Source organism: Rhizobium sp. 01T444, assembly GCF_056398305.1.
This window is the reverse complement of the sequence record NZ_JBFTPD010000039.1, coordinates 1-57671: the sequence shown is the minus strand read 5'-3', so window position 1 is coordinate 57671 and position 57671 is coordinate 1. Positions and strand designations below refer to the sequence as shown.

Annotated in this window: 51 protein-coding genes and 1 pseudogene (1 of these 52 running past the window's edge); 37 read left to right on the top strand and 15 right to left on the bottom strand. The window is 61.1% G+C overall.

The window, feature by feature from the left end:
• Both AC1DTN_RS33210 and AC1DTN_RS33205 read right to left on the bottom strand, forming a co-directional pair.
• The coding region annotated (locus tag AC1DTN_RS33210; protein ID WP_477924374.1) for a MobA/MobL family protein crosses the window boundary (this coding region is incomplete at its 3' end): on the bottom strand, positions 1–932 show 932 of its 1428 nt. The annotated region extends 496 nt beyond the left edge of the window.
• Positions 933–1842: 910 nt separating this feature from the next.
• On the bottom strand, positions 1843–2313 hold the full coding sequence (locus AC1DTN_RS33205; RefSeq protein WP_113324417.1) for a DUF992 domain-containing protein: 471 nt from the start codon (positions 2311–2313) through the stop codon (positions 1843–1845).
• Positions 2314–2836: 523 nt separating this feature from the next.
• On the opposite strand from AC1DTN_RS33205, the gene AC1DTN_RS33200 reads away from it, so the two are divergent.
• The 3 genes from AC1DTN_RS33200 to AC1DTN_RS33190 are packed head-to-tail and all read left to right on the top strand — an operon-like array spanning position 2837 to position 6439.
• Entirely contained in the window at positions 2837–3670 is an 834-nt protein-coding gene (locus AC1DTN_RS33200; RefSeq protein WP_477924372.1) for a formate/nitrite transporter family protein, read from the top strand.
• A gap of 7 nt (positions 3671–3677) precedes the next feature.
• Complete coding sequence (locus AC1DTN_RS33195) at positions 3678–4826, top strand: HlyD family secretion protein (protein WP_477924371.1); 1149 nt, start codon at positions 3678–3680, stop codon at positions 4824–4826.
• Positions 4823–6439: an MFS transporter gene (locus AC1DTN_RS33190; RefSeq protein WP_442207171.1), complete on the top strand. Its 1617-nt coding sequence runs from the start codon at positions 4823–4825 to the stop codon at positions 6437–6439. Before AC1DTN_RS33195 ends, AC1DTN_RS33190 begins: the two co-directional genes overlap by 4 nt.
• A gap of 156 nt (positions 6440–6595) precedes the next feature.
• Here AC1DTN_RS33190 and AC1DTN_RS33185 read toward each other — a convergent pair whose 3' ends face one another.
• Together AC1DTN_RS33185 and AC1DTN_RS33180 are read right to left on the bottom strand one after the other, a co-directional pair.
• Complete coding sequence (locus AC1DTN_RS33185; protein ID WP_477924370.1) at positions 6596–7243, bottom strand: HAD hydrolase-like protein; 648 nt, start codon at positions 7241–7243, stop codon at positions 6596–6598.
• 58 nt (positions 7244–7301) lie between these two features.
• A pseudogene (locus tag AC1DTN_RS33180) lies at positions 7302–7488 on the bottom strand (non-homologous end-joining DNA ligase); the annotation flags it as partial.
• Between the two features lie 324 nt (positions 7489–7812).
• Between AC1DTN_RS33180 and AC1DTN_RS33175 the strand changes: the two are divergent.
• The 6 genes from AC1DTN_RS33175 (at position 7813) to AC1DTN_RS33150 (ending at position 15634) form a co-directional block, all read left to right on the top strand.
• The gene (locus AC1DTN_RS33175) at positions 7813–9000 is read left to right on the top strand and encodes an efflux RND transporter periplasmic adaptor subunit (protein ID WP_477924368.1); all 1188 of its coding nucleotides are present in this window, start codon (positions 7813–7815) and stop codon (positions 8998–9000) included.
• Positions 9001–9003: 3 nt separating this feature from the next.
• Entirely contained in the window at positions 9004–12114 is a 3111-nt protein-coding gene (locus AC1DTN_RS33170) for an efflux RND transporter permease subunit (protein ID WP_477924366.1), read from the top strand.
• A 31-nt stretch (positions 12115–12145) separates the two neighbouring features.
• Positions 12146–13396 (top strand): oxalate decarboxylase family bicupin, encoded by a 1251-nt coding sequence (locus AC1DTN_RS33165; RefSeq protein WP_113324423.1) that lies wholly within the window; start codon positions 12146–12148, stop codon positions 13394–13396.
• 207 nt (positions 13397–13603) lie between these two features.
• Positions 13604–14143 (top strand): sigma-70 family RNA polymerase sigma factor, encoded by a 540-nt coding sequence (locus tag AC1DTN_RS33160; protein ID WP_477924364.1) that lies wholly within the window; start codon positions 13604–13606, stop codon positions 14141–14143.
• On the top strand, positions 14130–14897 hold the full coding sequence (locus AC1DTN_RS33155) for an anti-sigma factor family protein (RefSeq protein WP_442207177.1): 768 nt from the start codon (positions 14130–14132) through the stop codon (positions 14895–14897). Before AC1DTN_RS33160 ends, AC1DTN_RS33155 begins: the two co-directional genes overlap by 14 nt.
• A 20-nt stretch (positions 14898–14917) precedes the next feature.
• A complete protein-coding gene (locus AC1DTN_RS33150; protein ID WP_477924362.1) occupies positions 14918–15634 on the top strand; it encodes a Bax inhibitor-1/YccA family protein in 717 nt (238 codons plus the stop codon).
• A 141-nt stretch (positions 15635–15775) separates the two neighbouring features.
• On the opposite strand, the gene AC1DTN_RS33145 is transcribed toward AC1DTN_RS33150, so the two are convergent.
• The 3 genes from AC1DTN_RS33145 to repA (AC1DTN_RS33135) all read right to left on the bottom strand — a co-directional run bounded on the left by AC1DTN_RS33145 (position 15776) and on the right by repA (AC1DTN_RS33135) (position 19283).
• The gene (locus AC1DTN_RS33145; RefSeq protein WP_477924361.1) at positions 15776–16903 is read right to left on the bottom strand and encodes an RHE_PE00001 family protein; all 1128 of its coding nucleotides are present in this window, start codon (positions 16901–16903) and stop codon (positions 15776–15778) included.
• A gap of 197 nt (positions 16904–17100) precedes the next feature.
• Positions 17101–18090: a plasmid partitioning protein RepB gene (gene repB, locus AC1DTN_RS33140; protein WP_477924360.1), complete on the bottom strand. Its 990-nt coding sequence runs from the start codon at positions 18088–18090 to the stop codon at positions 17101–17103.
• Positions 18087–19283 carry a plasmid partitioning protein RepA gene (gene repA, locus AC1DTN_RS33135; RefSeq protein ID WP_477924359.1) on the bottom strand — a complete coding sequence of 399 codons (1197 nt, stop codon included), beginning with the start codon at positions 19281–19283 and terminating at the stop codon, positions 18087–18089. Before repA (AC1DTN_RS33135) ends, repB (AC1DTN_RS33140) begins: the two co-directional genes overlap by 4 nt.
• Positions 19284–19484: 201 nt before the next feature.
• Here repA (AC1DTN_RS33135) and cobF point away from each other — a divergent pair, with 201 nt between their 5' ends.
• The 5 genes from cobF (at position 19485) to AC1DTN_RS33110 (ending at position 23807) form a co-directional block, all read left to right on the top strand.
• A complete protein-coding gene (gene cobF / locus AC1DTN_RS33130) occupies positions 19485–20249 on the top strand; it encodes a precorrin-6A synthase (deacetylating) (protein ID WP_477924358.1) in 765 nt (254 codons plus the stop codon).
• 78 nt (positions 20250–20327) lie between these two features.
• Entirely contained in the window at positions 20328–21689 is a 1362-nt protein-coding gene (gene cobG, locus AC1DTN_RS33125) for a precorrin-3B synthase (protein WP_477924357.1), read from the top strand.
• Between the two features lie 2 nt (positions 21690–21691).
• Complete coding sequence (locus tag AC1DTN_RS33120; RefSeq protein WP_477924356.1) at positions 21692–22324, top strand: precorrin-8X methylmutase; 633 nt, start codon at positions 21692–21694, stop codon at positions 22322–22324.
• Positions 22321–23046 (top strand): precorrin-2 C(20)-methyltransferase, encoded by a 726-nt coding sequence (locus AC1DTN_RS33115; RefSeq protein WP_477924355.1) that lies wholly within the window; start codon positions 22321–22323, stop codon positions 23044–23046. The genes AC1DTN_RS33120 and AC1DTN_RS33115 overlap by 4 nt, the downstream gene beginning before the upstream one ends.
• Positions 23043–23807: a precorrin-3B C(17)-methyltransferase gene (locus AC1DTN_RS33110; protein WP_477924353.1), complete on the top strand. Its 765-nt coding sequence runs from the start codon at positions 23043–23045 to the stop codon at positions 23805–23807. The genes AC1DTN_RS33115 and AC1DTN_RS33110 overlap by 4 nt, the downstream gene beginning before the upstream one ends.
• On the opposite strand, the gene AC1DTN_RS33105 is transcribed toward AC1DTN_RS33110, so the two are convergent.
• Positions 23771–24541 carry a cobalt-precorrin-6A reductase gene (locus AC1DTN_RS33105; RefSeq protein WP_477924378.1) on the bottom strand — a complete coding sequence of 257 codons (771 nt, stop codon included), beginning with the start codon at positions 24539–24541 and terminating at the stop codon, positions 23771–23773. The two genes, AC1DTN_RS33110 and AC1DTN_RS33105, sit on opposite strands and share 37 nt — an antisense overlap.
• Here AC1DTN_RS33105 and cbiE point away from each other — a divergent pair.
• Together cbiE and cobM are read left to right on the top strand one after the other, a co-directional pair.
• Positions 24540–25769: a precorrin-6y C5,15-methyltransferase (decarboxylating) subunit CbiE gene (cbiE, locus tag AC1DTN_RS33100; protein ID WP_477924351.1), complete on the top strand. Its 1230-nt coding sequence runs from the start codon at positions 24540–24542 to the stop codon at positions 25767–25769. The two genes, AC1DTN_RS33105 and cbiE, sit on opposite strands and share 2 nt — an antisense overlap.
• Positions 25770–25773: 4 nt before the next feature.
• Entirely contained in the window at positions 25774–26532 is a 759-nt protein-coding gene (cobM, locus tag AC1DTN_RS33095; protein ID WP_477924350.1) for a precorrin-4 C(11)-methyltransferase, read from the top strand.
• A gap of 5 nt (positions 26533–26537) precedes the next feature.
• Here the strand turns inward: cobM and AC1DTN_RS33090 are convergent, their stop codons facing one another.
• On the bottom strand, positions 26538–27350 hold the full coding sequence (locus tag AC1DTN_RS33090; protein WP_477924348.1) for a TIM barrel protein: 813 nt from the start codon (positions 27348–27350) through the stop codon (positions 26538–26540).
• 211 nt (positions 27351–27561) lie between these two features.
• Positions 27562–28590: a LacI family DNA-binding transcriptional regulator gene (locus tag AC1DTN_RS33085; protein ID WP_113320293.1), complete on the bottom strand. Its 1029-nt coding sequence runs from the start codon at positions 28588–28590 to the stop codon at positions 27562–27564.
• Between the two features lie 134 nt (positions 28591–28724).
• On the opposite strand from AC1DTN_RS33085, the gene AC1DTN_RS33080 reads away from it, so the two are divergent.
• From AC1DTN_RS33080 to AC1DTN_RS33015, 14 genes are all read left to right on the top strand, one after another.
• Positions 28725–29813: a fatty acid desaturase family protein gene (locus tag AC1DTN_RS33080; RefSeq protein WP_477924347.1), complete on the top strand. Its 1089-nt coding sequence runs from the start codon at positions 28725–28727 to the stop codon at positions 29811–29813.
• Between the two features lie 36 nt (positions 29814–29849).
• On the top strand, positions 29850–30164 hold the full coding sequence (locus AC1DTN_RS33075) for a MocE family 2Fe-2S type ferredoxin (protein WP_113320291.1): 315 nt from the start codon (positions 29850–29852) through the stop codon (positions 30162–30164).
• Positions 30165–30172: 8 nt separating this feature from the next.
• Positions 30173–31399, top strand: coding sequence for an NAD(P)/FAD-dependent oxidoreductase (locus tag AC1DTN_RS33070; RefSeq protein ID WP_477924346.1), 1227 nt, complete (start codon positions 30173–30175; stop codon positions 31397–31399).
• A gap of 50 nt (positions 31400–31449) precedes the next feature.
• On the top strand, positions 31450–32253 hold the full coding sequence (locus AC1DTN_RS33065; RefSeq protein ID WP_113320319.1) for a 3-methyl-2-oxobutanoate hydroxymethyltransferase: 804 nt from the start codon (positions 31450–31452) through the stop codon (positions 32251–32253).
• A gap of 99 nt (positions 32254–32352) precedes the next feature.
• Entirely contained in the window at positions 32353–33249 is an 897-nt protein-coding gene (locus tag AC1DTN_RS33060; RefSeq protein ID WP_477924345.1) for an NUDIX hydrolase, read from the top strand.
• Positions 33250–33320: 71 nt separating this feature from the next.
• Complete coding sequence (gene nadA / locus AC1DTN_RS33055) at positions 33321–34292, top strand: quinolinate synthase NadA (protein WP_439018826.1); 972 nt, start codon at positions 33321–33323, stop codon at positions 34290–34292.
• The gene (locus AC1DTN_RS33050; RefSeq protein ID WP_477924344.1) at positions 34289–35833 is read left to right on the top strand and encodes an L-aspartate oxidase; all 1545 of its coding nucleotides are present in this window, start codon (positions 34289–34291) and stop codon (positions 35831–35833) included. Before nadA ends, AC1DTN_RS33050 begins: the two co-directional genes overlap by 4 nt.
• A gap of 1 nt (position 35834) precedes the next feature.
• Positions 35835–36734 (top strand): carboxylating nicotinate-nucleotide diphosphorylase, encoded by a 900-nt coding sequence (gene nadC / locus AC1DTN_RS33045; protein WP_477924343.1) that lies wholly within the window; start codon positions 35835–35837, stop codon positions 36732–36734.
• Positions 36735–36953: 219 nt separating this feature from the next.
• Positions 36954–37766, top strand: coding sequence for an aldo/keto reductase (locus tag AC1DTN_RS33040; RefSeq protein WP_477924342.1), 813 nt, complete (start codon positions 36954–36956; stop codon positions 37764–37766).
• Positions 37767–38451: 685 nt separating this feature from the next.
• On the top strand, positions 38452–40407 hold the full coding sequence (locus AC1DTN_RS33035) for a BTAD domain-containing putative transcriptional regulator (RefSeq protein ID WP_477924341.1): 1956 nt from the start codon (positions 38452–38454) through the stop codon (positions 40405–40407).
• A gap of 102 nt (positions 40408–40509) precedes the next feature.
• Positions 40510–40653 (top strand): hypothetical protein, encoded by a 144-nt coding sequence (locus AC1DTN_RS33030; RefSeq protein ID WP_439018821.1) that lies wholly within the window; start codon positions 40510–40512, stop codon positions 40651–40653.
• A gap of 13 nt (positions 40654–40666) precedes the next feature.
• Positions 40667–41929 (top strand): YcaO-like family protein, encoded by a 1263-nt coding sequence (locus AC1DTN_RS33025; RefSeq protein ID WP_477924340.1) that lies wholly within the window; start codon positions 40667–40669, stop codon positions 41927–41929.
• On the top strand, positions 41926–42672 hold the full coding sequence (locus AC1DTN_RS33020; protein WP_477924339.1) for a TfuA-like protein: 747 nt from the start codon (positions 41926–41928) through the stop codon (positions 42670–42672). The genes AC1DTN_RS33025 and AC1DTN_RS33020 overlap by 4 nt, the downstream gene beginning before the upstream one ends.
• Positions 42673–42730: 58 nt before the next feature.
• Entirely contained in the window at positions 42731–42997 is a 267-nt protein-coding gene (locus AC1DTN_RS33015) for a hypothetical protein (protein ID WP_113320282.1), read from the top strand.
• Between the two features lie 46 nt (positions 42998–43043).
• Here the strand turns inward: AC1DTN_RS33015 and AC1DTN_RS33010 are convergent, their stop codons facing one another.
• From AC1DTN_RS33010 to AC1DTN_RS33000, 3 genes are all read right to left on the bottom strand, one after another.
• Entirely contained in the window at positions 43044–43451 is a 408-nt protein-coding gene (locus AC1DTN_RS33010) for a helix-turn-helix domain-containing protein (protein ID WP_113320281.1), read from the bottom strand.
• Positions 43452–43670: 219 nt separating this feature from the next.
• Positions 43671–44495, bottom strand: a complete 825-nt coding sequence (locus AC1DTN_RS33005; RefSeq protein WP_477924338.1) for an amidohydrolase family protein — start codon at positions 44493–44495, stop codon at positions 43671–43673.
• Positions 44496–44572: 77 nt separating this feature from the next.
• Complete coding sequence (locus AC1DTN_RS33000) at positions 44573–45358, bottom strand: IclR family transcriptional regulator (RefSeq protein ID WP_113320279.1); 786 nt, start codon at positions 45356–45358, stop codon at positions 44573–44575.
• A 368-nt stretch (positions 45359–45726) separates the two neighbouring features.
• Here AC1DTN_RS33000 and AC1DTN_RS32995 point away from each other — a divergent pair, with 368 nt between their 5' ends.
• The 7 genes from AC1DTN_RS32995 (at position 45727) to AC1DTN_RS32965 (ending at position 55412) form a co-directional block, all read left to right on the top strand.
• Positions 45727–46461, top strand: a complete 735-nt coding sequence (locus AC1DTN_RS32995; protein WP_477924336.1) for an SDR family oxidoreductase — start codon at positions 45727–45729, stop codon at positions 46459–46461.
• A gap of 59 nt (positions 46462–46520) precedes the next feature.
• Positions 46521–47798: an L-fuconate dehydratase gene (locus AC1DTN_RS32990; RefSeq protein WP_113320277.1), complete on the top strand. Its 1278-nt coding sequence runs from the start codon at positions 46521–46523 to the stop codon at positions 47796–47798.
• 750 nt (positions 47799–48548) lie between these two features.
• Positions 48549–49769, top strand: coding sequence for a plasmid partitioning protein RepA (repA, locus tag AC1DTN_RS32985; protein ID WP_442207202.1), 1221 nt, complete (start codon positions 48549–48551; stop codon positions 49767–49769).
• A gap of 193 nt (positions 49770–49962) precedes the next feature.
• Positions 49963–50955, top strand: coding sequence for a plasmid partitioning protein RepB (gene repB / locus AC1DTN_RS32980; RefSeq protein WP_477924334.1), 993 nt, complete (start codon positions 49963–49965; stop codon positions 50953–50955).
• Between the two features lie 206 nt (positions 50956–51161).
• Positions 51162–52373, top strand: a complete 1212-nt coding sequence (repC, locus tag AC1DTN_RS32975; protein WP_477924333.1) for a plasmid replication protein RepC — start codon at positions 51162–51164, stop codon at positions 52371–52373.
• A gap of 372 nt (positions 52374–52745) precedes the next feature.
• Positions 52746–53306 carry a sugar transferase gene (locus tag AC1DTN_RS32970; protein WP_113320273.1) on the top strand — a complete coding sequence of 187 codons (561 nt, stop codon included), beginning with the start codon at positions 52746–52748 and terminating at the stop codon, positions 53304–53306.
• Positions 53307–53471: 165 nt separating this feature from the next.
• Entirely contained in the window at positions 53472–55412 is a 1941-nt protein-coding gene (locus AC1DTN_RS32965) for a polysaccharide biosynthesis protein (RefSeq protein ID WP_477924376.1), read from the top strand.
• A 281-nt stretch (positions 55413–55693) separates the two neighbouring features.
• Here AC1DTN_RS32965 and AC1DTN_RS32960 read toward each other — a convergent pair whose 3' ends face one another.
• Complete coding sequence (locus AC1DTN_RS32960; protein WP_477924332.1) at positions 55694–56671, bottom strand: L,D-transpeptidase family protein; 978 nt, start codon at positions 56669–56671, stop codon at positions 55694–55696.
• Between the two features lie 149 nt (positions 56672–56820).
• Positions 56821–57312 carry a nuclear transport factor 2 family protein gene (locus AC1DTN_RS32955; protein ID WP_477924331.1) on the bottom strand — a complete coding sequence of 164 codons (492 nt, stop codon included), beginning with the start codon at positions 57310–57312 and terminating at the stop codon, positions 56821–56823.
• Between the last annotated feature and the right edge of the window lie 359 nt (positions 57313–57671).

Below are 57671 nucleotides of genomic sequence, written 5' to 3'. Positions count from 1 at the left end.
ATCAGGCTTCGGAACACCCTGGCATCATCGATATAGCGATGCAGCACCTTGCCCACATCACGTTCGTCGAAAACGCTTTTCTCCCGCGTGATCAGGTCAAGCACGATATCGGGAGTGAGCTGGATACGGCGAGCATTCTCTGCACGCCGCTCCTCCTGCAATTCCAGTCGATCGAGCACAACGGCTTGACCGGAATTCGAGGCCTTTTGTAGGAGCGCCTTCGTGGCAACGCCAAGATGGGCGGTTGGCGCCAGCTCGATCCCCTGCTTTTCGAAGGAGCGCCCATCGACCCTGACGTCGAGACCGGCAAGCGCCAGATGCCGGTTCTGGCAGGCAAACCACCCGTCGCGGAATGCATTGAACTCGTCGATGTCGCCCACCCAGCGCTCGTAGACGATCTTACCGGCGCCATAGCGGATCGGTTGGCCGTCAGGACCGAGCACGGCGACGATCTTGGGTCCGAATCCATCCTCGGTCAGCGGCCGCAGCGTCATCATCAGATGCACATGCGGATTGCCCGGAGCGTCGTGATAGACCCAGTCGGCAACCATGCCCTTCGCGGTGACATGGGTCTCCACGAAGTCGCGCATCAGGGCGATATTCTGCTCGGACGAGAGCTCGATCGGCAGCCCGATTGTGACCTCCTTGGCAAGCTGTGCGTTGGCTCGCTTCGAGGAAGACTCCACCTTGTTCCAGAAGGACTCGGATGCGCTGGAAACGGAACGATCATCGATCATCGACTGTAGCCACTGCGGCGCGTCCCAAGGAATGGAGAACTCCTCGTGCAAAAGCCCCTTCTTGCGCGTGTAGTCGATAGTTCGCGCTTCCCGTTCGAATTCCATTCTGGCGCAATGGCAATAGGCCGCCAGCTGCACCGCGCTGCGTCCAGAGCCGCGGCCGACGATCCTGACGGAGAAATGTGATATGGCCACGTAAAAGCCTCTTGCGAACGAAACCTATGGTTCGTCGAAAGCGGAGACACTCTTACGAACAAGACGCGACGGAAATGCTCTTAGCTCCGCTCCTTCGGAACGGTCGCAAGGATGCGCAAACGTGTTGTCTGCGCCAACTCGCATTTGTGTTAGTTATCGCACCGAGGCGCAACCAACTGACGCTGTACCAATGCGGAGCAGTCGCCGCACTCAGTCCAATCTAAAGAATTTCTCAAGTGTGTTGACGCACTTATTCGGGTATTTCATGGATCGCGGCTACGGCAATCGTAGCCTCACCCGCCTGTGTCCTCCGTGTTGGCCTTACTCTCCACGAGACGTTGCGCCCGTCGGCTAGCATCGCAAATACGTTCGTATTCGCCAAAGATGAACACGGCTGCTTCAACGCTGGGGGCGTCAATTTGAATAGTCTCAAGACGGATTCGGACACGCCGTGCCGCAAGCCATGATTTGTAGCACGTTGATAGGGCGAACGCTGTGGCGGCAATAGCGCCGGGAACACCTGCCATGCGTGCAATCTCTTCTAGAAGGTCGCTCATAGGCCAACCATTACGGCCGAATGGTTGGTGCCAAAACTATCTCGGAAGGCGCGCGAGTTGAGATCAGTGGCTCGTCCGCTCGATTTGGCTGATCCGCTATGTTTGCGCGGCTGCCAGCATCAGTTCCACGCACTCATTGGACTTGCTCTCTCAACGAGGTGACCCTCTTCGTTCCTCAAAAGGAGTGAGCGCACCTTGCAGGACGTTCCGGAGGTGAGAACGATGATTGATAGCCTCGGGGGGGGGTGTGGCCATGTTGCGAGCCATCGGCGATCGCAATAGAAGCTCGTTCGCATTTTGCCGGCCTCCCGAACGCTGCCCGCGAAGCCGGTCTTTTGGACTCGACTTCGGGATCAGTTTGCCGGCTGCAGCTTCAGAGCTGTGACGCCGACGGCCAGATTGACGCCGACATCGCCTTCGAGCGAAACCGGCTGCAGCGAGACGGTTCTGCTCGTTCCGCCGACCAGCACATTGGCGCCGCCGCCAATACCGACGCTGGCATCAGCCGTGACACCGGCATAATTGCCCTCCAGGCCGGCAACCGGTTCGCGCGTGGCATTGAAGACGAGCCAGACCATCCGACCCTTCTCCACGGTGCCGACATCGAGGCCGAAATCGGTGATGGTGCCGACATAGTGCTGGCCAGCATCGCCGGAAGCGCTCGGCGTAAAGATGCAGTCGACATCCTGCTTGGAGCCGACAATGACACCGATGCCCTTGGAAACGTCGCAATCCAGCTTGCCGACATCGGCCTGGGCGGCGTTTGCAACGACAGGCGCGGCCAGCATGCCGGCGACGAGAAGGGAAAGAAGGGCGGTTTTCATGATGGATCCTGTTCGAAGTTAAGGTTGCTGTCGGCAGCGCAGTTCATGGGAGCTGACCGCGGGTACTGCCTGACATCGTCGACGAGGACTCGCCGATCGACGAAAAGAATAGGGGTGCGGCCGGATCGGATGAAATCGCGCGCTGGTCTAGGCGGGCCAATACGTAAGTTTAGTTCCGCCCGGTACGAATTGGGCGTATCTTCCCACCTATCGCCTGGGGCCTCCTCCTGACAGGCGATAGAAATCTCGGTTAAGGCTTCCCGGTGTCCCTCCCCACCGCCCGAAGTCACGGATTGCCCGAGGATCCGCAAATGGCCGCCTTTCCGTATCGGAAGGCGGCCTCTTTTTTTCAGCATTGCGCGATGTCGCGACCGAAGTAGCATGCGAGCATGACAACAGATGTCCCGGCCTGTTCGGAGATAGCCTAGACGTAGGTATGATTCAGCAATGCGGCTTGCGCGACTAGCTTTTCGAGCGTCCGGGACGAAGCCCGGTTCGATCATCAAAGAGACGAGGTACTGTCATGTATCAGGATTCGATTGATCACTTTGCCCAGTCCGGCGAAGAGAAAGCCGAAGAGGTCCGTAGCCACTTTCCCGCCTTCCTGATCGGGGCGGCGATGGCCGGCGCCTATATCGGTTTCGGCGATATCATCATGTTTACCGCCGGCGCTCATGCCGATCCGGCCTGGGCGCATCTCGTTATGGGCGTGGTCTTCTCCTCTGCCCTGACAATCGTCGTCTTTGCCGGCAGCGAGCTTTTCACGGGAACGGCGATGTATATGCCGCTTGCCGTGCTGACGCGGCGCAGCCGCGTTGCCGATATGCTACTTGTCTGGATCGCGGCCTGGATCGGCAACCTGATCGGCGCCGTGGTACTCGCCGGACTCTTCCATCTGGCCGGCGGCGGTGTGCTTCTCGGCGACGGAAGCCAGGCGTTCTTTTCGATTGTCTCGGCCAAGATGTCGGCGGGATCGCTGGAGCTTCTTGCCCGCGGTATTCTCTGCAACTGGCTTGTTTGTCTCGCCATCTGGATGGCTGGACGCACGGAAAATGCCGCTGCCAAGATCATGTTGATCTTCTGGCCGATCACCATCTTCGTGGCCGCCGGCTACGAACACAGCGTCGCCAACATGTTCACCTTCTCGATGGCGCTGATGGGCGAGCATCCCGCAAACATCACGCTTGCTGCCGCCGTCCATAATCTCGTCTGGGTCACGCTCGGCAACCTCATCGGCGGCGCGGTTTTCATGGCGCTGGGCTACTGGCTACAGGTCCATGGCACCGGCCACGTCTCCTTCACGCCGGTCCCGGTTCGCGTCCGCGCAAAGGTTTCCGCTGACCACAGCAAGAAGTGAGGCGCGCATGGCCAAGCAGATCACCGTCACCAGCCTTAGCCCATCCGAGCCAGCGCGCTCGCCGCCGCCAGAAGGTCCCGCCGCGCCGGCTGCGCCCTCCCCGGGAGCCGTGGTGTCCTTGAGACGGCTTGCCATTCCCCTTCTCGCCATCACGCTCGTGGGCACCGGAGTGGCCATCGTGAGCGTCGACTGGAACCGTTGGGTGGCGGGCGCATCGCATCAATCGACGGACGATGCCGTGGTCAGCGCCGATGTCTCGACGCTGAGCGCCCAGATCAGCGGCATCGTCCAGAGCACCCCGGTCACCGATTATCAGGCGGTGACGAAGGGCCAGTTGCTCGCTGAAATCGATCCGCGGGAATATGACGCCGCGGTCGCCGCCTCGAAGGCCAATCTTGCAGCCGCAAACGCATCGCTTGCCAATCTCGCAAACCAGATCGAATTGCAAAAGGCCGTCGTGCAGGTGGCTGAAGCGCAGAACGCATCGGCCCTGGCACAGCAGACACAAACGGAGCAGGAGTTCCACCGCCAGACCAGCCTTGGCGGCGCGACCTCGCAACAGCTGCTGCAGCAGGCGCAGGCCGCCTATCTGCAGGCTCAGGCTTCGGTCAAATCGACGGCAGCCTCGATCGCGCAGCAAAAGGCCCAGTTGAACGTTCTGAACGGGCAATCTCCGCTGCTGCAGGCGCAGGTGAATGCGGCTGAGGCATCGCTCGATACCGCCCTGATCCACCAGGGCTATGCCCGCATCTACGCGCCTTTCGATGGCGTCATTGGCCGCAGGCTCGTCCATGAAGGCGATTTTGTCGCGGCCGGCACCAGCCTCGTGTCGGAAGTGCCGCTTCCGAGCGTCTATATCACCGCGAATTTCAAGGAGACACAGCTTTCCCGGATCACGCCGGGCCGCGCTGCGGAGGTTTCCATCGACACCTTCCCCGGCCAGTCGCTGCATGGCAAGGTCGTCGGCCTGTCTCCGGCAAGCGGCTCGATCTTCGCGCTGCTGCCGCCCGACAACGCGACCGGAAACTATACCAAGGTCGTCCAGCGCATCCCGGTCAAGATCGTCTTCGATCCCGGCCAGCCGCTAGTTGATCGGCTCAAGCCCGGAATGTCGGCCGTCGTCAGGGTGGATACCAAGCAGGGCCCGGACCAATGAGCGCGGCTCCGCGCGCCTTTGGTCCGCTGACCAGCGGCACGACGACGAGCCATCCGTATCTTATCGTCGCAGCCCTGTTGCTCGCTTCCTTCGTCGTCGGCTTCGATACGCGTGTCTTTGCCGTCGGCCTGCCCGATATCCGTGGCGCCTATTCGCTTGGCTTCGACGAAGCCTCATGGCTTAGCACCGTCGCCAACGCACCGCAGATCCTCATTTCATCGGCGGTCGCCTGGATCGCCACCGTTTTCGGTGTGCGCCGCGTAATGATCCCGACGACATTGGTCTATGCCTGCATTTCGCTCATTATTCCCATGGTCCATGACGGCGGCGCACTCTTTGCGCTGCATGCGGCGCGAGCGCTGCTGCTCGGCGTCTTCATCCCGGCCACCATCATGGTTATCTTCCGCAATCTCGACATGAAATACTGGCTGATCGGCCTTTCGATCTACGCGCTTCGCGTTCCGCTATCGCAGAATCTCGGCTTCGTGCTCGTCGGCATCTATGATGATTATCTCGGCTGGCAGTGGGCCTATTGGCAGGATGTGATCGTCACGCCGATCATCGCCCTTCTCCTCATCATCGGTGCTCCCAAGGAAGAGATCAATTCAAGCCTGCTAAAGGATGCCGACTGGGGCGGCATGATGCTGCTGGGATGCTCGATGACGATGATTTATGTCGGTCTCGATCAGGGCAACAGGCTGGACTGGTTCAATTCCGGCATCGTCACCTCGCTGCTGGCAGGCGGCACGATTCTCTTCATCGGCTTCCTCATCAACGAGAGTGTCGTCGCCAATCCCTGGGCGCATGCGAGCGTGATCCTGTCGCGCAATATCGGCATCGGCTATGCGATCATCATTGCCTTCACCTTTGCCAGTTCCGGCGCCTCGATTTCCATTCCGGGCTTCCTGCAGTCGGTCGTCGGATTGCGGCCGATCGCCATATCCGAACTCTACATTTTCGGCGCGGTCATCCCGGTCTTTCTGTTCATCGCGTTTGCGATCTTCCTGCTGCGCCGGATCGATGCGCGCCTTTGCATCATGATGGGGTTATCGGCGATGGCGCTCGGCTCTCTCTGGGGATCGAACCTCTCCATAACATGGGCGCCGTTTAATTTCCTGCCGGCCGTGCTCCTCCATACGGCGGGGCAATCCTTCGCCTTCTTCGCAACCGTCGTCTACCTGATCGCAAATTCCGACCCGAAACGCTCGACGGCCGTATCCGCCTATATCCAGGTCATCCGGCTCGGTAGCGTCGAACTGGCCCTGAGCCTCTTGAACACCTGGTTCCGACAACGCGAGCAGTACCATTCCAATATCCTGACGGGGCCGATCTCGGGATCGTCGAGCAATCTTCACGGCGTACTGGCTAAGCTGGAGACGCTGTTCGGGACAAGCCATCGCGGGAGTCTCGAAGCCCTCTCCGCAGTTGCGGCTGATATCCATGCGCAGGCAAGCGTGCTTGCCTATGCCGATATCTTCGTCCTGTCCTTCTGTTCTGCGATCGCCGGCCTTGCGCTTGTCGCCTGCATGGGCGCCATGCCCTTCGGACCGCTGCATCCCGATTTCCGCAAGAACCCGCCGGCCGCCGACGCACACCCGGCCTCAGCCAGCTGACCGGGCGACGCTCGATATTCCTTCGAATAAGCCTTGGTGCATCGATCGCGGCATGGACGGATTCCCCATAGCCCTCCCCTTGTCTTGCGGGCCGTCGGCCCGCGCGCTGAGTTGCGCAACAATTCGTAAGTGACGCGCCAGCCTCGATTTCCCCCGCTAAGATCGCGACTGACCCTTAGCCCGAGCGAGGCGGACAAGATCATCTGCCGTCTCGACCAGATGCGTCGGAGAAGCGGCTTCGAGCGCCTCGCGCCGGGCATATCCCCAGGTCACCGCCGCCGACGCCACACCCTGGCTGGCCGCTGCCTCGACGTCTCTCACCTCGTCGCCAACGACGATGGCCTCGGCTGGCGGTCGGCCGGTCGCTTGCAACACACGTCTGATCCGTTTGCCCTTGCCGAAGAGAGAGGCACCGCATTCGAAATGCGTGAACAGGCCGGCCGACGGACCGAGGGCGCGCTCAATGTTGACGCGGCTGTTCGAGCTAACGATCGCGAGCGAGACGCCCTGCGCGGCGAGTTCCGAAAGGAGTTTCCCCGTGCTCGGGAAGAGCTCGACGGTTGCCATGCCGGCGAGTTTGCGCATGTCCCGCGCGATGAAGGGTAGCCGCCAACCTGGGATCTCCAGCCATTTGAGGATTTCGCGATTGGAAAGACCGCGAAGATAATCGATCTCGGAATCGGTGGGCTTCCTGAACCCGTGACGATCGGCCATCTGCCGGAGCGCGCCGACCATCCAGGCGCCGCTGTCGGCCAGCGTGCCGTCAAAGTCAAAAAGAAAAAGCCGGTAGGTCGAGGCGATCATAAGTAGCTGAGTAACAGGTCCGAGCCTTCTGATCGAGGGGGCCGATCTCGACCTATCGTCACGGTAGCCCGTCGGACAGATCGAAGATAGTGGCGTTGTCCTCTACCTCGCCCAGTCCCTTGTAGGACGCATGACGCGGGCTCCTTCATGATCCAGCCGCGAAACTCGATCTCGGCAATCAACGTCGGCTCGCCGAAGTCCAGGGTCTTCCCCTGAGCGGGACCGCCCGGCGTCGTCGTCTTCAACGTGTTGTATAGGTGCAGTGAGCCGGTGCGACTGCTTTTCGCGCCGGTCCTTCCACATGCCGGCGGCTATCCGGATGCGGGAGCGTATACCTATGGGGAACGGCGACTAGACCTGCGTATAGATGCGCCAGTGCCCGCCCGGACGTAGCCTTCTCGCATTGAATTGATCCGGCAGGACACAGAAGCGCCGGTCGGCCTGCCGATAATCGGCAGCCTGACCCCTGGTTTTGGCACCAGCCCGTCAATTCAGGAGACAGATACGGAGGCCGCCCAATGCCGGCGGCCGTTGCAGCATAATTCAACCTTTAGCCTATGGAGCCGGCAGTGACATCCATCCGTACCGTGATTGAACCCCGTCGTCGCCGCAAACCGGCGATCCTCGCTGCTGCCGCCATTCTCGCCATTGCGGGCGGTTCGGCCGCAGCCTTCTGGTTTGCAGGAACCGAGCCGACCATTGCCGCACCGGAGCCCGGTACGCCGGCAGTGCCGGTCGAGGTCGCGACCCCAGCCGTTACCGACGTGCCTGTCTATCTCGACGGCCTTGGCACGGTGCAGGCGAACTATACGGTCAATATCACGACGCGTGTCGACGGAGAGCTCCAGAGCGTGATGTTTGTCGAGGGGCAGGCCGTCAAGAAGGGCGATGTGCTCGCCATCATCGACCCGCGCCCTTTCCAGGCAGCCGACGATCAGGCTGCCGCCAAGATCAAGCAGGACCAGGCCGATCTCGCCAACGCCCAATATCTGCTCGGCAAGGACCAGAAACTGGGCCAGCAGCAGATCGTCACGCAGGAAACCGTCGAGCAGCAGCAAAGCATGGTGGCAAGTGCACAGGCACAACTTGCGCAGGATCAGGCCGCCAAGGAGGCTGCTGACGTGTCGCTCTCTTATACCGAGATCCGCTCACCGATCGACGGCCGCACGGGTATCCGTCGGGTCGATCCCGGCAACGAAGTCCAGACGACCGATACGACACCGATCGTCACCGTCACCCAGACGCAGCCGATCACTGTCATCTCCACGCTGCGTGAGGACGATCTCGACGCAGTGCGTAACGCGCTGAAGGCCGGCCCGGTCGAGGTGACGGCGATGTCGATGGACCAGTCGCAGCAGCTTGCGTCAGGCACGCTCTCGCTCATCGACAACGAAATCGATCAGGCAAGCGGCACGATCCGCATCAAATCGATTTTTGAGAACAAGGATGATGCGCTCTGGCCCGGTCAATTCGTGACGCTGAGGGTCAAGCAGCAGACGCTCCAGAAGGCCGTGACCATTCCTTCCGCAGCGCTTGAGCGGGGAGAGGACGGCTTCTTCGTCTACGTTATCGATGCCACCGGCACGGCTGCCGTGCGCAAGGTCACCCCCGGGCCGATCGAGAGCGGCCACGCCGTCATCGAAAAGGGCCTTTCCGGCAACGAACAGGTCGTCACGTCGGGCCAGTATCGGCTGGATGTCGGCACTCATGTCAGCATTCAACAGGCGGCCGCTACGCAAGCCGCCAGCAAGGAGTAGGCCATGTCGATCTCCTCCTGGTTCATCGAGCGGCCGATCGCCGCCTCACTAATGATGGCAGGCCTCTTCGGCATCGGTATAGTCGCCTACCCTCTGCTGCCGGTTGCACCCCTGCCGCAAGTCGATTTTCCGACAATCCAGGTTTCGACACAGCTCCCCGGCGCCGATCCGAAGACGATGGCATCGGCGGTAACGCAGCCGCTAGAACGGCAGTTCGGGCAGATCCCCGGCGTCACCCAGATGACCTCGACGAGTACGCTCGGCTCGAGCGCGATCACTCTGCAATTCGATCTGTCGCGCGACGTCGATAGTGCCGCCCAGGACGTGCAGACCGCAATCAACGCAGCCGGCGGGCAATTGCCGACGGACCTGCCTTCGCCGCCAACCTATCGCAAGGTCAATCCCGCCGATCCGCCGGTCATGGTTCTTGCGCTCACTTCAGATACCCTGCCGCTGACGCAAGTCGACGATTTTGCCGAGAGCGTGCTCGCGCAGCATGTCAGCCAGATCGACGGCGTTTCGCAGGTTCTGATCTTCGGCCAGCAGAAGCCGGCCGTACGGCTGCAGATCGATCCCGGCAAGATCGCCGAGATGGGACTTTCGCTTGAGGATATCCGCAGCGCCGTTACCGGCATCACCAGCAACTCACCGAAAGGCAGTGTGCAGGGTGGAGAGCACACCTACACGATCTATGACAATGACCAGCTCCTGAAGGCCGCCCCCTGGAACGATTCGATCGTCGCTTATCGCGACGGCGCTCCGGTCCGCATCAGCGATATCGGCCAGGCGATCGACGGACCGGAGAACGATCAGCTGGCGGCCTGGGCTGATGGCAAGAGGGCGATCCTTCTGCCGATCTTCAAGCTCCCGGGTGCCAACATCATCGATACGGTCGGTGCGATCCGCGCTGCCCTGCCGCAGCTGCAAGCGATCGCACCGGCCGCCATCCACCTCTCCATCCTCAGCGACCGGACGACCACGATCCGCGCCTCGGTGGCGGATGTCGAAACGACGCTTGTCATCACCATCGCCCTTGTGGTCATGGTGATCTTCATCTTCCTGCGCAATGTCTGGGTGACGGTGATCCCGAGCGTCACAGTGCCGCTGGCGCTACTGGCCACATTGGCGCTGATGTATGCCGCTGGCTTCAGCCTCGACAATCTCTCGCTGATGGGCTTGAGTATCGCCGTCGGTTTCGTCGTCGACGATGCGATCGTGATGGTCGAGAACATCCATCGCCATATGGAGATGGACAAAACGCCGAAACAAGCGGCAATCGACGGCGCGCGCGAAATCGGCTTCACCATCATTTCGATCAGTATCTCGCTCGTCGCCGTCTTCATTCCGCTGCTCCTGATGGGCGGCATTGTCGGCCGGCTATTCCGGGAGTTCGCAATCACCGTGACGATGACGATCGTCGTCTCGGCAATCGTCTCACTGACCATCACACCGATGATGAGCTCACGCTTCCTGAAGCCGGAAAAAGACGCCCGCCACGGCAGGCTGTACAATATGAGCGAGAAGGCGTTCGACGGGCTTCTTGCCGCCTATCGCTACACGCTCGATATCGCGCTGCGCCATCACCGGCTGACCATGACGGTCTTCATCGCTTCGCTTGCGGCAACAGGCTTCCTGTTCGTCAATATTCCCAAGGGCTTCTTCCCAATCCAGGACACCGGCCTGATCACCGGTACACTCGAAGCCGCGCAGGATATTTCCTTCGCGGAAATGTCGCGCCACCAGCTCGAAGCAGGCAATATCGTTGCCAGCGATCCCGGAGTTGCGACCGTCGGCATGGCCGTCGGCAGCGGAGCGGGCCAGACCGTCAATAACGGCCGCATGTTCATCACGCTAAAGCCTGAAGACCAGCGCGATGCCTCGGCAAGCGAAATCATCAACCGGCTTCGTCCGAAACTCGCGCAGATGCAGGGTGCAGAACTCTTCTTGCAGCCAGCGCAGGATATCAATGTCGGCGGACGGGCCTCGGCCACGCAGTTCCAGTATACGCTGCAGGACGGTGATGCCGGAGAACTCGACGACTGGGCAGCCAAGCTGCTCGCCACATTCAAGACGCTGCCGGAGCTGACCGATGTCGCCACCGACCAGCAGAATAGCGGCGCTACCGTGACGCTTACGATCGACCGTGACCAGGCATCGCGCTTCGGCATTGCGCCGCAAACGATCGACGATACACTTAACGATGCTTTCGGCCAGCGCCAGGTCACCCAGTATTTCACCGACCTGAACAGCTACCATGTGGTTCTCGAGCTTGCGCCGCAGTTCCAGAATTCACCGCTGGCGATCAACGGTCTCTATATCAAATCGCCGCTGACCGGCGAGCAGGTTCCCTTGAGCCAGCTCGTCAAACAGACGACGGAGCCGACGGCCGTGCTTGCCGTCAACCACCAGAGCCAGTTTCCGGCCGTTACACTCTCCTTCAACCTTGCAAAGGGGACCGCGCTCAGCCAGGCGGTTGCCGCGATCAGCAAGGCTGAGGCCGATCTCGGCAAGCCGGCAACCGTCATCGGCACGTTCCAGGGCAATGCTCAGGCCTATCAGAGCTCGCTCTCGAGCGAACCGCTGCTGGTGCTTGCAGCGATTGCCGTGATCTATCTGATCCTCGGCGTACTTTACGAGAGCTATTTCCACCCGCTGACGATCCTGTCGACGCTCCCCTCCGCCGGCCTCGGTGCTCTCGCCATGCTCTGGGCCTTCGGCTTCGACTTTACCGTGATCGCGCTGATCGGCGTGATCCTGCTGATCGGCATCGTCAAGAAGAACGGCATCATGATCGTCGACTTCGCCATCGCCGCCCAGCGCGAGCAGGGACTGTCGCCGGAAGACGCAATCCGTCAGGCCTGTCTCCTGCGCTTCCGCCCGATCATCATGACGACAGCGGCGGCACTTCTTGCCGGCCTGCCGCTGATGCTCGGCCACGGCACCGGCTCGGAACTGCGCCAGCCACTCGGCTACGCCATGGTCGGCGGTCTGCTCATCAGCCAGGTGATGACGCTCTACACCACGCCGGTCGTTTACCTCTACCTGGAAAAGCTGAGCGAATTCGTCAGCCGGAAACGGCCCGCCATCGCCCGCGCAGACGCCCCGGCGGAATAACCCTCCCAATCGACACGAAAGGATTAAAACCATGGAACCTCTTTCTAGACGTACGGTTCTAGCGCTCGGAGCGATGGGCGGAACGGCACTTGCGGCGGGTGCTGCGCGGGCGGCGAGTTTCGGCAATCCCGACCAGCCGGCCGAGGGCGCGATCAACGCCAATCCAGCCGGCCTGTCCGATCCCGGCCCGAAGAACCCTGCCATCAACGACCAGTTTCCCTCGTTCGGCAGTCCGCCGGCAACCGATGTCGGCGACATGCAGCTCTTCTGGGGCTCGTTCAACAATGCGCCCAAACGCATCCAGAACGGCGGCTGGGCACGGCAGGTGACGAAGGCCGATTTTGCAATTTCCGAAGCGGTCTCCGGCGTCAACATGCGCCTTGGCCCCGGCGGCATCCGCGAGATGCACTGGCACCGGGCCTCCGAATGGGCGATCATGACCAATGGCCGCTGCCGGGTGACCGTGCTTGATCCGCAGGGCCGCGCCTATGTGCAGGACGTCGAGGCTGGCGATCTCTGGTATTTTCCAGCCGGTTTCCCGCATTCACTGCAGGGTCTTGGGCCCGAGGGCTGCGAATTCGTCCTCGTCTTCGACGAGGGCGACCAGTCCGAATACGGCACGTTGCTCCTGACCGACTGGCTGGCGCATACGTCGCCCGAACTGCTTGCCAAAAACTTCGGCGTACCGCAGGACACGTTCAAGAACATCCCATTGCAAGATCTCTGGATCTTCCAGGGCCAGGAGCCGGGTCCGCTTTCGGCCGACCAGGAAGCCGTCGCTTCTGCTGGCCTGCCGCCCTACCCTTTCACCTACCGGCTGACGGCATCGGCACCGCTGAAGCAGAATGCGTCGGGCACGATCCAGCTTGCCGACAGCAGCATCTTCAAGGTCTCCAAGACGATCGCTGCGGCGATCGAGACGATCAAGCCGGGTGGCGTGCGTGAAATGCACTGGCATCCGAATGCCGACGAATGGCAGTACTGGATCAAGGGCGAAGGTCGCATGACGGTATTCGATGCCGGCCCGCGCAGCCAGACCGCCGATTTCCGACCCGGCGATATCGGTTATGTCAAACGCAGCCAGGGCCATATCATCGAGAATACCGGCAAGACCGATCTGCAATTCGTCGCCGTCTTCAAGGTCGCCGATTATCAGGAGGTCGGGCTTTCCTCGTGGCTCACGCATACGCCGGCCGCCCTCGTTGCCCAACATCTCAATGTCAGCGTCCAGGACATTGCGAAATTCCCTTCAGATCAGCCGGGGATCATGCCCGAGGGATGACCCCGGGGTATCATGCCCGAGGGCTGACCCCCGGGGTACCTGCCCAAGGGTTACTTCCTTGCATTAAGGCTGCGAGATACCACCTCCGCCGTGGCAAAGGGCGGAGGTTTTTGGCGTTGCCCGAAAACCGGCACTCCCTTTCCAGCCGATCCAAAAAAATCTGCATCGCTTCGGAATAAAATCTGCGATGCTTTCGTATACTCAATCATGGAACGGAAAGAACGCCCCTTCGATGTCATCGGTCAGCTCGCAGCGCTTCGTCGCTACGCGCGCTCGCTGGTGCGCAATTCGGATGAGGCGGAGGATCTTGTGCATGATGCCCTGGTTCGGGCCTTCGAGAAGCGCAAGAGCTTCCGCAGCGGCGGAAACCTGCGCACCTGGCTGCTTTCCGTTCTGCACAATGCGCATATCGACCGCGTGCGGCAGACCCGCTCGCTGACGCGCCGCCATGACGAGGCGGCGGTCGAGGCGGAGCAGTCGCTGCCGGCCGGACAGGAGCATGCGGTGCGCCTGCAGCAGGTGCGCAACGCCTTTTTCAATTTGCCGGAAGAGCAGCGCGAAGCGCTGCATCTCGTGGCGATCGAGGACCTGTCCTATCAGGAAGCGGCCAATGCGCTCGGCATTCCCGTCGGCACGCTGATGTCGCGTATTTCCCGCGCCCGCGCCCAGTTGCGCGAGTTCGAGGAGAAGACACCGCGCATTTCGCATCTGAGATTAATTGGAGGGAACGGCAATGAAGGCGATTGATCCAATCATCGATGCCGATCTCGACGCCTACGTAGACGGCGAGCTCGATGTTGCGCGGCGTATCCAGGTGGAATCCTATCTGTCGGAGAATCCGGCGATCGCCGCCAAGGTCATGGCCGATCTCAGCATGAAGGGCGAGTTGCGCCTGGCGCTGGCAGGCGAAAGCGCCTTTGGCCGCCCCGAAACGCGCGATGCCGCCCGAAAGCTGGAACGCGGTCTTTCCTATGGTCGCATCCTGCATTCGGTGCAGCGCATCGCTGCTGTCGGTGTTCTGCTTGCCGCCGGCTGGGTGGCGCATAATTCCTTCGGCGCCTTTACGGCAACGGAGGTTTCGGCTTCTGTTCCGGCCCCGGCCTATGTCGAGGATGCGGTGCGCGCCTATCGTACGGCAGCGCTTCGTGAAACCATCCCGTCGCAGACGGCGCCGGCCTATAGCGCCGATGAAATCCGCGCTGCGACCGCAATCGTGATGCCCGAACTGCCAAAGGACTGGAAGGTTGCCGACGTGCAAATCTTCCCGTCGGATTTTGGCCCGAGCGTCGAAATGGCCATCGAGGAGACCGACGGCAAGCGCCTGTCGCTCTTTGCGGTGCGGCCGGGTGCCTTTGAGGTGAAGCCGGTCAGCCATGTTGCCCTTGAAAAGACAGAGGCCGCCTACTGGCAGATCGGCGACGTCGCTTATGCGCTGATCGCCGACAACAGCGGCACCAATCTCGATCAGGCAGCCGAACGGCTTGCCCGCTCGCTCTACTAGTTCAACCGAGGAGATCAGTCATGAACCCGATCAATCCCCGCTATGGTTACGGCTCCGGCGCCCAAACACAGACCCTTTTCGACGAAGGTCTGCGCCAGCACATGCTGCGCGTCTACAACTATATGGCGCTCGGCCTCGTGATCACCGGCATCGTTGCCTTCATCGTCGGCTCGACCCCGGCGCTCTACGTGCCGATTTTCCAGACGCCGCTCAAGTGGGTGGTGATGCTGGCACCGCTCGCCTTCGTGTTCTTCTTCTCGTTCCGCATCCAGTCGATGTCGGCAAGCACCGCACAGATGACCTTCTGGGCCTTCTGCGCTGTCATGGGCCTGTCGCTCGCCTCCGTCTTCCTGGTCTTCACCAAGACGAGCATCGCGCAGACCTTCTTCATCACAGCTGCCATGTTCGGCGCAATAAGCCTCTATGGCTACACAACGAAGCGTGACCTTTCGAAGATGGGTTCGTTCCTGATGATGGGCCTGTTCGGCATCATCATCGCCGGTATCGTCAACATCTTCCTAGGTTCGTCGGCCCTGCAATTCGCCATCTCGGTGATCGGCATCGTCGTCTTCGTCGGCCTGACCGCCTACGACACGCAGAGCATCAAGGAACAGTATTCGGAAAACTACGATCAGGAATCGAACCAGAAGCTGGCCGTCTTCGGCGCGCTCTCGCTCTACCTGAACTTCGTCAACATCTTCCAGCTTCTGCTCAACTTCACGGGCGAGCGGGAATAAGGACTGCGCTTCTGGGGGCAATGGAAGCGCAGAGCGCCCGGTTCGAAATCTGTGACAGGATGGCGGATCGGGTGCTCACCCTAAAGAAACGGCCGGGCTTGACGCCCGGCCGTTCTCGTTTGTGGCAACGGCCCGTGGGTTTCAGATGATACCCCAGGCCCGGTAGCGGCCGCGACCGGTGATCTCGCGAATACCGATCTCGTTAATCAGGTTCAGCGCGCCACGTTGCGTGACGCCAAGCTCGCGGGCGATCATGGCGGCCGACACCATCGGCCGCGACAGAATGAAATCGGCAAGCTGCGGCAGGCTGCTATTGGAGCGTCGGCCGCGAAAGCGCAGCTCCATCTGCGTGCGCGCCAGCGACAGGCGATCGATCTCCTTGAGGCCGGTGATCGCACTCTCCCGCATCGCATCGAGAAAGGCCTGCAGGCGTGTGACCCGGTCACGCGAGCGGCGGCGCTCATGACGGATCTGCTTCAGCCCTGTGTGAAAAGAAAAGAGATGCGAGGCGACCTTGCCTCTGAGACGCAGGCTGCTGGCAATCAGCAGGCCACCCAGCCAATGTTGGCGACGCACCGGCTCGATCCGTTCCCAGGCGTCGAAGAGGATGGCGGCGGCCAGGCTGGGCGGCAGCTCCTCGACGAGCGGGATCAGACCACGCCATTCCCGAAGCCGTTCCTCCTCGTTCCATTCGTCGTCACAAAACAGGCCGAGCGGATCGTCATCGCGCTGCGAGGGCGCGACCCCCTCCGGCTCTTCGGCAACGGGCTTTCCGGCATGGCGGTCGAGAAGTTGTTGCGAGCGGGCGAGCAGCGCATCGAGCTCGGCGAGTTCAGCGGCAAGCGGCGCCTCGTCATCCTCATCATCAGGGTCGCTCCCAGGCTCCGCACCTCCCGCGTCTGGCACCCTCTCCTGCCCTTCCAATGTGCTGGCAGTTAAAACACCAAGACCTGCCGGGCTTAGCGCCCAGCCGGGATCGGCCGTCTCGATGCGCCTGCGGATACGCAGCACGGAATGGGCAATCGTCAGCTCATGGCTTGGCGCGCGGCTATCCATATGCGCATCGTGCAGAACGAGATCCTCGACATGCACAAGCTCGCCTGCCACCCACAGGGCGCCTGCCGCATCGAGATAATGGCTGCGCTCGGCAAAGCCCTGCCCCACCGGCGAGCGCGCTACCCGCTCATCAAGCCGTGCCAAGCCATCTTCCGCCCGGGCAATGGCTGGAAGCAGCGTTTGGAGCATTGCGGCGTCGATATCGTATCGCATTGTTAGGCTTGCTGGATTCTCACAAAGGGAAGCGAAACCCGCGTTTTCTTCCGTCAGTTATCTCATGGCGCAAAGACACGGACAATGACGTGATCCCCCCGCCCTAGAAGTTTCCACCGGGTTTTCTGATGGGACCATTTACGAGCGTTGGTGTATTGCGCGCACGCGGGGCAACGGTTCGCCCCCTCCATTCAGCCTCAATCGGCTTTCCCGGCCTTATAGGCGTCATAGAGCTCATCGAGACGACCAGAGAGATAGGCACCGAAATCCGGCGCATCACCGGTCTTCAGGGCGATGGTGAAGGACGAGCCGGAACTCTTGATGCGGCCGGCGATCTTGCCGCCGCTGGCAGGCTTCCAGTCATATTCAGTGCCCTCGGGCTTCGTCTCTTCCTTCTTCGAAAGCTCGGCGATGACAAGCTCGAAGCGACGGTCGCTCTCGACGGCGTTAAAGGTGGAAGAGCCAATCAGCTTGGTCAGACGTGAGGCCGCGGCTTCAGTCCAATCCTGCGCAAGCGCCATCCAGCGTCTGCGGCCGATACCGGGGGCGGCTCCGACGGCCTGGATGATATCGGCGGGAATAGCCCTTGCCACGGAGATGAGCTTCGACAGTTCCGTCTTGTCGGTCGAGAGCGCCTTCATGATGACAGGGCGATCGAACTTCTTCAGTTCAAGATTGAGCGCGAACACGGCGCGCTCGATATAGGACAGATTGCGGCGCGCCGAGTTTTCGATGCCCTGGGCGATCACGAGATCGGTATCGTCGAGCTTGCGGATGACGGCCTGCACCTTTCGACCGAGCAGCTTGACGGCCTGGAGGCGGCGATGGCCATAGGCGACCTGGTAGCGCCCGTCGTGATGCGGATTGCGCCGCACCAGGATCGGCACTTCCTGGCCGTTCTCGGCGATCGACTGCACGAGTTCGTCTTCGAGATCGAGCGGCTCATCAGCGAGGCGATCGCGGATGAAGGACGAATCGATCAGCTCAGGGTCGAGTTCGACGATATGTTCGCCTGACAGCAGGGCCTCCTCCATCGCCCTGCTCTCTTCCTCCATGCGGCCGAGTGTCWGGGCCATGGTGCGCACCGGACCGGCGGCACCGCGCGCAGCGGTTTCCTCGAAGTTGGCCGCGGCCAACTCCTGCGCCGTGTCGGTGAACAATCCCTTCAGTCGATCTCGTCTGCTCATGCGCGGCCCCATGCTTTATGGATGCTGGTGATAATTTCGCCGTTGGCGGCGTTAACCGATTCCAGTGCCCGGTCATAGGTGGAGCGGCGAACCTGCCCCTTTTCAATTTCATAAAGGGTCTGCTTGGTCAGGCCAGCATCGGCAATTGCAGTCGATTTCAGGATGGTCGCCGTCAGCACATCATCCCCGAAGAGACTGCGCAAGAGTGCCACGATCTGCGACTGCGGCGCGTCAAAAGGCTCATGGCGGGTGACGACATATTTAATGAAATCATGCTGCAGGTCGCCGCCGGCCTTGCGCACCACCGACAAGAGGTCGGACGTCATCAACAGGAATTGCGACATGGAGGCGACATCAACCATTTGCGGATGGATGGTGATGAGAAGCGAGGTGGCGGCGCAGACGGCGCCGAGCGTCAGATAGCCGAGCTGTGGCGGGCAGTCGATGACGACGATATCGTAATCCGCCTCAACCTCGGCGATTGCAATGCCGACGCGCCGAAAGAATAGCTCCTCCGGCTTCTGACGATCACTCAAGGCACGCGGCGTTTCATGCTCGAACTCCATCAGTTCGAGGTTGCCCGGGACCATATCGAGACCGTCGAAATAGGTCTTACGGATAATATCCTTCAACGGACGTCGTTGCGCATCGTAGCGGATCGCACCATAGAGCGTGTCGCCATCGCCGAGATCGAATTCCGGCTGAACGCCGAGCAGGGAGGAGAGCGAGGCCTGCGGATCGAGATCGATCGCCAGAACACGATAGCCTTCCAGCGCCAGATGCTGCGCCAGATAAAGCGTCGTCGTCGTCTTGGCCGAACCGCCCTTGAAATTGGTGATCGCAATCGTCTGCAGCTTCTCGCTGTCGCGGCGCCGGGGCAGGTAGGAGAGCGCATCCTTCGGCTTGATCTTCGCCATATGTTGGCGCAACTCGTTGATCTGGCCGAGCGTGTAGGAGCGACGGCCATTCTGCGAGACATCCGGCTGCGGACCCTTACCATCCAAGGACAGCTGGCGAAGATAGCCATCGGAGACGCCGATCATCTGCGCCGCCTCACCCGAGGTGAATGTCCGGAGCGTCTTTTGCGAAAGCGGCGGGAAGAGCCTTTCTCGCAGCAGCTTCAGCTGGCGTGAAAGCTGCGTGGCGTGCCGTTCGATGCGAACGTCCGTCGCTGATACGCTAATGTTGTCCAAAACACTTGCCCCTTCTTAAAGCGCTTTTCTTTCAACATAGCGTCAAAAAGCGTATCGAAGATGACATGATTCGGGGATGGCGACAATAAACGGTTCGCAAACCACACAGTTAGAAAGTTGGCCGCGGCCAACTCCTGGGTGCGCCCTTGCCAAAGACCTGCTTTGGCGGCACAAACCGCTGGAAATCGCGAGGCAGAAAGCGTGCGGCATATCCACATCATCGGTATCGGAACGGGCAATCCCGAACATCTGACAATCCAGGCGATCAACGCCATGAACGCTGCAGACGTCGTGTTCATCCCGACCAAGGGTGCCGCAAAGGCGGATCTTGCCGAGGTTCGCCGGGAAATCTGCGAGCGATATTTGACCCGCGAAGCTGTGCGCATCGTTGAATTCGAGGTACCGAAGCGCGCAACCCAGGACCGGAGTTACGTCCAGAGCGTGGACGACTGGCATGCTGCGATCGCCCTTATCTATGAAGGACTGATCGGCGACCTGCCGGAAAACGGTGCTGGTGCCTTCCTCGTCTGGGGCGATCCAAGCCTCTATGATAGCACGATCCGCATTATCGAACGGGTGCGCAACACCTGTGCCTGCTCCTTCGACTATCATGTCGTTCCCGGGATCACCAGCATCCAGGCGCTGGCAGCAAGCCATCGCATCCCTGTCAATCTCGTCGGCAAGCCGGTCGAGATCACCACCGGCCGGCGGCTGAGCGAAACGGGGCTGACGCGTGAGAGCACCATCGTCATGCTCGATGGCGAACAGGCTTTCTCGAAGATCGACGATCCCGATGCGGAGATCTTCTGGGGCGCCTATCTTGGCACGGAGAACGAAGTGATCCGCTCGGGCCGGCTTGGCGATATCGCTGACGACATCCTCCGGCTCCGGGCCGAAGAGCGCGAGCGGCATGGCTGGATCATGGATATCTATCTCCTGCGCAAGGGACGGGACTTCGAAGAGTAGCCGTCCCCATATCCAACCCCGATCTCGCTTTGCTGCATCCGGCGCGATCATGTAAGACATGGGCCAAAGGATGGTTGAATGCGCAGCGTTGGCGGCAAGATCTTGGAAGCAGAACGCCCTGAGAGAACAGGCATGCACCGTGGCGCCTGCCCGGCGCTCGCAGCCCCCATGCAAACCGGCGATGGTCTGCTCGTTCGCCTGCGGCCAGCGGGCGGCGCACTCACGATCTCCCAGTTCCAGCAGTTGGCCTCGGGAGCGGCGCGACATGGAAACGGTATTCTTGAAATCACCGCCCGCGGCAATTTGCAGATCCGGGGTCTTCAAACCGGCTCCGTTGGGCCGCTGGCAACCGAGATCGATGCTAGCGGCATCATTATACCTGACGGCGTGGCGATTGAGATGTCGCCGCTGCACGGCATCGATTCCGACGAGATCGCCGATGCGGCGGACATGGAAGCGGAACTGCGCAGCAAGCTCGGCGACCTTCTGAGCTCTCCGCACCTTGCTCCGAAACTCTCCATCCTGATCGATGGGGGCGGTCCGTTTTCACTTTCCGCGCTCGTTGCCGATATCCGCATCGTCGCAGAGCCCGCCGGGCAATGGCTGGTCTCAATCGCCGGCGACGAAGATGGCGCGATGCCATTGGCCCTCTGTAGTGCAGATGCCGCCGTCAATGCGGTCGGCGATCTTCTCCAGATGCTGATTGGAGGGGGCCGCCGGACACGCGCCCGAGATATCGACGCAACAATACTGCGCGCCCATTATCCGCAGATCGATAGCATCCGATCTACCCGGCCAGCGCCAAGGAAACCGTCCTTCGTCGGTGTCACGAGACTAGGGAATGGCAGCACGGTACTCGGCGTGCGCCTGACGTTCGGTCAGGCAAGAGCCGCCGATCTGCTCTCCTTTCTCACGTCAGCTGAAAGCGCTGGCGCACGGGAAATCCGGCTGGCCCCGGATCGTGGTTTCTTCGTGATTGGTCTGGCCGAGACGGCAATGCCGACTATTCAAAAAGTAGCCGCCGATCATGGCTTCAGCGTCACGGCGAACGAGCCGACCGAGCAGGTCGCCGCCTGCGCCGGGGCAGGGGCCTGTGCCTCGGCCTTCTACGATACCAGGGCTCTCGCCAGCCGGTTGATCGACCAGGTTCCCGCGCTCTTCGACGGCTCGCTGAAGCTTCACCTTTCGGGCTGTGCGAAGGGTTGCGCGCATCGGTGCGCGGATCTCGCGATTGTCGGTACGGGCGAAGGTTACGGCTTCATCGTCAACGGTCTCGCGGCAGACAGACCCGCTGCAAGGATTGCTGGCGAACGGATCGATTTCGCTATAGAGAGGCTCGCCCGGCTGATCAAAGACAAAAGAAGCGCCGGCGAGTCGAGCGCCGATTGCCTGAAAAGGCTTGGCTCCAACGGCCTCGCCGAGGCGCTGCAACAGGAATAGCAATGCCAGACTACGATTATATCCGCAGCGGAGACGCAATCTACGAGCGCTCCTTCGCAATCATTCGCAGCGAAGCCGATCTTTCGCGTTTCTCGCCCGAGGAAGCCGATATTGCTGTCCGCATGATCCATGCCTGCGGGTTGGTCGAAGCCGCACAGAATTTCGTCTTTTCACCCGATTTCGTCCATGCCGCGCGCATCGCCCTGCAGGATGGCGCCCCGATCTTCTGCGATGCGGAGATGGTGTCGCATGGTGTGACGCGAGCCCGGCTGCCGGCTCAGAACGAGGTGATCTGCACTCTGCATGATCCGCGCACCCACGAGCTTGCCCATCGGACCGGCAATACCCGCTCGGCTGCCGCTATCCATCTCTGGCTCGACCGGCTCCCCGGCAGCGTGGTTGCGATCGGCAACGCACCCACGGCCCTCTTCCATCTTCTCGAATTGTTGCGCGACGGGGCACCGAAACCGGCGGCGATCATCGGCATGCCGGTCGGCTTTGTCGGGGCTGCCGAATCCAAGGATGCGCTTGCGGAAAACTCCTATGGCGTTCCCTATGCGATCGTGCGCGGCCGGCTCGGCGGAAGCGCCATGACGGCGGCCGCCATCAATGCGCTTTCGAGGCCCGGCCTATGAGCGGCCGTCTGATCGGCGTCGGCACCGGGCCTGGCGATCCGGAGCTTCTGACCATCAAAGCGGTGCGCGCAATCGAGGGTGCCGACGTGATTGCCTATTTCGCCAAGCAGGGCAGAAGCGGCAATGGCAAGGCAATCGTCGAGCATCTCTTGAAGCCCGACATAGAACTGTTGCCGCTTTATTATCCTGTCACGACCGAGCTCGACAAGGACGACCCGCTCTACCTGAGCCGCATCACCGATTTCTACAATAGATCCGCCGATGCCGTTGCCCGTCAGCTTGAGGCAGGCCGCACGGTCGCGGTGCTGAGCGAAGGCGACCCGCTCTTCTATGGCTCTTACATGCATCTGCATGTGCGGCTGTCGCAGCGCTACCCGACCGAAGTCATTCCCGGCGTCAGCGCCATGTCCGGCTGCTGGTCGCTGGCGGGCATGCCGATCGTCCAGGGCGACGACGTGCTCTCCGTCCTGCCGGGCACGATGGGCGAGCAGGAGCTGACCCGGCGTCTTGCCGATACAGAAGCCGCCGTCATCATGAAGGTCGGCCGCAACCTGCCGAAGATCCGCCGTGCTCTGGAGGCTGCAGGGCGTCTTGGCGACGCGCTCTATGTGGAACGCGGCACCATGGCAAATGCCGCAATGGTCAAGCTTGCCGAACGCGGCGAGGGCGATGCGCCCTATTTCTCGCTGGTGCTGGTGCCCGGCTGGGAGGCCCGCCGATGAGCGGCCGGCTATTTGTGATCGGCACCGGTCCCGGCAATCCGGAGCAGATGACCCCGGAAGCACTGGCCGCCGTTGAAGCCGCCAATGATTTCTTCGGCTACGGACCCTATCTCGACCGCCTGACGCTGCGCGCCGACCAGACCCGCCATGCTTCCGACAATCGCGAGGAACTGGACCGGGCAGGGGCTGCTTTGGCGCTCGCCACCGGGGGTGCTGATGTCTGCGTCGTCTCCGGCGGCGACCCCGGCGTCTTTGCCATGGCCGCTGCCGTCTGTGAAGCGATCGACAAGGGGCCGGCGGAATGGCGCGGCGTCGATCTCACCGTTCTGCCCGGCATCACCGCCATGCTGGCGGTTGCCGCGCGCGTCGGTGCACCGCTCGGGCATGATTTCTGCGCACTGTCGCTATCGGATAATCTGAAGCCCTGGACCGTCATCGAGAACCGTCTGGCGTTAGCGGCACAAGCCGGTTTTGTCATTGCCCTCTATAATCCGATCAGCAAGGCCCGCCCCTGGCAGCTCGGCAGCGCCTTTGAACTGCTGCGCCGGCATCTGCCGGCCACTACACCCGTCATCTTCGGCCGCGCGGCCGGACGACCCGACGAGCGGATTACCGTGCAGCCGCTTGAAGGAGCCGATGCCGCCATTGCCGATATGGCGACCTGCGTGATCATCGGTTCACCCGAGACCCGGGTGATTGCCCGTGAAGGACAGCCGGATCTGATCTATACACCGCGCTTCATGGCCGGGGAGACGAGATGATCGATCGCCTCGAGCGCCGCTTCCACCGTTTCGACCGACGTCATGATGGCAGCGGGCGCGCGGGCGATCACGACAACCTTGATACCGAGCAGGCGTGCGGCCTCGATCTTGGCATAGGCCGCCATGCCACCGCTGTTCTTGGTGATGACGGCGTCGATACTGTGCTGCCGCATAAGGTCGATTTCGCTCTCGAGCGTGAAGGGACCACGGTCGAGGACGTAGTCGACATCGGCAAGGGCAAGCGGCGGATCGACGGGATCGACGCTGCGCACCAGATAGAAATGCTGTGGGGCGACCTCGGCATGATGGGCGCCCTGTCGTCCGGTCGCCAGAAAGACGCGGCGCGGGGCGGGGCCAAGTGCCGCAATCGCCGCCGGAATATCCGCAACGATATGCCAGTGATCGCCCGGTTCGGGCATCCATTCAGCGCGAACGAGCGCGAGCGCGTGGATACCGGTGCGTTCAGCAGCAACGGCGGCATTGGCCGAAATGCGCTCGGCGAAGGGATGGGTGGCATCGACCAGCAGGTGATAGCCTCCTTCCGTCAGGAATTTCGCCAGCCCCTCCGCACCGCCGAAACCGCCGATACGGACGGGAACCGGTTGCTGGGCGGGAGCCTGCGTGCGGCCCGCCAGCGACAGGAGAATGTCGAACTCTTCCCGCGTGGCCAGTTCTGCGGCGAGCCTGCGCGCCTCGCTGGTGCCGCCGAGGATCAGAATACGGGTCTTCTCCATGTCTGACACTTCCCCTTCCTGCCCGCGCTGGCTCACTCTTATCGGCATCGGCGAAGATGGTCCAGACGGGCTTGGCGAGGAGGCAAAGCGCCGGATCGCTGCTGCACCCGCCGTCTTCGGCGGTGCGCGCCATCTTGAACTTGCCGATAGACTGATCACCGGCGAACGCTTTGCCTGGCAGAGCCCCTTCGAAAAATCGGTCGAGGCGATCGAGGCTCGGCGCGGCACGCCCGTCGTCGTGCTGGCATCAGGCGATCCCTTCCTCTACGGCGTCGGGGCGACGCTGTCGCGCCATATCGCGGCACACGAAATGCACACCATCCCGGCACCCTCCGCGTTCAGTCTTGCTGCGGCGCGTCTCGGCTGGCCGCTGCAAGAGACGGCCTGTGTGTCGCTGCACGGACGCCCGCTCGACCTCATCCGCCCGCACCTGCATGCCGGCAGGCATATTCTGGCGCTGACCTCTGACGAGAAAGGGCCGCAGGCGCTGGCCGACCTGCTTGTCGCCAACCGCTTCCCCGAAACACGCCTGACGGTCCTGGAAGCGCTTGGCGGCGGACGCGAGCGCATCCGTAGCACGACGGCATCGGGCTTCGACCTCGACACGATCGACCCGCTGAATGTCTGCGCGCTGGAAATCGTGGCAGCGCCAGGAGCACGCATCCTGCCTTATAGTTCGGGTCTCAACGACGATCTCTTCGAACATGACGGACAGATCACCAAGCGAGAGGTCCGCGCCGTCACGCTATCGGCGCTGTCGCCGCGCCATGGCGAGCTCCTGTGGGATATCGGCGCCGGTTCCGGATCCGTCGGTATCGAATGGATGCTGGCCGATCCGTCTCTGAAAACAATCGCCATCGAACAGGCGCCGGAACGGGCTGCCCGCATTGCCCGCAATGCCGTCTCATTCGGCGTGCCGCAGCTTGCCCTCATCGAGGGGACGGCACCTGTTGCGCTCGCCAGCTTGCCCGCACCGGATGCGATCTTCATCGGCGGCGGCGGCAGCGAGACCGGCGTCATGGATGCCGCGATCAAAGCATTGAAGCGGGGAGGTCGGCTCGTTGCCAACGCCGTCACGCTGGAAATGGAAGCGTTGCTGTTCGCCGAATATGCGGCGCGCGGCGGCGCACTGACGAAAATCGAAATCGCCCGCGCCGCACCCGTCGGCCGCATGAGCGGCTGGCGGCCGGCCATGCCCGTGACCCAATGGCGCTGGACCAAGGAATAGAAGAATGGTCGTTCATTTTATCGGCGCCGGACCGGGTGCAGCGGATCTCATCACGGTGCGCGGACGCGACCTGATCGGCAAATGCCCTGTTTGCCTCTATGCCGGCTCCATCGTCTCGCCCGAGCTCCTGCAATATTGCCCCTCGGAGGCGCGCATCGTCGATACCGCACCGCTGTCGCTGGACGAGATCGAGGCCGTATTTCTTGATGCCGCCAATGCCGGCCAGGACGTGGCGCGGCTGCATTCGGGCGATCTCTCCGTCTGGAGCGCGGTTGCCGAGCAGATCCGCCGGCTGGAGAAACACGGCATCTCCTATACGATGACGCCGGGCGTTCCAGCCTTTGCGGCAGCGGCCTCAGCACTCGGCCGCGAATTGACGATCCCCGCCGTGGCGCAGAGCCTCGTTCTGACGCGTGTCTCGGGTCGCGCCTCGCCGATGCCGAATGAGGAGACGCTCGAAAAATTCGGCGCGACGGGGGCGACGCTGGCAATCCATCTCGCCATCCATGCGCTGGCTCAGGTCGTGACTGGACTGACGCCGCTCTACGGTGCCGATTGCCCTGTCGCCATCGTGGTGAAAGCCAGCTGGCCGGACGAGCGTATCCTGCGCGGCACGCTTGCCGATATCGAGGAGAAGGTGGCGGCCGAGCCGATCGAGCGCACGGCCATCATCTTCGTCGGCCGGTCGCTTGCATCAGAGGATTTCCGCGAAAGCTCGCTCTACGACCCCGCCTATCAGCGCCGTTTCCGCGGACGCGAATAGGCGTCTCAAACCTTCGCGGCGATATAATCCATGCTCGCCTTCAACGCGGCGCCGGGGTCCTTCAGCATATGGACTTCGGATGCGAAGGGCTCGAAGGAGAAGGGGCCCTTGTAGCTTGCCTGCAGCAAAGCGCGGATCTGGCCGGCATTGCCAAGCCGGTCATCGGCATCGACGAGAACGCGGTGCGGATCACGCATGTCGGCGACGGAAACGGCGGCATCGCTGACGCCGGAAATATGCACGAGCCCCGTCAGATGCGGGAAGAAGGACGTTTCGCCGGCAAGGTGATGGTGGAACGTGTCATGCACCAGCCGGAAGGTCGGCTGCACGCCCAGCGTCTCGATCGCATCGGCCGCTTCCGCCTTGGAGCGCAGCGAGCAGATTTCGAAGCCGAGCGGTTCCACCAGACCGACGATGCCGGCGGCATCGAGCATGGGGCGAAGTGCGGTCAACGACTGGCGCAGATTGGCCTGGCGCTCGCCGTCGACGCGGCCCGTACCGTCATTCTTGGGAACCAGTACCAGCGCCTGCGACCCGACAGCCCTTGCATAATTGATCAACTCACGGGCTTCCCGCTCGCGCATCGCATTCCATTCGTTGAAGCGCTGCAGCGCGTTGATCGAGATGATCGCGACGCCGTGGCGGTCGGCGGCCGCCTTGATGGCTTCAGGCTTTGTACCATCGAGAATCGCATTGCCTGAGAGATCATTACGGATCTCCACCGCGTCGATGCCGAGCGAAGCGGCAAGCGCAAAGAAATACTCGATCGGAAGCGAAGGTGCCGCCATATGGTTCAGCGCGAAACGGATGGATGCCATGCGAAATCTCCTCCTCGCCCCTCATGCGTGAGAAGCATTATGAATGACTAATCCAATCTCTACTGGAATTTGCCGCCCAATCCATCCGCTGGACACTATCAAACTCTATCATCGCTGCTAGATTTTCTGCACGAATGATAGAATTCCATCATTCTCTCAGCATTCCGCAATTCCGGGCGCAAAACCGCTTCGAACTTGTGCTGGAATTGCTCTAGATATTCTCAGGCAGAAAGATCTCGAAGGGCAGGAAGGACTGGCCAGGGATGGTGATCTCGCCCTCTTCCAGCGCGCCGGTCATCAACGCCACCACTTCCTTGCAGAGCGCCGGCAGCGGCGTGCCGATCGCCATGGTGACGATGCCGTCGGCAAGGCCCGCCTTGCTATCGGCGGTGAGTTCGTTGACGATGAGCACGATGCGGCCGCCGATCTCCTCTTCCCGGAATGCCGAGATCGCCCCTTCCATGCCGCCGCCACAGACATAGAGGCCGACGAGATCGGGATGTTTCTGCAGGAGCGTCAGTGTCGCCTCATGGGTGATTTCGGGTGTCTCCAGATTGATCAGCGTTTCGACCACTTCGAAATCAGGCGCCTCCTCGCGAAAATAGGAGCGGAAGCCCATTTCGCGAAGCTCGTGGCCATGAAAACGGTGACTGCCGACGAAGCAGGCGACCTTGCCAGGCCGGCGGGCAGCTTTGGCAATCATCCAGGCGGCGGTACGGCCGACCTTGCGGTTGTTGACGCCGACATAGGCGTCCCGCACCCCTGTCGCGAGATCGGACAGCAGCGAGAAGACCGGAACGCCGCGCGCCTTCAACTCCTCGACGGCTGCCGTCACGGCCGGATAATCCGGCCCGACAAGCGCGACGGCCTGGCTTCGGGCACCCAGCAGCTTGATCTTTTCGATGATGGCGGCGGGCGTAGCCGCAGCGGGATATTCCACTTGCGTCTGGATCCGCGCAGTTGCGACGTTGCGGGCCGCCGTTTCGATCTCGCGGGCAAAGGCCTGGTAGAAGGGCTGCGTCGGCTTCTGCAGCAGGAAGGCTAGCCGATATTGCGGCAGATCCTCAAAGAGGCGCTGCCGGATCAGGCCGATGGCGTGGTAGCCGATCGATTGCGCGGCATCATAGACACGGCGCGCCGTTTCCTCGCGCACCCGATGGCGGCCGTTCAGCACGCGATCGACGGTCGCAACGCTGACGCCGGAGGCCTGCGCGAGATCGGAGATGGTTGGGCGGCGCATAGCTATTCCTGATGGTTTTCAATCATGAATGAAAGCCGTCTTTGATGGCTTTTGATAGAATATATCAAGCCTGCATTGAGCGCCTTTCGAAGTCAACCTATTCTCCTGATCCAAGAGCTGATGAGGAGGAAGCCATGGCTGGCGAGGCAACGAAGCGCGATTACAGCCTCTTGGGAGAGAGCGGCAGGACGGCGGTGGAAACCGGTCTTGCGGCGGCGCAATGGTATCATACCGATATTGCCCGCAAGGAGATGAAGGCGCTGATGCAGCGCTCCGACGACCAGGCGATCCGTGACACCGCGCTCTGGCTCGGCAGTATGGTGATCTTTGCCGCGCTCGGCATTTTCTTCTGGGGCTCCTGGATCGCCGTGCCTTTTTTCCTCGCCTATGGTGTGCTCTACGGTTCGGYCTCCGACAGCCGCTGGCACGAATGCGGCCACGGCACCGCCTTCAAGACGCGCTGGATGAACGATGTCGTCTACCAGATCGCCTGCTTCATGATCATGCGCAATCCGGTGACCTGGCGCTGGAGCCATGCACGCCACCATACCGACACCGTCATCGTCGGCCGCGATCCTGAGATCGCCGTCATGCGCCCGCCCGATCTCTTTCGGCTGATCCTGAATTTCTTCGGCATTCTCGATGCCTGGCATGCCGTCATCGACATGGTCCGAAATTCGGCCGGCATCATCAGTGCGGCGGAAAAGACCTTCATTCCTCAGATGGAGCAGCCGAAGGCGATCCACATTGCGCGTATCTGGCTTGCGATCTACGCCGTCACCATTGCGCTTGCGTTTTACCTGGGCTCGATCCTGCCCCTGATGCTGATCGGCCTGCCGCGCCTCTATGGCGCCTGGCATCACGTGCTGACCGGACTGCTGCAGCATGGCGGGCTTGCCGACAATGTCATCGACCACCGGCTGAACAGCCGCACGGTCTACATGAACCCGATCAGCCGCTTCATCTACTGGAACATGAACTACCACGTCGAACACCACATGTTCCCGATGGTGCCATACCACGCGCTGCCGAAGCTGCATGCGATGATCAAGCACGACCTGCCGGCGCCCAATCCGTCGATCTGGTCCGGCTATAGGGAAATGATCCCGGCTTTCCTGCGCCAGCTTCGCAACGAAGACTATTTCCTGAAGCGGGAACTGCCGGCAACGGCGCGGCCCTATCGCGAGGAATTTCACGCCGAGCTGGCGCCTGCAGCCCAGTAGGCTGCTCAATAGAACAAGATCGAGGGAGGAAAAGAGATGAACGGAAACTGGATCGAAGTTTGCGGCAAGGACGAGATCGACGAGGAAGATGTCATCCGCTTCGATCATGGCGGGCGCACCTTCGCGGTCTATCGCAGTCCGGACGACGAATTCTTTGCGACCGACGGGCTCTGCACCCACGAGCAGATCCATCTCGCCGACGGCCTCGTCATGGACGAGATCATCGAATGTCCCAAGCACAATGGCCGCTTCAACTACAAGACGGGCGAGGCCAAGGGCGCCCCCGTCTGCGTCAACCTGAAAACCTATCCCGTTAAGATCGAAGGCGGCGCCGTCTTCATCGCGATCTGAGGTGCGCCATGGCCCATTTTGTCATCCTGGGGGCAGGGGAATGCGGGGCACGCGCCGCCTTCGCACTGCGGGAAAAGGGATTTGACGGTGAGATCACGCTCGTCGGTTCCGAGTCACACGCTCCCTATGAGCGCCCGCCGCTCTCCAAGGCTGGCCTTGCCGGCAATGTCGATCCCAAATTCATCGCGGCACGGGAGACCTTTGAGGCCGGCAATATCCGCCTGCTGACCGGTATGACGGCAACCAGCCTCGATGCCGCGGTCCATACCGTTATCCTGTCAGACGGCAATCGCCTCAACTATGACCGGCTGCTGCTTGCAACGGGCGCCAGCGCTCGCGCCTTTCCCAATGCGCCTGCTGATAGCAACCATATCCGGTCGCTCCGTACGCACCATGATGCGGTGACGCTGCGCGCCGTGCTGAGGCCCGGCAAGCGGCTTGCCGTCATCGGTGGCGGCTTCATCGGCCTGGAGGTCGCAGCAGCCGCGCGTCAGCTCGGCGCCGATGTGGTTCTCGTCGAAGGGCTGGAGCGCGTGCTGAAACGCGGCGTTCCCGAGGATGTCGCCCATCTCGTGGCCGAGCGCCATCGCGCCGAGGGCGTCGATCTGCGCTGCGGTGTCTCCATCGAATCCCTGACCGAGCGGGAGGGCAAGGCCGTCATCCGGCTTTCCAACGAAGAGACGGTCGAGGCCGACATGGCGCTTGTCGGCATCGGCGCCCGGCCGAATACCGAGCTTGCCGAAGCGGCCGGACTTCATACCGACAACGGCATTGCCGTCGATGATCGGCTGCGCACGTCCGCCGCCGATATATTCGCTGCCGGCGACTGCTGCTCCTTTCCACTCACAATCTATGGCGGCCGGCGTGTGCGGTTGGAATCCTGGCGCAATGCGCAGGAACAGGGCACGCTTGCCGCCGCCAACATGCTGGGCGCCGATGAGCCGGTCTCCGCCGTGCCGTGGTTCTGGTCGGATCAGTATGAGATGACGTTGCAGATAACAGGGCTTGCCGATGGCGCGGTTGCCCATCTGCGCCGCGATCTCGGCGAGGGGGCCTTCATCCTTTTCCATCTCGATGCCGAGGGCCGGCTGATCGCAGCAAGCGGCATCGGACCCGGCAATGCGGTCGCCCGCGACATCCGTCTGGCGGAAATGCTGATTGCCGCACGCGCCCATCCCGATCCGGCCGCGCTGACGGCCAGCAACGTCAAGCTGAAGACGCTTCTCGCCGCCTGACCGCTTCCCCGAATACCGACCCAATGAATACTGGCCCAAAGGATATTGCGATGAAAAAACATAATCGCGCCACGGTCGCCGACCTCCTGGCGCTCAAGGGAAAACGGCAGCTCACGATGCTGCGCGTCACCTCGCTCGATGAGGCGGAAGCGGCGGAAAAGGCCGGCATTGACATGATCTCCGTGCCGCCAACCCTCTTGGGACCGGTCTTTCGCGAGGCGGCCCCCACACCCTTTGCCATTCCCGGCCTCGAATATGGTGACCATGTCTCGGCCGAGGACTATATAGGCGCGGCCTTCAAGGCGCTGAAGGCGGGAGGTGACGCCGTCTATTGCGCCGCAAGCCTGCAGACGATCCGCCGCATGCGCGACGAAGGCATTCCCGTCTGCGGCCATGTCGGACTGATCCCTTCGAAGGCGACCTGGACCGGGGGCTTTCGCGCCGTCGGCAAGTCGGCCGCTAGCGCCTTGGACGTCTGGCGCCAGACGAAGGCGCTGCAGGATGCCGGCGCATTCGCGGCCGAGATCGAGGTCGTTCCCGGCGATGTCGCGGCTGCGATTTCCAACCGCACCTCGTTGCTGATGATCTCCATGGGCGCCGGGCGCGGCTGCGATGCGCAGTATCTCTTCGCCGACGACGTGCTCGGCACGACCAGAGACCACACGCCGCGACACGCCAAGGTCTACCGCAACTTCGCAGCCGAATATGACCGGCTACAGCGCGAGCGCATTGCGGCCTTCAGCGAATTCGTCGAGGATATCCGCTCGGGAGCCTATCCGGAAAAGCGTCATCTTGTCGGTATCGACGAAGCCGAGTTGCGCAATTTCCTGCATCGGCTGGAAGCGGAGGGATAGAAGGCCCTCGGTCGCTGGGGAGAAGAGGAACCCGTCATTGGCATCTGATGCGCCCTGTGTCAGAGAATAGAGCGATCACGAACAGATTCTCAGGCTCTGGTGACGATAGGCTTTGCACATGCGGAATTGATCGCGGTTCTCGTCGCGGTGACGGGCGATGAACCGCGTGTCATGACGATCCAGAGTGGCGATGCGCTTCCATCAGGCCCTTTCGAGATGGGGCATCGCACCCTGCAGTCAGGCCTGCGCGAATGGATCCAGGAACAGACCGCCCATCCCGTCGGTTTCCTCGAGCAGCTTTATACTTTCGCCGACCGCGACCGGAACAACGACATCCAGGGCGGACGCACCATCTCGATCAGTTATCTCGGCCTCGTGAACGAACAGACGGGCGCCGGCCGGCCGGGCTGGCACGGCTGGTATGAATATTTCCCCTGGGAAGACCATCGCGACGGCCGGCCAGCCATCATGGACGAATTGATCGCTCGCCTGCGCCTGTGGGCCGACGCCGATCCTGCCAGGCGCGAATATCGTCATCGCCGCGCCGATTTTACCTTCGGGCTCGATGGCGGCGGTTGGAACGAAGACCTGACATTGCAGCGTTACGAGCTGCTCTATGAGGCGGGCCTCGTCACGGAAGCCGGCTCTAGCAAGAACGACAATCTCGGCCGGCCGATGTTTGCCGACCACCGACGGATTCTCGCGACCGGCATTGCAAGGCTTCGCGCCAAGATCAAATACCGCCCGGTCGTTTTCGAACTTATGCCCGAAAGCTTTACGCTTCTGCAATTGCAGCGGGCCGTCGAAGCGCTGGCCGGCCTGACGCTGCATAAGCAGAACTTCCGCCGCCTGATCGAACAGCAGGAACTGGTGGAGGAAACCGGCGAGGCGACGAGCGAAACCGGCGGCCGGCCGGCCAAGCTTTTCCGCTTCCGCCAGACCATTCTCGAAGAGCGCGCGCTCGCCGGAACGAAATTACCGCTCTCCCGCAATTGACATATGCTCACTGTGAGAATATCTCTGTGCGCAGGATATGCTCAAATCGAGCATAATTGATGGAGCCGGCCATGAACCACCTTGTATCCGCGTCGTCCCTCTATGATCGCGTCAGCCGCGTCATTCCCAAAGCCGAATGGATGATGTTCCAGGACGATGTCGATGCGATCCTCGAGTTGAAGCGCAAGCGCAACGCCGTCATCCTGGCGCATAACTATCAGACGCCGGAAATCTTCCATGGCGTGGCCGATATCGTCGGCGACAGCCTGGCTCTGGCGCGGAAAGCCATCGAGGTCGATGCCGACGTGATCGTGCTGGCCGGCGTGCATTTCATGGCCGAGACGGCAAAGCTCCTGAACCCGGAAAAGACAGTGCTGATCCCCGATATGGGGGCCGGCTGTTCGCTGGCGGACTCGATCACGCCCGAGGATATCGCGCTGCTGCGCCAGGCTCATCCAGGCGTGCCCATCATCACCTATGTCAACACGTCTGCAGCCGTCAAAGCGGCCTCGGACATCTGCTGCACCTCGGGCAATGCCAAACAGGTCGTCGAATCCCTTGGCGTTCCCCGGGTGCTGATGATCCCGGACGAGTATCTTGCCCAGAATGTCGCCAAGGAAACCAATGTCGAAATTATCGCCTGGCATGGCCATTGTGAGGTGCATGAGCTTTTCACTGCCGAAGATGTTCGCCAATTGCGGGAGAACCACCCCGGCGTGACGGTGCTTGCCCATCCCGAATGCCCGCCGGATGTCGTTGCTGAGGCTGACTTCGCCGGCTCCACCGCCGTCATGTCCGATTATGTCGGGCAGAAGAAGCCGGCCCGCGTCGTGCTGCTGACCGAATGCTCGATGAGCGATAATGTCGCCGTGCATCATCCCGATGTCGAATTCATCCGCCCCTGCAATCTCTGCCCGCACATGAAGCGGATCACGCTCTCCAATATCCGMGCGGCACTGGAAGAAAACCGCCACGAAGTGACCGTCGATCCCGCGGTCGCTGTCGCTGCCCGCCGGGCTGTCGAGAGGATGCTGGCAATATGAGCGAGATTGCTGACCAACTCACCGGCCGCACCGTCATCGTCGGCAGCGGCCTTGCGGGACTGATGACGGCGCTGACGCTTGCGCCGGAGCCAGTTGTCATCGTCACGCGCGCTGGCCTCGGCGCTGAAACGTCGAGCGCCTGGGCGCAGGGCGGCATTGCCGCCAGTCTCGGTGCCGATGACAGCGCCGACCTGCATCTGGCCGATACGCTCGCCGCCGGCGACGGGCTTTGCGATCCCGTCATCGCTGCCGGCATCGTCGCCGAGGCGCCGGCCGCGATCGCCGCGCTGGAGCGAGCAGGGGTCGGCTTCGACAAGACGCCGGATGGCAGCTTTTCCCTGGGGCTTGAGGCCGCCCATAGCCGCCGCCGCATCGTGCATGCGCAAGGCGACGGCTCGGGTGCGGCGATCGTGCGTGCACTGGTCGCAGCCGTTACCGCGACACCCTCCATCACCGTGCTCGAAGGGCTGGAGGCCCGCCGCATCCTGACGGAGGAGAGCGGTGTCAGCGGCCTCGTCTGCGCGAGCGAGAATGGCGCCGTCATCCTTCCGACACGGCGGATCGTGCTGGCGACCGGCGGCATTGGCGGCCTCTATGAGGCGACGACCAATCCGACCGGCAATTTCGGGCAGGGCATCATGCTTGCCGCGCGCGCCGGCGCCGAACTTGCCGACATGGAATTCGTGCAGTTCCACCCGACTGCACTTGATTCCCGCCGCCGGCCACTGGCGTTGGTGAGCGAAGCCGTGCGCGGGGAGGGTGCCGTGCTCGTCAATGAGAGCTGCGACCGCTTCATGGCCGGCGTGCCCGGCGCTGAATTGGCACCGCGCGATGTGGTGGCCCGCGCCATCAGCGCCGAACTCGCGCGTGGCGGCAGGGTGTTCCTCGACGCGCGCGCAGCACTTGGCGATCGTTTCGCCACGCGTTTTCCGGTCATTGACGCTCTGTGCCGGGAAGCCGGCCTCGATGCTTCGCGTCAGCTGATCCCGGTGCGCCCTGCCGTCCATTATCACATGGGCGGGGTAGCGACCGATGCTGCCGGCCGCAGCTCCATTGCAGGCCTGTGGCTTGCCGGCGAGGCGGCCTCAACCGGCTTGCACGGCGCAAATCGGCTCGCCAGCAACTCACTACTGGAAGCCGCCATCATGGGAATGCGTGCGGCACGTGACATTCTTGCGACCCCAACCGAAAAACCCTCGACAGCTAAATCCGTAGTAACGCTGCCCGCGGCGGCCGATCCTTCGCCCGTCCGACCGATCGTCTCGCGCCATCTCGGCGTATTGCGCAATGCAGGCGCCATCCATGGCGCCGTCGCAAGCCTGCTGCCGCTTGTCGAAGCCGAGGGGCCGGCTTCCGATCCGGCAATCGTTGCGTTGTTGATTGCCGTCTTCGCGAGCCTTCGGGCGGAATCGCGCGGAGCCCATGCGCGCACCGATTTTCCGCTGAGGCGGGCCGAAGCCGCACGGCGGAAAATGACGCTGAGTGACGTCCTGGAGATTGCCCGGGCGACCGCTTCCCATCCCCTTGCAAGGAGTGCCTGAGATGAACCTCGCTTCCCTTCCGCGCGTCATTGTCGAGCCGCTGGTGCGTGCCGCCCTTGCCGAGGATCTCGGCCTTGCCGGTGATATCACCTCGGCAGCTGTCATCCCGGAAGAGCATCGCTCGACGGTCGTCATGGCCGCCCGCCAGCCGGGTGTGGTTGCTGGTCTCGACGCCGCAGACCTTGCCTTCCAGCTCGTCGATCCCGCCATCACGATGAGGCGGCATCTGTTTGACGGTGCCGCCGTAGAGCCAGGCAGCCTGATCGCCACCATCGAAGGCCCGTCGCGCGGGCTGTTGACGGCCGAGCGCACGGCACTGAACTTCCTCGGCCATCTCTCGGGCATCGCCACAGTGACATCAGGCATCGTCGAGGCGGTCCGCAATACCAAAGCCTCCGTCGTCTGCACCCGCAAGACGACGCCCGGCCTTAGGGCGCTCGAAAAATATGCCGTGCGGGCGGGCGGCGGTATGAACCACCGCTTTGCGCTCAATGATGCGGTGCTGATCAAGGACAATCACGTCGCCATTGCCGGAGGCGTAGCAGAAGCGATCCGCCGCGCCAAGGCCGGCGTTGGCCACATGGTCAAGATCGAGGTGGAGGTCGACACGCTTGATCAGTTGCACGAGGCCATGGGCGAAGGGGTCGATGCCGTCCTCCTCGACAATATGACGTCCGATCAGTTGCGCGAGGCCGTCGGCATCGTCGCCGGTCGCGCCATCACCGAAGCCTCCGGCCGCGTGACGCCGGCAACCGCGCCTGCCATTGCCGCCTCCGGCGTCGACCTGATCTCGGTCGGCTGGCTGACGCACAGCGCCCCGGTTCTCGATATCGGTCTTGATTTCGTCGAAGCCGCTGCCGAAAGCGCGACGCCATTGCGCCGGCTTGTCCAGGATTTCTAAGATGGCTTTGTTTTTCGGGCTGCCCAAACCGCCAGGATGATACAGTAGCCGACCTCGGCCGGCTGCCGTATCAGGTCCAAATTTGCGCCCGTATTTTCTTTAAACCGCCATCAGGATTTGCCCGAAATTCTATCGGCGTTTTTCGCTGGACACAGCCTCAAGCTATTGCAAAGCTCCGCAAGCCCGCTGGAGGAGCGAGGCGAATTGGAGGCAATAGATTTGCAAAAACATGATGTTATTCCGTTGATGGGATTTGGCACCTTTGGGCGCAACGGCAAGGATGGTATCGATGCGATCCTGTGTGCGCTCGAAACCGGCTATAGGCACCTCGACACTGCGCAGACTTATGATACCGAATTCGAAGTCGGCGAAGCGCTGCATCGCTCGGGCCTGAACCGAAACGAGGTCTTCCTGACGACGAAGATCTCGACCGACAATTTCGGTCCCGGCGCACTCGTTCCCTCGCTGGAAAAGAGCCTCGAAGCGCTCAAGGTCGACCAGGTGGACCTGACGCTGATCCACTGGCCCTCGCCCAATGGCCGCATTCCGCTCGAAGTCTACATCACCCAGATTGCCGAAGCGCAGGCCCGCGGCCTGACGAAGCTGATCGGCGTGTCGAACTTCACGATCGCCCTTCTGGAAGAGACCGAAGCACTGCTCGGCAAGGGCAGGATTGCCAACAACCAGTTCGAGCTGAACCCGATCCTGCAGAACAAGAAGCTCGCAAACTACTGCCGGGAAAAGGGAATTCTCGTCACCTGCTACCTGCCGATCGCCCGCGGCATTCTGTCCGACGAGCCGGTGCTGCGCGCAATCGGTGAAAAACACGATGCGACGCCGGAACAGGTGGCGATCGCCTTCGAACTCGCCAAGGGCTATTGCACCATCCCGACATCGGGCCGGCCGGARCGCATCCGCTCGAACTTCAAGGCAAGCTCGATCAGGCTTTCASCTSAGGAARTCKCCCRYATCGARRCCATCGACCGCAATCAYCGMGTCGTSGATCCGGACTGGGGCCCGAAGTGGGACTAGGTTGTTCCGGCGGCCGACGGTTGCGTGCGACCGGGTCGAGCGCGGTCGCGATGATCGCCAAACCAAGCCGCGTGTCGGCGTGAAGGGCAGGCGTTGCTCATGCAGGCAGTCCTTCGTTTTCGCTAGCCGGACTCGACCGCGCGTTCGTCCGACAGGTCGCAGTTGCGGCGCTTGGCCGCTGATTTCAGCCTGTTACATCATTGTCTCAATCGCGTCGTAACGTGCACGATAGTCGGTCTGACAGAGTAATGAACCGCTGCTGCCGCAGTGGCGGAATTGCGGTTGCTTGAGGCTTCGGAGGCGATACAGAACGCCGGTGGCTTCCCGGCATCGAACGCGCAGTGCCCTGATTTGGGCGACGGTTTGGAGATTGGGTGTGAGCGATCGTATCAACGATATTTTTGTCATTGGCGGCGGGATCCAGGAAACCACGGCATTGGACGAATACATCGCGGCGGCGCCGGTTAGCATGGCGGGATGATGCTCCGAAATAGAGCGGCGTCTCACGTCCATATGCAGTATTCGTAAAGTGTGTTGGTAGCAAGCACCGGCGGGAGCGTAAATATTCGATGAAAATATTGCTCCAGCAAAGCAAAAGCGCTTCCCGTTGCCCGCTATTCACTCTAACATCATGTAATCGGTCGGTCCGTTCCAAGCGTTCCGGCTTTTGAAGGTGAGAACCCTGATGGACGGGTCAACCGGGGAAGTGAAAGCGAACAGATTATGTCTGCTCGGCAGGCCGCGATTGTCGGCCGCCGGGACTGAGCTTCCGTTGCCCGAAAAGTCCTATTTCCTGCTGGCAATGTTAGCGCTTTCGGCGGAACCGCTGGTCGACCGTGAAACCATCCGATGCCAGCTATGGCAATCCGAACTTCCCGAAAAACGGGCCGGCAGCCTTCGCCAGCTTCTGTCGCGCATCGACCAGAGCATTCCCGAAGGCCTGCCGCCCTTGCTCACTGCGACACGCACCCATCTCGGCCTAGCGCCCGGCTGGGAGATCGACCTCAATATCCTCAAGCAGAAGGATGTGCTGGGGCCGGACGAAAGCAGCATCCTGCTCGGAGAATTGCTCGAAAGCGTCAAATCACCAACGCAGGGTGCCGAGGACTGGCTGACGTTCGAGCGCCAGCGGATTAACGAAGCGCGCTCGGCGCATCTTGTCCGCCTGTTGGAAAGTCAAGACGAGCGCCCGGAAGAGGAACAGATCGCCTTCGCCAAGCGGCTGATCGAGCTCGACCCCGCCAATGAGATCGCCTGCCGGGCGCTGATGCGCGCCCATGCCCGCATGAATGACCTGCCGGCGGCGCGTCAGGCCTATCTGAAATGCCGCAGCCAGCTCAAGGACGATTTCGATATCGAGCCGGACGAGGCCACGACGGCCCTTGCCCGCGAACTCGGCATCCTGTCTGCGGTACAGCCGGCGGCGGCGGAACGTCCGCATCCGGTGTCGGAATTGCTGATCGATCCGGCCGGCCAGCCGCGCATCGTCATCCTGCCGCCCGAAAGCATCTTTACCGACCCGCTGATGGAGCGCGTCGGCCGCGCGCTGCTCGAAGATGTCACGATCGGGCTCAGCCAGCAGCGCGGCTTCAAGGTGATTGCCGCTCATACAAGCCTGGAAATGCTGAGCCGCGCGCTCGACCCGACGCGCCCGACCATCGGTCCGCTCGACCTGTCCTTCGACTATGCCGTCTATGTGACGATCCAGAGCCGCGACGAGGATGTCTATTCTACCTGCCGGCTGACGCGCACGGCGACTTCCGAAGTGCTCTGGGCGGTTGATATTCCTTTTGCGATGCAAAAAATCAGCGAAGCCTTCAGCCAGCTAACCCGGCGTATCGTGATGACGCTTGCCGATACGATCGAGCGCTACGAACTGGCGATGCCGCTTGGCGACGTGCCGGCTTCCGCCTATCGTCTCTATCTCGAAGGCAAGCGGCTGATTTCACAGACCGACCTGCAGCACCTGCGGCAGGCGCGCAAATGGTTCAAGTCGTCCCTCAGCCGCTACGAACATTTCTCGCCGGCCCATGCCGGCATGTCTCGCGCCCTCGGCATGGAATGGCTGATCCGCGGGATGCGCGATCGGGAACTGCTGGACGAAGCCTACAGCGCCGCAAGGATGGCGCGGCAGACCGACCCGAACAGCGGCCGGGCCTATCGCGAACTCGGCTTCGTGGCGCTCTATCGCCGCCGGTTCGAAGAAAGCCTCGATTCCTTCCAGCAAGCTCAGGATCTCAATCCCAACGATGCCGACATCCTGGCCGATTTCGCCGACGCACTTTCCCATGACGGCGATTTCGACCGGGCCCTCGAGCTCAGCCGCGCTGCCTTCAAGCTCAATCCGCTGCCGCCGGACTATTATTACTGGAACCTCGGCGGCATCCATTTCATGCGCGAAGAGTATGAAAAGGCGATCGATGCGCTGGAGCCGGTGAAGGCAAAACAGGCGACGGCGCGCCTGCTCGCAGCCGCCCATGCCATGGCGGGCGATACTGCGAAGGCTCGGAATTACGCCAAGGTGGTATTGGAAAACTTCCCCGATTTCCGCAGCGAAGGGATCCGTCATTTCGTCCCCGATCGCGATCCGGCCTTCACCGAACCGTTGATAAAGGGCCTGCAACTCGCCGGTCTTCCGTGATACACAGCCTTTTAACGAAGCCTGTAACGCTTAAATGACGCAGGCAATGTTCTTTTTGAATGGTTAACGGCGGTCAGCCGCCCAACCATTTGGAGAGAGATCATGAAAACCGTTGAAACCAACGCTGCAATCCAGGCCCCCACACTCCGTTTCTCTGCTGCTGCCAAGGCAGCCGTCAAGCAGGACCAGCTCAGCGTTTCGGCAAATGGCCTTGAAAGCCTGACGCATGCGCTGAGGTTCCGCTGAGGAATCGATCAGCATGTCTGCTTTGGCCGACCTTGAAACGCTTGCCGCTGACCTCAACAGATCATCGGCAGGCATCAACAGCTACCACGACCGGTCGATGACCCCGGCGCAGACCTTTGCGGCGATCAAGCCGTATCTGCGTGAGTTCGGCATCACCCGCGTCGGACTGCTGACCGGCCTTGACGTGCTGAACATTCCGGTTGCCTTCGCCACAAGGCCGAACAGCCACACGCTGTCGGTCTTCCAGGGCAAGGGCATCGACAAGGAAGCGGCGATGACCTCTGCCGCCATGGAGGCGATCGAGACCCGCATCGCCGAAATTGCACCTGCCGATCTAACGTTTTCCAACCTCGAGACCATGAGGGCCGAACGGGCCGCCATGATCGATCTCGACAGCGTGGCGCGCTGCGCGCCCGAGGAGATCGGCGATGGTCAAATCCCCTGGTGCTCCGGCTTCGATCTTCTTTCGGGCAGCACCACTTTCGTGCCGTGGTGGCTGGTCGGCCTCGACCATCGCGGCGAACGCCCGCCGGGCTTCGAACAATCGAGTGATGGCCTGGCCTCGGGCAATACGCCGGCCGAAGCCGTGTTGCACGGGCTCTGCGAACTCGTCGAGCGCGATGCCTGGGCGCTGACCCAGCTGAAATCTCCTGAACAGCTCAAGCAGAACCGCATCGATCCGCTCGCCTTCGGCGATGCCGTAATCGACGTCTTGGTCGATCGCATCCGCCAGGCCGGCATGCGCCTTCTGCTGATCGACATGACCACCGATATCGGTGTCCCGGCTTTTCTTGCCGTCATCATTCCCGGCAATCTCTCGGACCGCGTCGATGCTCGCTGGGCCCAGGTCTGCGGCGGTTGCGGCTGCCATCCTGATCCGGTGCGCGCAGCTCTTCGCGCCATTACCGAGGCAGCCCAGAGCCGGTTGACGGCGATTGCCGGCAGCCGCGACGATTTTTCACCGAAGATCTACCAACGGATCGACCGCAGCGCCGGCATGCGCCAGGTCGTCGATCTCTGCAACAATGATGCGGCGCTAAAACCCTTCCCGATGCGCCCGCAGCGCCCGATGACGATCCAGGATACGGTCCGCCACATTTCCGGCCGGCTGAGGGCTGCCGGCATCGGCCAGATCATCGCCGTGCCACTGTYACACCCCACCCTTCCGGTTTCGATCGTGCGCGTCATCGTGCCAGGCCTCGAGGTCGATATCAGCGGCCAGTACATCCAGCTTGGCCTGCGCGCGGTCAACGTCATCAGGGAGGCCGCGGCATGAAGATCCTCTTCGTCGGTCCGAGCCTTGCAAGCGAGATTGCTGATGCCCGCAGAAAGCATCCCGATATCGATTTCCGCCCGCCTGCCGCCTGCGGCGACATTCTAAAAGCCGCGCAGGAGGGGGCGACAGCAATCGGTCTCATCGACGGCCATTTCGGCGATCTGCCGTCCGTCTGGCACAAGGAAATCCTCTTTGCTTTGGAAAAGGGCATTGCCGTTGCCGGCGGTTCCAGCATGGGCGCGCTGCGCGCTGCCGAATGCGCCGCCTTCGGCATGGTCGGCATCGGCTCGATCTTCGACGATTACGAATCCGGCGAACTCATCGATGATGAGGCAGTGGCGCTCGTCCATGCACCGCAGGAGCTTGGCTGGCTGCCGCTTTCCGTTCCCTGGGTCGATTTCGAGCCGACGATCGAAGGTCTCTATGCGAAGGGTGAGATTACCGTCAGCGAACGCAAGAAGCTGCTGCTCGCTGGCCGCTTCCTGCATTTCTCGGAACGGACCTATGCCAAGGTGGTCGAAGAGTCTCACTTTGCCCGCAAACCGCGGCGCGAGCAGATCCTGGCGGCGATCCGCGCCAATCGCGTCGAGCGCAAGCGCACCGACGCAAGGCTCGTGCTGGAATGGCTGCAAAAGGGAGACTTTGCGTCAGCCAAGCGTGATTGGAGCTTTGCTGCGACCTCGCATTTCGAAGTGCTGCAGGCCGAAGTCACGCAGCAGACGCAGCCTGTAACGCTCGAATAACGGTTCCAAGCCCAAGGTAACCTGCGTGGGGATATGACTGTTGTCGAGGGCCAAAACAATGTTCGAAAAAAGGGACCATGGTGCAGGCAGGGAATACGCAAGACTCTTCCGGCTGCTATCGGCAGCCAAGGACGAGGCTGAAAAACTTCAGCTGCGCAATCTCATGCACCTAACTAACATGGCGTTGCTACAGGTGGTCATCGATTGGGACGGCATCGATCCGGATAGGGAACTCGATGCGAACCTCGAAAAACTCGTCGGCAGCAAAGCTAAGATCGCAATGAAGGACGCTGGCGAAAATCTGATCGTGATCGATCGCCATTAGCCCTGATGCAGGGTGCGACTGAGCGCTAGAAAATCAGGCCGACGCGTTATTCGGCAGCGTCGACTTCAGTCTGCTCGGTGCTGGCAATCGCCTGGACGAGCTTTAGGATTTTCTTGCGAAGCTGCTCGTTCTTGATAGAGAAAAAGGCAGCGTTGAGCTGGACGCCTTCACGCGAAATGATGAATTCTTCGCTTGGAGCGGGATTATCGTTTGCGTTGGCGGCGGGCGCCGTCAGGTCGTCGAAGAAGGTCCTGACATCGACGCTGAGCGCGCCGGCGATTTCGACGAGCATGCTGGCAGAGACGCGGTTGGAGCCCTTTTCGTATTTTTGTATTTGCTGGAAGGTCACGCCAACACGATCGCCCAACTCCGTCTGAGAAACCTTTCTCAGCAGGCGCTGTATACGGATCGTCTTGCCGACGTGAACGTCTACGGAATGCGGTTCTTCTTTCATCTGATATTCCCTCCTGCGAAAACCGGGCCGACAACTTACACGGCCGGTAACAACAACTTTTAGCCGAGTTAGTTCAACCTAGCAATTGCTTGGATGTAGTTTAGGCTGGGCCAAAACATCGCGCCAACCGAGAGCCCCTCCGGATTGCACGTGGCGACAGATCACTTCAAGCGGGAATCCGGCAGAATTGAACCCTAAAAGGGCGGAGCTGAGTGAAACTCAGAGCATCCACAGACGCTGTGCATTGCCGTGAAGGAGCCTCGAACGCTCCGTTTCCGCGGTGCCTGACAGCACTGCCTGGGTGGCCGCGACCCAGGTGGAAAGGCCGTTCGCCAGCGTGCAGACAGGCCAGTCGCTGCCCCAGACCACACGATCCCAGCCGAAGCTCGATATGACGTGCTCGATATAGGGCCGCAGGTTTTCCGCCGTCCAGGTTGCCGGATCGGCATTAGTGACGATACCGGAAATCTTGGCGACGACATTCGGCCGGCGGGCGATTTCGGCAATGCCGCGGCTCCAGGGCTCGAAGGCTTTCGACTTAATATCCGGATTGCCACAATGATCGAGGATGAACTGCACATCGGGGGCGGCATCGGCGAGCGCAACCACCCTGCCAACCTGATGCGGCAGCGTGCAGAGGTCGAAGGTCAGGCCGGTGCCTGAGAGCCTTCTGATGTTCTCGCGGAAGAGCACACCTTCCGAGACATCGTCAGGCACCACATGCAGCACGCGGCGAAAGCCCTTGACGAAGGGATCGGCTTTCTGGCGCTCCAGATAGTCGGCGAAACCGTCTTCTTCCGGCCGGCAGGAGACGACCGCGCCAGCGACCAGATCGCCGAGGCGGCTGATATAATCGGTCTCGGCCTGCATGATGACCGGATCGACATCCACCTCCATGTGCAACACCTTGGTAATGCCGCAGCGTTTGGCTTCGCTCGCATAGGTCTCGTAGAGAAAATCGCGGTCGAGGGCCGGCACATCGGCAAGCCAGGGATAATTCAGCGCCGACCGGTCGATGACGTGCAGATGGGTATCGATAAACACGCTCTTCTCCTCCAAAGAGTGGTTGGCAGAACCTATCGTTGGTGAATGAATTATTCAAATTGAAATTCTGCTGGATCTTAACCCGGCAGGGAAATCGTTGCGCCGGCGAGCGCCGAAAGCTCAGCCGCCGTCTTCTGCACCATGCCGATCGCCTGGCTGATATCGGGCGCTGCCGGCGCATTTACCAGCGCGATATAGGGGCAGGTCAGCGCGGCAATACCGCGCCCATCAGGCCCCAGGACCGGTGCCGAGAGATTATAGACGCCGGCCGTCTGGGCGCTTGCCATGATTTCATAGCCGCGCTCGCGGATTTGGTTCAGCCGCTCGTAAAATTCCGGGCCGAGATCGGCGTCTTTGCGGGTGCGCACATGTTCCGAGATCATCATCGCGCGCTCTTCGTCGCTGCGGAAGGCAAGCAGCACATGGCCGGAGCCGGTGTCGAAAAGGCTGATATGGGAACCGACGCGGATCGACAGGCCCCAATAGTCCGGCGCCTCCTGCTGGGCGATGACGACGGCAGCGCCCCGGTCGAATACGGCAAGATGATTCGCCTGGCGCGAGCGCTGGGCGAGATCGCGCATCAGCGGCGTCGCATAGGAGGCAAGGCGGCGCACCGGCGCATGCAGCTGCGCCAGGCCAAAAAGCTTCAAGGTCAGAGAATAACGGTCGCCATCGAGCCGCGTCACGTAACCGCGCCTCACGAGACGGTCGAGCATTCGATAGAATTCGTTCGGGCTGCGCTCCAGCCGCTTGGCGATTTCCGCCTGCGTCAGGCCGCTGTCGACGCTGGCCAGAAGTTCGAGAATATCAAGACCCTTGTCGAGCGCCGGAGCGCGATAGCGATCTGACTCGTCGGTCTCCATTCTTCCCCCCTGTGAATATCATTCTGCATATACGCAGACGGGCAGACGGAAAAGAAAAAGTTCGCGCTTGACCATGAGGCTATCGTCTGTTTGTCTATAAACAGACAAATTAAAAGTGAGGACATTTTTCGGCATATTCTCACGCCGAACGATCGCAATCCCCGGAAAGGCTCGCCAAGGCGAGACAAAAATAAGATAACGGGAGAGGGAGGAAGGCCATGCAATGCATGGACATCGTGATTGCCTGCACAAAGGTGGCATCGCCTTGCAAGGCACGTGGCCGAACGCGGCCGTCATCCCGACTGATCCTTTTGAGATAGATTTCAGTACCACGCCAGCGCGCGAAAAATCCCCAAAGAGGCCATGACATGACAAGCAATCTTTCCGGCAAGACCGTTCTCATCACCGCAGCCGGTCAAGGCATCGGCCGCGCCTCCGCGCTTGCCTTCGCCGCTGCCGGCGCCAGGGTGCATGCCACCGACATCAATACCGACGCGCTGGCGACCCTTGCGGCGGAGAGCAAGATTTCCACCCGCAAGCTCAATGTGCTCGAAGACGAGGCGGTCAAGGCGCTGGTGGCCGAAATTGGCGCCGTCGATGTGCTCTTCAATTGCGCCGGTACCGTCCATAACGGCTCCGTGCTCGACATGAAGGATACCGATCTGGAATTTGCCTTCGATCTCAACGTCAAGGCGATGATCCRCACCATCCGCGCGGTGCTGCCGGGCATGCTGGAGCGCAAGGATGGCGCGATCATCAACATGTCCTCGGTCGCCTCGAGCATCAAAGGCGTGCCGAACCGTTTTGCCTACGGTGTGACCAAGGCAGCCGTGATCGGGCTTACCAAGTCGGTCGCTGCCGACTACGTGACGCAGGGCGTGCGCTGCAACTGCATCTGCCCCGGCACCGTGGAAAGCCCTTCGCTGCAGGACCGCATGCGCGCACAGGGCGACTATGACACGGCGCGCGCCGCCTTCATCGCCCGCCAGCCGATGGGCCGCCTCGGCACGCCGGAGGAGATCGCCGATCTCGCCGTCTACCTCGCCGGTGCGACCTACACTTCCGGCCAGGCCTACGCCATCGACGGCGGCTGGACGATCTGAGCTTTTGCATGGCCGGCTTCTTCCAAGGAAGGATACCGGCCCCTCAACGGGAAGACATCATGACCCGCATCACCGACCTCCGTGTTTTCGACCTTCGCTTTCCGACTTCGCAAAGCCTCGATGGTTCCGATGCGATGAACCCGGATCCGGATTATTCCGCTGCCTATGTGATCCTGGAAACCGACAAGCACGGGCTGGCCGGCCACGGCCTGACCTTTACCATCGGCCGCGGCAACGACATCTGCTGCGCGGCGATCGAGGCTATGCGGCATCTCGTCGTCGGCACCGAACTTTCAGAGGTGCTGGCCCATCCCGGCAAATATTGGCGGCATTTGACCAGCGACAGCCAGCTGCGATGGATCGGTCCTGAAAAGGGCGCGATCCATCTGGCGACCGGCGCGATCGTCAATGCCGTCTGGGATCTGCTTGCCAAGGAGGCCGGCAAGCCGGTCTGGCGCCTCGTTGCAGACATGCCTGCCGAAGAGATCGCCGATATCGTCGATTACCGCTACCTCACCGACGTGCTGACGCGCGATGAGGCGATCGCCATCCTGAGACAGGCCGAAGCCGGCAAGGCCGAGCGCATCGCCACGCTCGAAAAGGAAGGCTATCCCTGCTACACGACCTCGGCCGGCTGGCTCGGCTACGAGGACGAGAAACTGCGCCGGCTCTGCCAGGAAGCGATCGATGCCGGCTTCAACCACATCAAGATGAAGGTCGGCCGCGACCTTGAGGACGATATCCGCCGCCTCAGGATCGCCCGCGAGGTGATCGGCCCGGACCGTTACCTGATGATCGACGCCAACCAGGTCTGGGAGGTCGGCCAGGCGATCGACTGGGTCAACCAACTCTCTTTCGCCAAACCCTTCTTCATCGAAGAGCCGACGAGCCCCGACGATGTTGCCGGCCACCGCAAGATCCGCCAGGGCATAACACCGGTAAAGGTCGCGACCGGCGAGATGTGCCAGAACCGCATCATGTTCAAACAGTTCATCGCCGAAGGCGCGATCGATATCGTCCAGATCGACTCCTGCCGCATGGGCGGGCTGAACGAGGTGCTGGCCGTCCTGCTGGTCGCCGCCAAATTCGGCCTGCCGGTCTGGCCGCATGCCGGCGGTGTCGGGCTCTGCGAATATGTCCAGCACCTGTCGATGATCGATTATGTGGCGGTGTCGGGCACCAAGGATGGCCGTGTCATCGAATATGTCGACCACCTGCATGAACATTTCCTCGATCCCTGTATCATCAAGGACGCTGCCTATATGCCGCCAACCCGGCCAGGCTTCTCGATTGAAATGAAACCGGCCTCGATTGCCGGCTACACATTCCGCGGCTAGTGCAGGCGGCCTCGATACGAGGATGGCTTCCCCGGCTCTCTGCTGGGGATAGAAGCATGCCAATCATTGCAGAAACGTCCCGGATGCTTTATAAGAAGAGTATATGGAGATGGGCTCGAAAGAGCCATCTTCGCGAGCTTCGGACAGCCCGTTCGGTGCGTTTACAACTCGCTGTTTTTTCTCACATTTTTCAGCGATACGGAATCTATTTCGCAGATCGATTCCGTCACACCCCTGTTCGATTTTGGGACATCCTGTCGTCGAAAACGGCGTCAGGCAGCCTTTCGCTTGTATTCACTTTCCAGGCGGACGTTGGCGCGCGATCTCGTCTTCCGGGTGTCGAACACACAAGCGCGCCTTCCGTCTTCGTCAACGCTCAGGGGATCGCGGGAACAGGGCCGCCTCGCCCTTCGTCATCAGATCCTTTGCCGGCAAAGATTAGGAATCGATAATAACTGATTCTTCTCAATGGGATGCGCCACGGGCCGACCGCGGGATCAAAACATCAGCTTAGCCGCATCGATGGAAAAAATGATGTAAGGATGGCACAGCATTACAAGCCGAATGAGATTTCTGTTAACTGGCGGAGATATCAAGGGAAATTGTAATCCTTCTGTCGTAAACTCATGAACGTGACCGCTGCCGCTAAAACCCTGTTCTGCTGGAGTAGCTTGCCAGAATCGCTGCGATCGGTAATCGTCACGGATAAACAGCCGTTTCTGGTGTTTTTCCGTGATGAAAGATTAGAGCGTGAGCAAGCCACAAAGGACTTCTCGGACCCTTCAGCGTAGCGTCGATGAGACGATCGGTGCCCATGCGTCGACGATCAGTTCGCAGTTGCAGGCGATCAGCGAAGCCCTGTTTCCCCCGACCGCCAGCAAGACGCTGCGCCGCTTCACATCCGGCGAGGCGGCCAAGCTGATCGGGGTCTCGGATTCGACCTTGCGAAAGATGACGCTTGCCGGCGAAGGCCCGCAGCCCGATGTCGGCACCAACGGCCGGCGCCTCTATTCCTTGCGCCAGCTCAATGAGTTGCGTGCCCTGCTTGCAGCCTCTGCGCGTGGACGCGAGGCGTATGACTTCCTGCCGCGCCGCAGGGAGAACGAACATCTCCAGGTCATCGCCGTCACCAATTTCAAGGGCGGATCGGGCAAGACCACGACATCGGTGCATCTTGCGCAATATCTTGCGCTGCAAGGCTACCGCGTGCTCGCCCTCGATCTCGACCCGCAGGCCAGCATGTCCGCCATGCTCGGCGTCATGCCCGAGACCGATGTCCGTTCCAACGAGACACTCTATGCGGCGATCCGTTACGATGAGGAGCGACGCCCCCTCTCCGAGGTCGTGCGCAATACCTATTTCGACGGCCTGGATCTCATTCCCGGCAATCTCGAACTCATGGAATTCGAGCATACGACGCCGCGCGCGCTGATGCGCGGCTCCCGGGATGGCGAAGGCGTGTTCTTCATGCGCGTCGCCAAGGCGCTCGACGATGTTGCCGAGAACTACGACGTCGTTGTCCTCGATTGCCCGCCGCAGCTCGGTTACCTGACCTTGAGCGGCCTTTGCGCAGCAACCTCGATGATCGTCACCGTGCATCCGCAGATGCTGGACGTGGCCTCCATGAGCCAGTTCCTGCTGATGACGCATGACCTTCTCTCCGTCGTGCGCGAAGCAGGCGGCGAGCTCAATTACGATTTCATTCGATATCTGCTCACCCGCTACGAGCCGCAGGATGCGCCGCAGACGAAGGTCGCGGCCCTCTTGCGCAATCTGTTCGACGATCACGTCATGATCAATGCGATGGTGAAATCGGCAGCGGTCTCCGATGCCGGCCTCACCAAGCAGACGCTTTACGAGATCGGCCGCGAGAACCTGACACGCTCGACCTATGACCGGGCCATGGAAGCCCTCGATGCTGTCAATGGCGAGGTCGAGACGCTGATCCGGCAAGCATGGGGGCGCACATGACGTTCTGCCCGACCGACGCCGATCTATCAGGTTTCAGCGGTACACCCGATCTGTTGGGAGCTCCCAACAGAGGCTGCCACCGTCTGAGCGCCTGGCAAAAGTCCCTCCATCTGTCGGTAGCCCACAAGCGTGTTGGGAGCTCCCAACTGCGCTCTTCCGGCTTACGAGCTCTTGACTGGAAAGGAGAGAATTGATGAGCCGACGCGATACCGTCAATTCGATCTTCATGCGCAAGGCTGATACGCCGGCGCCTTCCGCCGGCGTCGAGAAGAACCCGGACCGCGTGCGCACCGGCGCCGTCTCAGCCATGGGTGCATCGCTGCAGGAAATGACGGAAGCTGCGCGTACCGCCGGCCGGCTGCAGGCGCAGATTTCCTCCGGGTTCTCCGTTCTTGAAATCGACCCGGCGGATATTTCCAATTCCTCGATCAGCGACCGTATCCCGGTCGAGCGCGATGTCGATTTCGATGCACTGGTGACGAGCATTGCCGAACACGGCCAGAAGGTACCGATCCTGGTGCGTCCCGACCCTGAAATGGAAGGGCACTACCAGATTGCCTATGGCCGTCGCCGTCTGCGTGCCGCGGCAAAGCTTGGGCTCAAGGTCAAGGCGATCGTTCAGAGCTTGAGCGACAACGAACTGGTGATTGCCCAGGGCAAGGAAAATCTCGACCGGCAGGATCTCTCCTTCATTGAGAAGGCGCTGTTTGCCCACCGTCTGGAAGAAGCAGGCTACCCGCGTGATGTCATTATAGCAGCACTCTCGACCGACAAGGCCGATCTCAGCCGTTACCTCTCGGTCGCCCGTGGCGTACCGCAGACAGTGATCCTTGCGATCGGGCCGGCACCGAAGGCAKGCCGCGCCCGATGGTTGGCACTTGTCGATGCTGTCTCTTCCTCACCGATGAAGGTCGAGGCGATCATTGAGGACGATGCCTTTGCCGATCTAGACAGTGATCAGCGCTTGCAGCGTGTGCTGTCGAAAATGACGGCGCGCGATACGAAGAAAGCTGCCCGCGATATCTGGAAAACACGGCAAGGACAGAAGGCAGCGCAAATCGAGCGCTCCGGCAACAAGACGCGCATTACTTTCGATGAGCGCATGGTGCCTGAATTTGCCGATTATCTCACCACCCGGCTGGATGAGCTCTTCGACGAGTTCGGCGCCGTCAGGTCACAACGATAACTGTTGGCGGGTTAAGCCGCTGACGAGGATTTGACTGTTAGGAAAAGGAGCCAATAGGCAAAGAAAAAGGCCCCCGAACAAACATCCGGAAGCCCTCTTCTCTCGTTTAGCACCTAGAGAATCGCACTTCCCGGAATCGCTGTCAAGGTTTTTGAACGCCGTTTTGGCGGGCGCCGATGATTTGCCTTTGTATAAGGTGAACCACGATGAATACGGGATTTGTGACGACGCCTTTCGGGCGGCGGCCGATGTCGCTTGCCTTGATGAGAGGTCAGCTTCAGGCCGAATCAGTTAAACCAGATAAGTCCGTGGACAAGTGGAAGGTGTTTCGCGACGTCTGCGAAGCACGCCCGCTGCTCGACATTTCTGATCGCACACTCGCTGTGCTGAACGCCCTTCTCTCCTTCTATCCCGAGAACCATCTCTACGGGGAGGCGAGCATGGTTGTCTTTCCATCCAACCGGCAGCTGATAGTACGGGCGCACGGCATTGCAGTCACCACGCTGCGCCGGCATCTCGCGGCTCTTATCGACGCCGGGCTGATCATTCGCAAGGACAGTGCCAACGGAAAACGTTTTGCCCGCCGCAAAACCTCCGGTGAGCTGGAGGATGCCTATGGTTTCAGCCTGGCGCCGCTTCTTGCCCGCAGCGAGGAACTCGCTGCCATGGCTCAAAAGATCGAAGCCGAYCGGATAGCACTCCGGCGAGCGCGCGAGCGACTGACGATCTGCCGCCGCGACGTCCGCAAACTGATCGACGCCGCAATCGGGGACGCCGTTCCCGGCAATTGGGACGAGATCGAGGCTGCCTATGCCCGTCACCTCGCATGCCTGCCTCGCACTCCCAAAGCTTCCGATCTGGACAGCGTGCGGCTGAAGTTCGAAGAACTACGCACCGACATCGTCAATCTGTTGACGAATTTCGATAATTTCAAAAAAACGACCGCCAGTGTGGTCCAAAATGAACCGCACATACAGAATTCAGATATAGACTCTCTCGAATTAGAATCTTTACCGGTGGTGCAAGTGGAAACGCTGGAAGTCGCGACAGAGAGGGCTCAGTCAAACGGATCGCAGAAGATATTCCCTCTCGCCCTCATCCTGCAGGCATGCCCGCAAATCAGCGATTATGCTCGGGAAGGGCCGATCCGAGGCTGGCGCGATCTCGTGACCGCTGCCGTCATCGTACGGTCCATGTTGGGGATCACCGCGGAGACCTATCAGGCAGCTTGCGAAAGCCTAGGCCGGGAAAATGCCGCTGTCGTTATCGCCTGCATGCTGGAACGGGCAAGCCATATTAACTCACCAGGCGGCTATCTGCGTGACCTGACCCGTAAGGGAGCGCGAGGAGAGTTCTCGCTTGGTCCGATGCTGATGGCGCTGGTACGGCAGAACAGTCCGGTTGCGCGCAGGGCATGAACACTTTCGTGAAACCAGGCGATAGCTGCGCGCCGTGACCGTTCATTCATATGGACATGGCTGCTAAAAGACGGCAATCGTCGTTTTGGTAGCTGTCATTGGAGCCATTGGAAGACGCATCGTTTTTTGGATGAAGAACGGGTGCCAGAAATGAAGGCTAGATTAACTTCCACAATGGACGAAAAGACATTTCGTCTCAATGGCTTAGTTGAAGCGTAGTTTTGGAAACGGTGGCGGAATTGCCGCAAATGCCTGAAAACCAACGTATAAAGCGCCCGAGGCCGAAAAGCCACGTTGACGCGAATTGGCCGCAGACGATAGGGCAAGTCAGGCCATCGCAGGCCAGAAGAGTATGGGAAAGTGAGGACGGACTTGAAACGGGCAGTGGATCTTTTTCTGGCTCTGGTGGCATCCCTGATCCTGATCATTCCGATCGGGGTCGTAGCGCTTTGCGTGCGCCTGACCTCTCCGGGACCGGCACTTTACTGGTCGAGCCGGGTGGGGCGCCGCAACGAGATCTTCCGGATGCCGAAATTCCGCAGCATGCGGATCGACACGCCCACGGTCGCCACGCATCTTCTCGACGATCCCTCCCGCTATTTGACACCGATCGGCGGTTTCCTGCGCAAGTCGAGCCTCGATGAATTGCCGCAGCTCTGGTGCATCCTGAAGGGCGATATGAGCTTCGTCGGCCCACGCCCGGCGCTCTATAATCAGGATGACCTGATCGCCCTACGCACGGCCGAAGGCGTCGATGCGCTGCTGCCAGGGCTGACAGGTTGGGCGCAGGTAAACGGGCGCGACGAACTGCCGATCCCGGAAAAGGTGAAGTTCGACGTTGATTATCTGCAACGCCGCTCCTTCTTCCTGGATATGCGCATTCTGGCAATGACTGTCGGCAAGGTATTGGGCAGTAAGGGCATAACCCATTGAGGCTACTACCCAAGGTTATAAACAGATTGCGTACGCGACTACCGATTATTCGGTTGCACTTGAGATCGAAAAGGACAAGAAGAAGTCAGGCGGGAATGATGGGTGGGCAGTATAAACATGCATGATGATCCTTCAAATGACGGATCAAAGACCAGCCAGTCCTGGATGTCGATGCAGGCACTGGTCGGACCGCTCTTGGCAATGCCGCGTCCGGCCAAGCGCATTCTTGCACTGATCGTCGATTCCAGCCTCTGTGTGCTCACCATCTGGCTTGCATATTGTTTCCGTCTCAATGAATGGACGGTGCTGACGGGCGTGCAATGGCTCGCAGTTCTCGTGTCGCTGTGTCTTGCGCTGCCGATCTTCGTCGTCATGGGCATGTACCGGGCGATCTTCCGTTATGCCGGCATTGCCGCCTTCCTGGCGGTGCTGAAGGCGATCGCGATCTATGGCGTTGCCTTCGCGACGATCTTCACCGCGCTCAGCGTTCCCGGCATCCCGCGTACCGTCGGCATTCTGCAGCCCTTCCTTCTGTTGATCGCGATCGGCCTTTCGCGCCTCGGCATCCGCTACTGGCTCGGCGATACTTATCAGCGCATCCTGCACAAGGGCGCGATGGCAAAAGTGCTGATCTATGGCGCGGGCAGTTCCGGCCGCCAGCTTGCCGCCGCATTGACGAACAGCGCCGAACTCAATGTCGTCGGTTATCTCGATGACGATCCGAAGCTCAAGGGCGGCATCATGGGCGGCCTGTCGATCTATGATCCCGCCGACCTGCCGGAGATCGTCCAGACGCTGAATGTCCACAACGTGCTTCTGGCCCTGCCCTCGGCAACGCGACAGCGCCGCAACGAAATCCTTGAGCAGATTCGCAAGGCGCGGGTGAATGTGCGCACGCTGCCGGATCTGACCGCTCTCGCGCAGGGCCGCATTGCCGTTTCCGATATTCGCGAGCTCGAAATCGAAGATCTGCTCGGACGCGAGGCCGTGGCGCCGCGCCAGGAGCTTCTCGACAAGGCGACACTTGGCAAGGTGGTGATGGTGACAGGCGCTGGCGGCTCGATCGGCAGTGAACTCTGCCGCCAGATCCTGCGCTGCGGGCCGACGCACCTCGTCCTCGTCGAGCAGAATGAATACGCCCTCTATGCAATCCATGGCGAGTTGTTGAAGCTTTCGGAACTCTATGAACAGAAGGTACAGATCGTGCCGATCCTCTGTTCGGTGCGCGATCGCGACCGCATGGAACACATCATCATGAGCTGGCGGCCGCAGACGCTCTATCATGCCGCCGCCTACAAGCATGTGCCGCTCGTCGAGCAGAATGCCGTGGAAGGCATCAAGAACAATGTCATGGGCACGCAGATCACCGCACAGGCGGCGGAAAAATATGGCGTGTCGAATTTCGTGCTGATCAGCACCGACAAGGCGGTTCGCCCGACCAATGTAATGGGCGCCAGCAAGCGGCTTGCCGAAATGGTGCTGCAGGCGCTATCGGCCGAAAAGCTGGCCGGCACGCACACCAATTTCTCCATGGTCCGCTTCGGTAATGTGCTGGGTTCCTCCGGTTCCGTCGTACCGCTGTTTCGCCAGCAGATCAGGGATGGCGGCCCGGTGACGCTGACCCATCCCGACATCACCCGCTACTTCATGACGATCTCGGAGGCCTCCCAGCTCGTCATTCAGGCAGGCGCCATGGCCGATGGGGGCGATGTCTTCCTGCTCGACATGGGCGAGCCGGTGCGCATTGCTGATCTCGCCCGTCGGATGATCGATCTTTCGGGCCTGACGGTTCGTAGCGACGAAAATCCCGAAGGCGATATCGAGCTGTCGGTCACGGGCCTGCGCCCCGGCGAAAAGCTCTATGAGGAATTGTTGATCGGCGACAATCCCGAGACGACGCAGCATCCGCGCATCATGAAGGYGCGCGAGGATTTTCTCTCCTGGCCGGAGCTTTCCAAGCGCTTGAAGGTTCTCGATGCAGCCCTCGACCGCAACGACATACCAGCCGCCCGCCTAATGCTCGCTGAACTCGTCTCTGGCTATGCCTCGACCGGCGAGGTGACGGATCTGGCGCTGAGCGCTGCCGAGGCCACCTCGGCAGCGTGATCAAAGCACGGCTTTGCGCGAGCGGGCCGTCAACGGGGAGCCGACCGACACCTTCGATTGCGAGGTCGCTGCCGTCTTCTTCGCCAGGCTGCAACTGGCATGTCGCTCCTTGCCCGTGACGACGGCGGAGAGACGGCGGTGATGGCTGTTCGCAAGCCGCGGAAGTCTGCCCTCGAGGGGCAGGACCTGCGAGCGTCGCAGCGGGTGAGCTGCTGTATCCGATCCCTATATCAGCGCAGGGGATACAGCTGGACGGACCCATGCGCTGGTCACAAGACCGCTCAGTCGACGAAGTCGACGACGACGCCGGGCTTCACCATGCTGGCAAGTTCCTCGACATCCCAGTTGGTCAGCCGCACGCAGCCGTGCGAACCAGCCTTGTCGATCAGCGAAGGCTCCGGCGATCCATGAATGCCGTAGGTCGGCTCGGAAAGGTCTATCCACACCGTCCCGACCGGGTTGTTGGGTCCGCTCGGCAATTCTAGCAGTTTCTTGTTATGGCCCTGCTGAAAATTTACTTTGGGATTATAGACGTATTTGGGATTACGAGCGACACCGTTTACCTTGTGCCGGCCCGCAGGCGAGGGGTTGTCGTCGCTGCCGATCGTTGCCGGGTAGACTGCCAGAACAGATCCGTCTTCGCCAAAGGCCAGCACCTCGCCGCTTTTCCTGCGGGCTTCGATACGCTTGGCCTTCCCCTTTCTCGGCGTACCGATGACCGCAATGGAAATCGTTTCGCCGGGGGTGAATTGGGCCCCAGGGTTCAATGCTTTCAGCAGGTCGATATCCATATGAAAGCGCTCGGACAGCCGCTCGGCGACGCTTGTGTAGCCGAGATGTGTCATCCTCGCTTGCTTTGCGTAGTCCTTCGGAATGTTCTCGACGAGATCAGCGGCATCATCCGGTGCAATGACGTATGGACCGATAACCTGCCGATCGTCCTGAAGGCGAGAGAGCATCTCCAGGTCGGGCCTTCCGTCGACCGGGAGGCGTTGCATGATCTCGAAGCCGGCAATCGCCTTGACGACGTTTTCACCGTAGAAGCCGTCGATCACCCCGGGCGATGCGCCGGCGCGATCCAGCAGCACCTGCAGATGAATGATGGCTGGATCTGGCGTCGTTGCCCTTTCACTCGGAGGGGCCGAGGAGATAGCATCAATCGACGCGTCATTGATGTTTTGAGCCGCAAGCGGCTGGGCGTTCCCGACACCGTGGATTGAAAGCGATATGAAGCCGCAAACGAGCATGGATCTGATCATGCTGTTTAAATCACGGAGGATAAAATGGTTCCCTCAGGACTTTTGCCGCACAGGTTCTTTTTGATCCGCAAAGGGCAGGCCGAGCGTGGCGGACCGCGCTGCAGTCCCCTCGACGGCATGACCGTGGGTAAGCCTGCCCTTTGCCCGTCTCACTCCACCAGCCTCTCCGGCAGCGGCTTCAGCGGATGGGCTTGCCAGAAGAAGATGTCGGCGGCGGCCTGGTCGAAGGCGAAGTTGCGGGCTTCTCGGATCTTGCCGTCCTCAATGCGGAAGGCGAGCACCCAGATCGTATCGACATTGGCCGCGCCTTCGCGGTTGGACCAGCCCCGATGCATGTCGACCACCCAGTTCTCGTCGGCCATGAGCGCGATGAGTTCGGCGCGGAAGCCGGACTTGCCGAGTTCGCGGAAGAAGGCGGCGACTTCGTTCCTGCCGCGTTTGGTGCCGGCAAGTGGATGATGGCCGGGAATGTGCCATTCGATATCATCGGCAAAGAATCCGGCGACACGGTTCATGTCGCCGCTCGCATAGGCGGCGTAATAATCGGCAACCACCTGCTTGTTCTCATCGGGACTAGCGGCCATGGACGCGCCCGCGGAAAACAGCGCGAGCGAGATGGTGAGAGCCTGTGAAATACGCATGTCGATCTCCAATGAAAGAACACAAGGGGGCAAAACACCAGCATTTGCGGGCTTTTCCTTGGGTTCATTTGTTATTTGACCGGCATTTTCGCCGATCGGCTAAACGTCTATCTTCCGCAGGACAAAGATGTCCTTCGGTTCTCGAACCATGCTCCAATTAGTGATCCTGATTCCTCGGCTTCGGTCACAGTGTGGCGTTCGGCTCCCGGGTTCCCATTCTCCTTGAAGAGCGCAGCCCCAGTCCTGCCGGGCCGCTAGAACGACATCAGGACAACCGGGATATCGTCGACGCGCCTTCCGTGGTGCTGGGTGCCGCGCGCTCGTAGGCGCGCTGGTCACGCAGGATCTGGAAAGGCGAT

Coding starts and splice junctions, on each gene's coding strand:
- AC1DTN_RS33085 (WP_113320293.1), bottom strand. CDS start 28,590: ATGCGCCGCCCAACCATCTCCGATCTCGCGCAGGCCTCCGGCGTCAGC.
- AC1DTN_RS32990 (WP_113320277.1), top strand. CDS start 46,521: ATGACCCGCATCACCGACCTCCGTGTTTTCGACCTTCGCTTTCCGACT.
- AC1DTN_RS33065 (WP_113320319.1), top strand. CDS start 31,450: ATGAAAAAACATAATCGCGCCACGGTCGCCGACCTCCTGGCGCTCAAG.
- AC1DTN_RS33185 (WP_477924370.1), bottom strand. CDS start 7,243: ATGATCGCCTCGACCTACCGGCTTTTTCTTTTTGACTTTGACGGCACG.
- AC1DTN_RS33150 (WP_477924362.1), top strand. CDS start 14,918: ATGAACCCGATCAATCCCCGCTATGGTTACGGCTCCGGCGCCCAAACA.
- AC1DTN_RS33090 (WP_477924348.1), bottom strand. CDS start 27,350: ATGGCATCCATCCGTTTCGCGCTGAACCATATGGCGGCACCTTCGCTT.
- AC1DTN_RS33010 (WP_113320281.1), bottom strand. CDS start 43,451: ATGAAAGAAGAACCGCATTCCGTAGACGTTCACGTCGGCAAGACGATC.
- AC1DTN_RS33030 (WP_439018821.1), top strand. CDS start 40,510: ATGAAAACCGTTGAAACCAACGCTGCAATCCAGGCCCCCACACTCCGT.
- AC1DTN_RS33015 (WP_113320282.1), top strand. CDS start 42,731: ATGTTCGAAAAAAGGGACCATGGTGCAGGCAGGGAATACGCAAGACTC.
- AC1DTN_RS33020 (WP_477924339.1), top strand. CDS start 41,926: ATGAAGATCCTCTTCGTCGGTCCGAGCCTTGCAAGCGAGATTGCTGAT.
- AC1DTN_RS33145 (WP_477924361.1), bottom strand. CDS start 16,903: ATGCGATACGATATCGACGCCGCAATGCTCCAAACGCTGCTTCCAGCC.
- AC1DTN_RS32960 (WP_477924332.1), bottom strand. CDS start 56,671: ATGATCAGATCCATGCTCGTTTGCGGCTTCATATCGCTTTCAATCCAC.
- AC1DTN_RS33000 (WP_113320279.1), bottom strand. CDS start 45,358: ATGGAGACCGACGAGTCAGATCGCTATCGCGCTCCGGCGCTCGACAAG.
- AC1DTN_RS33195 (WP_477924371.1), top strand. CDS start 3,678: ATGGCCAAGCAGATCACCGTCACCAGCCTTAGCCCATCCGAGCCAGCG.
- AC1DTN_RS33105 (WP_477924378.1), bottom strand. CDS start 24,541: ATGGAGAAGACCCGTATTCTGATCCTCGGCGGCACCAGCGAGGCGCGC.
- AC1DTN_RS33035 (WP_477924341.1), top strand. CDS start 38,452: ATGGACGGGTCAACCGGGGAAGTGAAAGCGAACAGATTATGTCTGCTC.
- AC1DTN_RS33070 (WP_477924346.1), top strand. CDS start 30,173: ATGGCCCATTTTGTCATCCTGGGGGCAGGGGAATGCGGGGCACGCGCC.
- AC1DTN_RS33115 (WP_477924355.1), top strand. CDS start 22,321: ATGAGCGGCCGTCTGATCGGCGTCGGCACCGGGCCTGGCGATCCGGAG.
- AC1DTN_RS33120 (WP_477924356.1), top strand. CDS start 21,692: ATGCCAGACTACGATTATATCCGCAGCGGAGACGCAATCTACGAGCGC.
- AC1DTN_RS33075 (WP_113320291.1), top strand. CDS start 29,850: ATGAACGGAAACTGGATCGAAGTTTGCGGCAAGGACGAGATCGACGAG.
- cbiE (WP_477924351.1), top strand. CDS start 24,540: ATGTCTGACACTTCCCCTTCCTGCCCGCGCTGGCTCACTCTTATCGGC.
- cobG (WP_477924357.1), top strand. CDS start 20,328: ATGCGCAGCGTTGGCGGCAAGATCTTGGAAGCAGAACGCCCTGAGAGA.
- AC1DTN_RS32955 (WP_477924331.1), bottom strand. CDS start 57,312: ATGCGTATTTCACAGGCTCTCACCATCTCGCTCGCGCTGTTTTCCGCG.
- cobM (WP_477924350.1), top strand. CDS start 25,774: ATGGTCGTTCATTTTATCGGCGCCGGACCGGGTGCAGCGGATCTCATC.
- AC1DTN_RS33165 (WP_113324423.1), top strand. CDS start 12,146: ATGGAACCTCTTTCTAGACGTACGGTTCTAGCGCTCGGAGCGATGGGC.
- nadC (WP_477924343.1), top strand. CDS start 35,835: ATGAACCTCGCTTCCCTTCCGCGCGTCATTGTCGAGCCGCTGGTGCGT.
- AC1DTN_RS33160 (WP_477924364.1), top strand. CDS start 13,604: ATGGAACGGAAAGAACGCCCCTTCGATGTCATCGGTCAGCTCGCAGCG.
- AC1DTN_RS33155 (WP_442207177.1), top strand. CDS start 14,130: ATGAAGGCGATTGATCCAATCATCGATGCCGATCTCGACGCCTACGTA.
- AC1DTN_RS33190 (WP_442207171.1), top strand. CDS start 4,823: ATGAGCGCGGCTCCGCGCGCCTTTGGTCCGCTGACCAGCGGCACGACG.
- AC1DTN_RS33170 (WP_477924366.1), top strand. CDS start 9,004: ATGTCGATCTCCTCCTGGTTCATCGAGCGGCCGATCGCCGCCTCACTA.
- AC1DTN_RS33110 (WP_477924353.1), top strand. CDS start 23,043: ATGAGCGGCCGGCTATTTGTGATCGGCACCGGTCCCGGCAATCCGGAG.
- AC1DTN_RS33205 (WP_113324417.1), bottom strand. CDS start 2,313: ATGAAAACCGCCCTTCTTTCCCTTCTCGTCGCCGGCATGCTGGCCGCG.
- AC1DTN_RS33050 (WP_477924344.1), top strand. CDS start 34,289: ATGAGCGAGATTGCTGACCAACTCACCGGCCGCACCGTCATCGTCGGC.
- AC1DTN_RS33200 (WP_477924372.1), top strand. CDS start 2,837: ATGTATCAGGATTCGATTGATCACTTTGCCCAGTCCGGCGAAGAGAAA.